Genomic DNA, 46,442 nt, shown 5'->3' with positions numbered 1-46,442 from the left:
CAGTTATTTTAATCAGTTTAAAGTCATTCTTTGGGGGTGCGGGGGGGGGGGGGGGGGGGGGGGGGGGGCCGCCGCCCGCCCCCCCCCCCCCCCCCACCCCGGACCCGGATCCCCGCCCCCGACCTCCCGACCCCTCACCCCCACCTCATCCCACCCCCCCCAACCCCGAACGAAAGCAGCGGATGTGAGCCAGGCCCTCCACACACCGCCCACCCCGGCCCCGGCCCCACCCCCCGAGACCGACCTCGCGGCCCTCGCCGCCCGGCACGGACTCGCGGTCAGCGGTGCCCGCCCCTCCCTGCCCGGGTACGTCCGCGAGCTGTGGGCGCGCCGGCATTTCATCGGGGCGTTCTCCACGGCGAAGCTCACGGCCCAGTACAGCCAGGCGAAGCTCGGCCAGGTCTGGCAGGTGCTGACGCCGTTGCTGAACGCGGCGGTGTACTACTTCATCTTCGGCAAGCTGATGGGCACCAGCCGGGGCGTGCCGGACTACATCCCGTTCCTGGTGACGGGCGTGTTCGTCTGGACGTTCACGCAGAGCTCGATCATGGCGGGCACGCGCGCGATCTCCGGCAACCTCGGCCTCGTCCGCGCCCTGCACTTCCCGCGGGCCGCGCTGCCGATCTCCTTCGCCCTGCAGCAGCTCCAGCAGCTGCTGTTCTCGATGGCGGCCCTGGTCGTGATCCTGCTCTGCCTCGGCATGCCGGTCACCGCCTCCTGGGCGCTGACGATCCCGGCGCTGGTACTGCAGTCCGTCTTCAACGCCGGCGTCGCGATGATCGTGGCCCGGATGGGCGCGAAGACGCCGGACATCGCCCAGCTGATGCCGTTCTTGCTGCGTACGTGGATGTACGCGTCGGGCGTGATGTTCAGCATCAGCCACATGATGGCCAAGCACACGGACACGCCGTCCTGGGTGACGTCGGCGCTCCAGGCCAACCCGGCCGCCGTCTACATCGACCTGATGCGCTTCGCGCTCATCGACAGCTTCCACGGCGACCAGCTCCCGCCGCACGTGTGGGCCATCGCGACGGGCTGGGCCCTGCTCGCCGGGGTCGGCGGCTTCATCTACTTCTGGAAGGCTGAGGAGACGTACGGCCGTGGCTGACAACACCAGCGAGAACATCCCCGCCCGCATCCCCACCGTCATCGCCGACGGCGTCGACATCGTCTACCGCGTCAACGGCACCGGCGCCGGCCGCGGTTCCGCCACCGCCGCCCTCAACCGCATCCTGCGCCGCAAGCAGGCCGAGAAGGCGGCCGGTGTCCGCAAGGTGCACGCCGTCAAGAAGGTCTCCTTCGTCGCGTACAAGGGCGAGGCCATCGGCCTGATCGGCACCAACGGCTCGGGCAAGTCCACCCTGCTCAAGGCGGTCGCGGGCCTGCTCCCGGTCGAGAACGGCCGTATCTACACCGACGGCCAGCCCTCCCTCCTCGGCGTGAACGCGGCCCTGATGAACGACCTCACCGGCGAGCGCAACGTCCACCTCGGCGGCCTCGCGATGGGCATGTCCCGCGAGCAGGTCAAGGAGCGCTACCAGGAGATCGTCGACTTCTCCGGCATCAACGAGAAGGGCGACTTCATCACCCTCCCCATGCGCACCTACTCCTCCGGCATGGCGGCCCGCCTGCGCTTCTCCATCGCCGCGGCCAAGGACCACGACGTGCTGCTCATCGACGAGGCGCTGGCGACGGGCGACCGTTCGTTCCAGAAGCGCTCCGAGGCCCGGATCCGCGAGCTGCGCAAGCACGCGGGCACGGTGTTCCTGGTCAGCCACAACAACAAGTCGATCCGCGACACCTGCGACCGCGTCCTGTGGCTGGAGCGCGGCGAGCTGCGCATGGACGGGCCGACGAACGAGGTCCTGAAGGAGTACGAGGCCTTCACCGGCGACAAGAGCGACAAGCCGGCGGCCAAGCCGAGCCCGAAGCCCCAGGCCCCGTCCCAGCCCCGGGCCCAGGCCCCGTCCCAGCCGAAGTCGGCGCCCGCCCCTCTTCCGTCCTGACGCCTCGCCCGTAAGGCGCAACCGCGAGTCACCCTTTCACCCCATTAGTGTCACTATGTCCTTGGTCGGGTCGACCGCCGACAGGGTGCGCCCGGCGCGATGGAGAAGGTGAAGGAGTCCCCGCGATGCCCGAGCTCAGCGTCATCGTCCACGGACCGAACACCCAGGACCGGCTGACCGGACTCCTCGCCTCGCTGGCCGCCCACCCCCACCCCGACGTCGAGGTGATCGTGGCCGCGGTCGGCCCCTGGGCCGAGGAGACGGCACGGGCCCACGCCCCCGAGATGCTGGTGCTGCCCCTGCCGGACGGGACGGACGACGCCACGGCCCGTTCGGCGGGGGCGGCCCGGGCGACCGGCCGCTGGCTGCACTTCGTGCACGCGAAGGACGGGCTCCCCGTCGGCGGCCCGCGCCTGGTCGCCGAGCGGGCCGCGGAACTGCCGGACGAGGTGGACGTTCTCCTCTTCGACCACGTCCGCTCCACCTGGGAGACCTCCGGCCTCCCCGCCACGGACGGCCCCCGGCTGGCCCGCGCGGGCCGTGCCGCCCACCGCATCGACGACCTCGCCCGCAGCGCCCTGCGCATCACCCCCCTGCTGGGCAACCGCGCGCTGCGCACCTCCTTCTGGCAGGCGCACGAACCCCGGCTCACCACCCCGGACGAGCCGTACGCCGCCTACGCCGCGCTCCTCCTCGCCGACCACGTCGCCGCCCTGAACCAAGTGGCGTACGAACACCACGAGCTGCGCCCCGAGAGCCTGCCGCCGGTCACGCCCGAGAAGCATTACGCCCTGGTCGACCGCTACGAGAAGCTCCTGGCCCTGGCACTGGCACCGGCCGTCGCCCAGACGCTCACACCCTCGCCCGCCGGTCCCGGCACCGCAGGCCCCGCGGGCCCGGCCGGCCCCGGCAGCCGCGTCACCCACGCCGTCCTCTACGACGTCATGGTCCGCGACTGCCTGCGCACCTTCGCCCGTACGCCCATGCCGGGCCCCGTGGCCAGGGAGTTCTTCCGCCGCGCCGCCGACGCCGCCGTCCGTCTGCGCCCGCCCGGGTACCGCCGCCCCGCCGGCCCGGAGGGCATCCGCCGAGCCCTCCTCGAGGAGAACGCGTACACCAGGTACCGCGCCTTCCAGGCCGCCAACCGCGCCCGCCGCACCGCGAAGTCGGCCGTACGGACCCGTAGGCGCCAGGTGGCCGCCGCCCTCGGCGACCGCCACTATCGCGCGGCCCTGTCCCGCCCGGTCGACCCCGGGATCGCCGTCTTCTCGGCGTACTGGAACCGCGGAGTCACCTGCAACCCGGCGGCCATCGCCGCCAAGCTCACCGAACTCGCCCCCCAGATCCACCCGGTGTGGGTGGTGACCCCCGAGAACGCCGCCCTGCTGCCGCCCCACACCGACCACGTGCTCCCCGGCACCCGCCGCTACCGCGAGGTGCTGGCCACGGCCAGGTATCTGGTCAACAACGTCAACTTCCCCAACGCGATCGTGAAGCGCCCTGACGCCGTCCACGTCCAGACCCACCACGGCACCCCGCTCAAGCGCATGGGCGTGGACCAGATGGAGTTCCCGGCGGCGGCGAAGGGGCTGGACTTCGAGGCGTTGCTCGCCCGTATCGACAAGTGGGACTTCAGCGTCTCGGCGAACAGCCACTCCACGCGGATGTGGGAGCGCGCGTACCCCTCCCGCTTCGTCTCCCTGGATTACGGCTATCCGCGCAACGACGTCTACTACACGGCCACCGCGGCCGACATCCGGACGATCCGCGCGCGCCTCGGCATCCCCCCGGCCCACCGCGCGATCCTCTACGCCCCCACCCACCGCGACTACGAGGCCGGCTGGACCCCGCGCCTGGACCTCGCCACCCTCGCCGACCAGCTCGGCGAGGACACGGTCCTGCTGGTCCGCGGCCACTACTTCTACGACGGCACCCCGTCCCCGCTGACCGCCCTGCGCCGCACCGGCCGGGTCATCGACGTCTCCGCCTACGACCCCGTCGAGGACCTGTGCCTGGCCGCGGACGCGCTGGTCACGGACTACTCGTCCATCATGTTCGACTACGCCAACCTCGACCGCCCGATCGTCGTGTACGCCGACGACTGGGAGACCTACCGCTCCACCCGAGGCGTCTACTTCGACCTGACGGCCGAGCCGCCCGGCCAGGTCGCCCGCACCCAGCCCGAGCTCACCGAGATCCTCACCACCACGGCCTGGCGCGACGAGGGCGCGACGAAGGCGCGGGCCGCCTTCCGCCGCCGTTTCTGCGAGTACGACGACGGCCACGCCGCCGAACGGGTCGTACGGCGGGTGTTCCTGGACGAGCGCGAGGACGCCCTGCCGCCGGTCACCCCGCTGGAGGAACGCACCCCGGCACCGACCCCGGAGGAGGCCGCATGACCCCCGACGCGCTCCCGGACGTCACCGTGACGGTCATCGTCTACAACGACGCCGCACGCCTCCCCCGGGCCGTGGAGTCGGTGCGCCGCCAGACCCACGCCAACATCGAGATCATCATCAGCGACGACCACTCCACGGACGAGACCCCGCGGGTCGCCGCGCAGCTGGCGGCCCAGGACCCGCGCATCCGCCACCTCCGCCTGCCGCGGAACAGCGGCGGTTGCAGCGCCCCGCGCAACCGCGCCCTGGAGATCGCCGGGGCGCCGTACGCGATGTTCCTGGACAGCGACGACGAACTCACGGACAACGCGGTCGAGTTGCTGCTGTCGGCTCACCGTGAGCGGGAGATCGACTTCGCGATGGGGGCGGTCGTGCGGGTCCGGGAGGACAGCGGCCGCCGTACGAAGTGGATGCCGCACCTGGTCGCCGAGCGCCGCACGGTGATCGGTATCGAGTCCGAACCCCGCCTGCTCTTCGAGCACCTGTCGACGAGCAAGATGTACGCCCGCGCCTTCCTGGACCGCTACGACCTCCGGTTCCCGGAGGGCATCCACTACGAGGACCAGCTGTTCTCGACGCAGGCGTACTGTCTGGCCAAGGAGTTCACGATCATCCCGGAGCCGGTGTACCGCTGGTACATCGCGCCGTACGCGGCCACGGAAGTGGCCTCGATCTCCAACCAGCGCCACAAACTGGACAACGTCCGCGACCGCGTCCACGTCCAACGCCTCATCGACGACTTCCTCGTCGAGAGCGGCCACGCCGGGCTGCGGGAGGAGAAGGACTACAAGTTCCTCAAGCACGACTTCCGGATATACGCCGGGGACCTTCCCTACCGCGACGAGGAGTGGCTGTCGTCCTTCACGGACATCACCACGCCCTACCTGGAGACCCTCTCCCCCGCCGCCTACGCCCGCCTGCCCCGCACGGAACGCGTGGTCCTGCAACTGATCCGCGAACGCCGCTTCCACGAGGCCCGGTCCGCGGCCCGCGGCCTGGGCCGCGCGGTGGCACCCCGGCACGTGACACCGGACGCGGACGGCCACCTGTACTGGGGCACGACCCTGCCCACCGCCACCTGGGCCCGCCGCGAACTCGACGTCTCCGACCTGGAGCTGGACACCCGCCCCTTCCGCAGCGCCCAGTTCCGCCACGAGATCACCGAGCTCACCCGCGGCCCCGGCGCCTCGATCGACCTCACCATCCGCACCTACGACCCCGGCCTACGCCTCCCGGTGGGCCCCCACCGCGCCGCCCTCCTCCTCACCCCCGGCCGACAGCGCCTCAAGGCCCCCTTCCGCCTCACCCCGGTCCGCCCCGGCGTCTACGAGGGCCACGTCCACCTCGACCTCGCCACGGCCCCCGTCCCCCACCACGGCTTCGCCGGCGTCCGCCACCCGCTGCTCCGCATCGAACACCAGGGCCAACACCACACCGCAGTCCTCCTCGCCCCCCTCTCCTTCCCACCCCTCACGACCCGCATCAACTACCACACCAGTACAGCCCCCCACCGGGTGACCATCGAACCGGAGGGCAGAGGCCCCGGCCGCCTGCAGATCCGCTGGCAGCCAGTAGGCATCACGGCAAGGCTGATCCGCCCGGTGGTACGCCGAGTGGCCCGCCCGAAGGCAAGACGAGCGGCCCGCTTGCTGAGAAGCGCGCTGCGCTGACCCTTTCAGCCCGTCCGGCGTTGGAGGACGAGGCCCGAAGGGCCGATGGCGGGGTCTGGGGCGGCGGCCCCAGCGGGGTCGAAGGGGCAGCGCCCCTCCAAGGGATGGGACGGGTAGGGGCGGCGGGGGCGCGAAAACTCACCGCACCACCTCGTACAGCACCTCCCCACCCGGCCCCCGAGCCACCACCCGCAACCCACTCCCGGCCTCCCCCCGATCCACAACCCACCGCACCCCGTAAGCCCGCACAATCCCCCGCCGCACCTCCTCCCCCGTCCCCACCGCGAAATACCTCCGCACATCCGCCACCCGCCGCCCCTCGTCCGGCAGGAAAAAGTCGGGATACCCAGGCGCCACGGTGTAAGCCCCATACGCCGGAATCTGCCGTGCCACCCCCCTCCGCGCCATGACCACATCCCCGTACCTCACCCATGGCGTGACCCAGTGATACCCCACCCAAGGCGCCCGGTACTTCCCCGCCACCACCCCCGGCAACACCCCCCGCGGAACGACGTACCCCACCGTCCCGACCTGCGCCCACGCCCCCAGAACCAGCGCCCCACCCAGCACCCCCACCGACACCCCCCGCCACCACCCCCGCACCTCGACCACCCCCACCGCGGCAGCGACCTGCGCGGGAATCACCACCGCGGGCAACGCCCGCCCCCACGAGTAGTGCCCACTCACCCCGCCCAGCACCACGACCCCCACCCCCAGCACGAAGAACAGCACCAGCGGATCCCACCGGTCCCGCCACCACCGCACCCCGAGCGCCACCACCCCCACCGACACCAGCCAGTACCGCCCCACCAGCCCCTGGTACAGCCCCCGATGCACCGCCTCCAGCTCCCCGCCGGCCCCGACCAACGCGAAGAAGTCGTAGTACGGCCACCCCCACAACACCCCGACCCCCACCAACACGCCCCCGGCCAGCCGCAGCCACACCCCTCGCCCAGCCCGCTCCGCCCGCCCTGCCCGCCCAGCCCGCGCGGCGACCACCGTGGCCAACGCCCCCAACGTCGCCACCACCCCCGAGAACTGATGGCACAGCAGAATCACCGCCCACAGCATCCCGAGCCCGACCCACACCCCCCACCCGGCCACGCCGCCCCGCACCGCCCCCGCCAGCCAGGCCCAGAAGTGAAAGGCCAGCCCCAACGCGAACACACTCGGGTACGACACGGTCAACGCCAGCGAGTTCAGCCCGAGAAACCCGCTCCACGCGAACAGCGAAGTCCCCCACAGGAACACCAGGCACAGCACGGCCAGCGCCGGCGCGGCCCGATGCGCGCTGAGCGTCCGCACGTACCGCCACACCCCGCTGACGAGCAGCCCGAGCCCCACCACCGCCCCGATCCGCAGCACGACGAAGACCGAGAACCCCGCCACCCGTGCGACGCACCCGAGCACCAGCATCCAGGGCGAGTAGTACGGGCTCGGCGTGTCCGCGTCGACCAGCGGGTTGCCGGGGTCGACCAGGTCGTGCCGCAGACGTGCGACGGTCGCCGCGTGCATCCCGAGGTCTCCGGCCCAGGGCAGCCGGACGATCACCAGCAGGAGCAGCAGAACGACCAGCGCGGCAGCGACCTGCGGAACGACCGTCGTCCTCCGCAGCGCGTCCCGCATCGTGCTCACGCGAGCACTGTAATTCCCGTTTTGCCCGAAATGTACGAGCGCCCCGGACTGCGAGAGTCCGGGGCGCTGTGACACCCGTACGGCCGGAAAGGCCTTGCGGCCGTAAGGCCGTACTGCCTACGTGTGCGACCGCAGCAGCGTCCGCATGGTCCGCATGGCCACCGACAGGTTGGCCAGGTCGAACGCCTCCGAACTCTGGATCTCCTCCAGCGTCGTCCGCGCCCGCCCCAGGATCGCCGCGTTCTTCTGCTCCCACGCCTTGAACCGCTGCTCGGGCGTCGCGGTGCCGTTGCCGGCCGCCAGGACGTCCGAGGTCAGGGCCGCGTGGGCGGCGTAGAGGTCCTCGCGGATGGAGGCGCGGGCCATGGACTGCCAGCGGTCCGCGCGGGGCAGCTCGATGATGCGGTCCATGAGCTGGGTGATCCGCAGCCGGTCGGCGAGGTCGTAGTAGACCTCGGCGACGTCCATCGGGTCCTTGCCCATGCGGTCGGCCACCGAGACGATGTCCAGCGTCGGGAAGGCCGAGGAGAAGCCGGCCACGCGGGTGGCCAGTTCGGCCGGGACACCGGCGCCGGTCAGCTCGTCGTAGATCTGCTGGTACCACTCCAGGTCCGCGCCCTTGAGCAGCTTCGGCAGCTCGGACCAGACCTGCTCGACACGGTCGGCGAAGAAGTCGACCGTGTCGGCGAGTTCCAGCGGCTGCGGCCGGTTGTTGAGCAGCCAGCGCGTGCCGCGCTCCACGAGGCGGCGCGAGTGCAGCCGGATCCGGGTCTGGACGACGGCGTCGACCTTGTTGTCGAGCGCCTCGACCGCGTCCCACACGACCGCCGAGCGGAAGATCGCGCGGGCCACGGTCTGCGCCCGGACGATCTCCTCCAGCGAGGCACCGGTCTCCTCGCGCAGCCGGTGCAGATACGTCGTACCGCCCGTGTTGACCGTGTCGTTGACCAGCACGGTCGTGGTGATCTCACGGCGCAGCGGGTGGCTGACCAGGTACTCCGGGAACTGCTCGCGCAGCGCCGTCGGGAAGTACGCGTGCAGCAGGGTGCTCAGGTACGGGTCGTCGGGCAGCGAGGTGTGCAGCAGCTCGTCGGCGACCGTGATCTTCGTGTACGCCAGCAGGACGGCCGTCTCCGGGCCGGTCAGGCCGTGGCCGGAGCCGAGGCGCTCGCGGATCTGGCGGTCGGTGGGCAGGAACTCCAGCGCACGGTCCAGGTGCCCCTCCCGGACCAGGTGCTTCATGAAGCGCTGCTGGGCGTGGAGCATGTCCTTGGACTGGGCCAGGGCGTTGGCGATGGCCGTGTTCTGCGCGTAGTTGTTGCGCAGCACCAGACGGCCGACCTCGTCGGTCATCTCGGCGAGCAGCTTGTTGCGCTGCTTGACCGTCATGTCGCCCTCGGAGACCAGGGCGCCCAGCAGGATCTTGATGTTCACCTCGTGGTCGGAGGTGTCCACGCCCGCGCTGTTGTCGATGGCGTCGGTGTTGATCCGGCCGCCCTGCAGCGCGAACTCGATCCGGCCGAGCTGGGTCAGACCGAGGTTGCCGCCCTCGCCGACGACCCGGACGCGCAGGTCGGCGCCGTCGACGCGGATGGCGTCGTTGGCCTTGTCGCCGACGTCCGCGTGGGTCTCGGTGGACGCCTTGACGTACGTACCGATGCCGCCGTTCCACAGCAGGTCCACCGGCGCCTTGAGGATCGCCTTCATCAGCTCGGCCGGCGTCATCTTGGAGACCTTGCCCTCGATGCCGAGGGCCTCGCGGATGTGCGCATTGACCGGGATCGCCTTGGCGCTGCGCGGGAAGACACCGCCACCGGGCGAGATGAGGTCGGTGTCGTACTCCTCCCAGCTGGAGCGGGGAAGCTCGAAGAGGCGGCGGCGCTCGGCGTAGGAGGTGGCCGCGTCGGGCTTCGGGTCGATGAAGATGTGCCGGTGGTCGAAGGCGGCGACCAGGCGGATGTGCTCGCTGAGCAGCATGCCGTTGCCGAACACGTCACCGGACATGTCGCCGATGCCGACGACCGTGAAGTCCTCGCTCTGCGTGTCCACGCCCAGCTCGCGGAAGTGCCGCTTGACGGACTCCCAGGCGCCGCGGGCGGTGATGCCCATGCCCTTGTGGTCGTAGCCGGCCGAGCCGCCGGAGGCGAAGGCGTCGCCGAGCCAGAAGTTGTACTGCTCGGCGACCCCGTTGGCGATGTCGGAGAAGGTCGCGGTGCCCTTGTCGGCGGCGACGACGAGGTAGGTGTCGTCCTCGTCGTGCCGGACGACGTCCTGCGGCGGCACGACCTCGCCGGCGACCATGTTGTCGGTGATGTCGAGCAGCGCCGAGATGAAGGTCTTGTACGACGCCACGCCCTCGGCGAGCCACGCGTCCCGGTCCACGCTCGGGTCCGGCAGCTGCTTGGCGACGAAGCCGCCCTTGGCGCCGACCGGCACGATGACGGTGTTCTTCACCATCTGCGCCTTGACCAGGCCGAGGATCTCGGTGCGGAAGTCCTCACGCCGGTCGGACCAGCGCAAGCCCCCTCGCGCGACCTTGCCGAAGCGCAGGTGGACGCCCTCGACGCGCGGCGAGTAGACCCAGATCTCGAACGCCGGGCGCGGCGCGGGCAGGTCGGGGATGGCCTGCGGGTCGAACTTCATGGAGACGTAGTCGTGCAGCTTGCCGCCCGCCGCCTCCTGGAAGAAGTTCGTGCGCAGCGTCGCCTTGATGACGGTGAGGAAGGACCGCAGGATCCGGTCCTCGTCGAGGCTCGCGACCTGGTCGAGCGCCGCGTCGACCTCCTCGAGCAGCGCGTCCACGATCTCCCGGCCCGCGGACTGGCGGTCCGGCGACATCCGCGCCTCGAACAGGGAGACGAGGAGGCGGGTGGTGTGGACGTTGTTGCGGAGGGTGTCCTCCATGTAGTCCTGCGAGAAGGTGGAGCCAGCCTGGCGCAGGTACTTCGCGTACGCCCGCAGCACCATCGCCTGCCGCCAGGTCAGCCCGGCGCTCAGCACGAGGGCGTTGAAGCCGTCGTTCTCCGCCTTGCCGGTCCAGGTCGCGGCGAAGGCCTCGGAGAACCGCTCGCGCGCGTCGTCACCGAGGTAGTCCCCGGCGCCGCCCGCCGTCCTGGGCATGCGCAGACCGAAGTCGTAGATCCAGGCGACACTGCGGTCGGAGCAGCGCAGCTCGTACGGCCGTTCGTCCACGACCTCGACGCCGAGCCGGCTGAGGACCGGCAGGACCGCGGACAGCGAGACGGCCGCGCCCTTGCGGTAGATCTTGAACCGGCGCTCCTCGGGGGAGGCGCCGACCGGCTCGTACAGGCTCAGCGAGAAGTTGTTCTCCTCGGTGAGCTGTTCGATGTGGACGAGGTCGGAGACCGCGGAGCGCGGGGTGTGGTCGGCCTTGTAGCCCTCGGGGAAGGCGCCCGAGTAGCGGCGCAGCAGCTCGGCGGCGCGCTCCTCGCCGAGTTCGGCGTTCAGCGCGTCGGCGAAGCCGTCGGCCCAGGAGCGGGCGGCCTCGACGAGCCGCGCCTCGATGCGCTCCTTGTCCTGGTCGCTGAGCTGCGGCAGCTCGGTGCCCTGCGGGACCCGGACGACGAAGTGCAGCCGGGAGAGGATCGACTCGGTGTTCCAGGCGGTGAAGTCGACGCTGATGCCGTCGAGCTCCTCCTTCAGGATGTCGATGATCCGCAGCCGGACGCCGGTGGTGTAGCGGTCGCGCGGGAGGTAGACGAGCGCCGAGTAGTAGCGGCCGTACTCGTCCTGCCGCAGGTAGAGCCGCAGCCGACGGCGTTCCTGCAGGTAGAGGACGGAGGTGGCGATGTGCTGGAGCTCGGGGACCGGGGTCTGGAAGAGCTCGTCGCGCGGGTAGGTCTCCAGGATCTGGAGCAGGTCTCGGCCGTCGTGGCTGTTGGGCGAGAACCCGGCGGCCTCCAGCACCTCGTCCACCTTGCGCCGGATGACGGGCACCCGGCGGACGGACTCGGTGTAGGCGGCCGAGGAGAACAGACCCAGGTAGCGGCGCTCGCCGACGACCTCGCCGTTCTCGTCGAACTTCTTCACGCCGACGTAGTCGAGGTACGAGGGCCGATGCACGGTCGCCCGGCTGTTGGCCTTGGTGAGGACGAGCAGCTTGTGCTCGCGGGCCTTGGCGCGGGCGTCGGCGGGCAGCCGCTCGAAGGACGGGCTGACGGGGTGGCTGTCGCCCTCGGCGTGGTGCGGGTCGGCGCGCAGGATGCCGAGCCCCGTGCCCGGCACGGCGGCCAGCGAGTCGTCCTCGCGCAGCTCGTACTCGCGGTAGCCGAGGAAGGTGAAGTGGTCGTCGGCCAGCCAGCGCAGCAGCTCGCGGGCCTCCTCGAACTCCTGCTCCCGCAGGTCGGAATGGGGTTCCTGGACCAGCTCGTCGGCCATGCGCAGGGCCAGATCCCGCATCTTGCTCCAGTCCTCGACGGCCTCACGGACGTCGGACAGGACGCGCAGCAGGTCGGCGGTGATCTGCTTCAGGTCGCCGCGGTCGGTCTCCCGGTCGAACTCGACGTGGATCCAGGACTCGGTGTGCGTGTCGTGCGGCTGCTCACCCGCGGGCGGTGCGGTGAGCACCTCGATGAGCTGGCCGGTGACGTCACGGCGGACGACGACCTGGGGGTGGATCACCACATGGATGCCGCGTCCCTGCCGGGTCAGCTCGTTGGTGACGGAGTCGACCAGGAAGGGCATGTCGTCGGTGACGACTTCGACGACGGAGTGGCTGCAGGTCCAGCCGTTCTCCTCCACGGTGGGCGTGTGCACCCGCACGTTGGCCGTGCCCTGGGGGCGGTTCTCGGCCAGCCGGTAGTGCGAGAAGGCGGCTCCGAAGACGTCGACCGGGTCGCGGTCGGTCAGGTCCTCCGGGGCGGTGTGCAGGTAGTAGCGCTGGAGGAACGAGAGCACGGTGTCGTGGTCCGGGGTGCCGGGGCTGCTCTCGTCCGTCGTCCCAGTCGGTAGGTACCCCCCGACCGGGCTGTTCTCAGCTACCCGGGCGGCCCTCTCGAGCAGCTCGGCCTTGGCTTCGTCCAGCTTGGTCTGCATTGTCCTCTGGCTCCTGTCGCGCGCCGTTGCGTGACGTAGAAGGAAGTACGGTCTCTTCCCCTCCGGTGTAACGCCGTGACGCGGGGTGTCCGGTCTGCTTCGACGCTATGCCGCGAGGTGAGATGAGCGGGGATATATGAGCCAATCTTGAGCTGCCCACGGGGTGTGACGCCGCTCTCTGCGATGTCCGGGCCCGGGGTGCGAATGACGTCCCGGGGGCCCTTACGCCCCCCTCCCGCCCGCGAAGACCAGCGACCGCCGCCCGGCCACGGATGTAGTCCGTGCTGCCCGGGCGCAGGGCAGGGGCAACACTGCCCCCGCGAGCTATCGCGCTGATCACGCCACTAAGGCTATCGCTCCTTACAGGGGGCCCGTCATGAGCCGTATGTGTACAAAACCGGGGGTAGAACTTTGACGTTCTGCACAGGGACGAACGGGGCGCGCAGGGCGTAACTGGCGGGGCGGGACACGGAGGGGGAGGCTGGGATGTGGGCCGCCCCCAAGACACGAACAAAAAACCGAGGCAGAAGCACGCCATCGGGAGGCACGCCGTGTCCGAAAACGACGGTGCCCGAACCTTCCGACCACTGCACCGTGCAGTCTCCGAGACGCACACGACTGGAGCAGCCGCCCCACGCGGCCTGCGGGACATACGGCCCGGCCGACCCCGCCCCGCACACCCGACAGCCTGCGGCAGACATCGGCTGGGGCAACCCCCGACCTCACCCACCCTCCACCCCCGCCTGCGGGCCGCGCGACCCATCCCGTCTCAGCCGCCACGCCGGGAACCCACCGACCACCGGCGACGGAAACCCGCCTCCCGGCGCCCCCCAAGCCGCCGCACCCCTTGGCAAGTCCCCGCCCCCGAGGCACGTTGCCCTTGAGCCCCGACGGAGTCGCAACGCAATCACGGCCAAAAGAGGAGCGCACCCGACATGACAGCGAAAATCCTCATCGTCACCGGCGACGCCGCAGAGTCACTGGAGGTCCTCTACCCCTACCAGCGCCTCCGCGAAGAGGGCTACGACGTCCACATCGCCGCCCCCACCCGCAAACAGCTCCAGTTCGTCGTCCACGACTTCGAACCCGGCTTCGACACCTACACCGAGAAACCCGGCTACACCTGGCCCGCCGACCTCGCCTTCTCCGAGGTCGACCCCGGCGACTACGCCGCCGTGGTCATCCCCGGCGGACGAGCCCCCGAGTACCTCCGCAACGACCCCGAACTCCGCAAGATCCTCAAGTCGTTCTTCGACTCCGACAAGCCGGTAGCCCAGATCTGCCACGGCCCCCTGCTCACCGCGGCGATCGACAGCCTCCGCGGCCGCCGTGTCACGGCGTACCCCGCCCTGGAACTCGACATGCAGGCAGCCGGCGCCACCTTCCAGGACTCCGAGGCGGTGGTCGACGGCACCCTGGTCTCCTCCCGCGCCTGGCCGGACCACTCCAGCTGGATGCGCGAGTTCCTGACGGTACTGAGGGCGAAGGCACCGGTGACGTAACCTGCGCCGCCCCGCCTACGCAGCCAACCGCTCCGCCTCCGCGACCGCCTCCCCCAGCGTGTCCACCACCGGCACCCCGACCTCCTCGAGGCTCGCCCGGCTGTGCGACCCCCCGGTGTAGAGCACGGCCCGCGCCCCCACATGCAGCGCCGCCACAGCGTCGTCGGCCGCGTCCCCGATCACCACCGTGCGCGCGGGGTCCACGGTCACGAGGGCCTCTATGTGCCGCACCATGTGCTCGACCTTGCTACCCCCGGACGGCCCGGTCCGCCCGTCGACCCGTATGAAGTGCTCCTCGATCCCGAACCCCCGCACGAGCGGCACGAGTTCGTCATGCCCGTACATGCTGAGGATCGACTGACTGCGCCCCCCGGACCGCCACTCCACGAGCAGCTGCGAGACACCCTCGGTGAGCCCGCACCTCACCCGGTGCTGGGTGTAGTACCGGTGGAAGGTCTCGTCCATGACCTCCCACTCGGCATCGGTCGGCAGCCGCCCCAGCAACCGCTCGTAGAACTTCGGCACCGGCACGCAGTACAGCGCCCGGTACTGCTCCATCGTGATCGGGGCGAGTCCCAGCTCACCGAACGCCGCGTTCGTCGCGCCGATGATCGCGTCGTTGTCGTGGAACAGGGTCCCGTTCCAGTCCCAGACGATGTGTGCCCCTACCTGCTTCCCCATGCCGAAAACCGTACCCGCCACCACTGACAATCACCGGGGCTCAGTCCGCCTGCCCCACCAGGTTCGGGATCTCCTGGGTGGCGTACCAGAGCAGCTCGTGGTCCTCGGCCCCGTCCACGACGAACTGCGCGTCGTCGTCCCCACCGTCCGCGGCGGCCAGCGCCCCCGCGGCCGCCGCCACATCCGCCTCCGCGTCGTCCGAGTCGACGTGCACGGCCGCGGCCTTGGCCAACGCCACGCCCTTGGCGATCCGCACCTCGCCCAGCGCCGCCGGGTCAAGCCCGCGGTCCGGGTCGGCGACGGCAGCCCCGTCGGGCACGTCGACGGCGACCACGACCCGCCGCCGTACCGCACCGGCGTCCGCCGCGAGCAGCCGCAGCGAGGCGAGCGCGGCCCGGTTCAGCGCCGCGTACTCCAGCTCCTCGATGTCGTCGGAGAGGTACCACTCGCGCAACGCGGGCGTGACGGCGTATGCGGCGAGCGGCTCGGCCCCCAGTTCGCCCGTCTTGTACGCCTCGGCGAGACCGGGGAGCGTCAGGGGGACGTAGACGCGCATGACTGACCGCTTTCGTACTCGTGAGGCTCCGCAAGGACCCGGAGAGGACAGGGCGTTCCCGCCCTCCCGGAAGGCCTTCAGGATACGTGCGGGCGTCCCCTTTCGAGTCCCCTTCACCTCCTGGCCCGGCGTCCACCCCGATCCACGGATTCACCCGGCACAGGCCCGCCATCAAGGCCTTCCACTGGCTCGCGTCACCCAGATAAGTGAAGATTCCGCCCGCCGGATCGAGGCCGCCCCTTCCTTGCTTCCGGCGCCCGGGACCCCGTACAAGATCACCAACCTCGAAGTTACTCACCGGTATCCACCGGGCTCACCGAACGGGGACCCCATGAACAAGGTCATGACCAGGACCCAGCACCGCCCCGGCACCCGCCCACCGAGCCGCCGCGACACCCGCCGCCCCGCCGGCGCCCCACCCCGCACGCCGACCGGCGGCGCACCCCGTACGGCACCTCCGGGCGGCCGCCCACCCGGCTCACCCGGCGCGCAGGGCCCCCGCGCCCGCACCGGCCCCACCGACACCCGCCCGCCAAGCGCTCCCGCCCAGCCACCAGCGACGGCTCCCACCCAGCCGCGAACGACCGTGCCGCCCACCGTCGAAACGCCTCTCTGCGGGCACGCCGTCCCCCAACCCCGCCCCACGGACGTCTTCGCCGACCGCCTGGTCCTCGTCCTGAGCGGCCAACGCCCCGTCCACTCGATGCTCCGCCACACCGCCGGCCGCGCCTACGACGAACTCGCCTGGCTGGCGGAACGCGGCCCCCTGCGCACCCGAGGCGCCCGGCCCGTCGTCCGCGACATCGGTTACTTCGAGCCCCGCGCGGGTGCCATCGAGGCCTTCGCCCGGATCGGCGCCGGCGACCAGCTGCGCGCCATGGCGTTCCGCCTGGAACAGGGCGGCGACCTGCGCTGGCGCTGCACGGCCGTGGAACTGGGCGGCCCGCGCAGGCCGCGCACCGACGACGACTGACCTCGGCGGACCACGACAGCGGCGTGCCCGTCGGCCCGGCTGGCCCGGCCCCTCAGCGGGCCCAGAAGCCCTCAGAACCGCGGTACTGGGCACTGGGACCGCGCAAGCCGAAAGGGCCGGGCCCCCAGAGGAGACCCGGCCCTTCCAGCCGCTACTGTGCCGCGATACGCCCGCCGCCGGCGCTACTTCTTACGGCGGCGCCCACCGCGGGCCTGCTTGCGCCGCTCCGCGCGCGTGAGGCCGTCGGCCTCGGAGCGCACCGGCTCGTCACCGTTGTCGAAGTCGCCCTCGACGATGTCGCCCTCGCCGTCCACCTTGGGCGCGGTGTAGTGCAGCCGGTCCGGACGGCGCGGAGCCTCGAGGCCCTTGGCGCGGATCTCCGGACGGGCGCCCGCCTGCGCCGGCACGGCGTCCTTCTTCTCCAGGTCGGCGACCGGCTGGGCGTCCTCGACCGGGACCTCCTCGACCTGCTGCTCGACCTGGACCTCCAGGTTGAACAGGTAGCCGACGGACTCCTCCTTGATGCCCTCCATCATGGCGGTGAACATGTCGAAGCCCTCGCGCTGGTACTCGACCAGCGGGTCCTTCTGCGCCATCGCGCGCAGGCCGATGCCCTCCTGGAGGTAGTCCATCTCGTAGAGGTGCTCGCGCCACTTGCGGTCCAGGACCGACAGCACGACCCGGCGCTCCAGCTCACGCATGATCTCGGAACCGAGCTGCGCCTCACGCGCCGCGTACTGCTCGTGGATGTCGTCCTTGACGGACTCGGAGATGAACTCGGCGGTCAGTCCGGCCCGGTCGCCGGCCGCCTCCTCCAGCTCGTCGACGGTCACCTTGACCGGGTAGAGCTGCTTGAACGCGCCCCACAGCCGATCCAGGTCCCAGTCCTCCGGGAAGCCCTCGGCGGTCTCCGCGCCGACGTAGGCGTCGATGGTGTCGTCCATGAAGTGCTGCACCTGCTCGTGCAGGTCCTCGCCCTTCAGGACGCGGCGCCGCTCGCCGTAGATGACCTCGCGCTGGCGGTTGAGGACCTCGTCGTACTTCAGGACGTTCTTACGGGTCTCGAAGTTCTGCTGCTCGACCTGCGACTGGGCGGACGCGATCGCGCGGGTGACCATCTTGTTCTCGATCGGCACGTCGTCCGGCACGTTCGCCATGGACATCACGCGCTCGACCATCTGGGCCTTGAACAGCCGCATCAGGTCGTCACCGAGGGACAGGTAGAAGCGGGACTCGCCGGGGTCGCCCTGACGGCCGGAACGACCGCGCAGCTGGTTGTCGATACGGCGCGACTCGTGTCGCTCGGTGCCGAGGACGTAGAGACCACCGAGGTCCTTGACCTCCTCGAACTCCGCCTTGACCGCCTGCTCGGCCTTCTCCAGGGCGGCGGGCAGCGCCGCGGCCCACTCCTCGATGTGCTCCTCGGGGTCGAGGCCGCGCTGACGCAGCTCCGCCTCGGCGAGGTCCTCCGGGTTGCCGCCGAGCTTGATGTCGGTACCGCGGCCGGCCATGTTGGTGGCGACGGTGACGGCGCCCTTGCGGCCGGCCTGGGCGACGATGATCGCCTCACGGTCGTGCTGCTTGGCGTTCAGCACCTCGTGCTGGATGCCGCGCTTGGACAGTTGCTGCGACAGGTACTCGGACTTCTCGACCGACGTCGTACCGACGAGGATCGGCTGGCCCTTCTCGTGCTTCTCGACGATGTCGTCGACGACCGCCTCGAACTTCGCGACCTCGGTGCGGTAGATCAGGTCCGACTGGTCCTTGCGGATCATCGGCCGGTTCGTCGGGATCGGGACCACGCCGAGCTTGTAGATCTGGTGGAACTCGGCGGCCTCGGTCATGGCCGTACCGGTCATGCCGCAGAGGCCGGGCTGCTCCTTGCCGGCGTGGTCGTGGCGCTTGTACAGGCGGAAGAAGTTCTGGAGGGTGATCGTGGCGAGGGTCTGGTTCTCGTCCTTGATGTCCACCCCTTCCTTCGCCTCGATCGCCTGGTGCATGCCCTCGTTGTAGCGGCGGCCGGCGAGGATACGGCCGGTGTGCTCGTCGACGATCATGACCTCGCCGTCGATGACGACGTAGTCCTTGTCCTTCTTGAAGAGCTCCTTCGCCTTGATGGCGTTGTTCAGGTAGCCCACCAGCGGCGTGTTCACCGACTCGTAGAGGTTGTCGATGCCGAGCCAGTCCTCGACCTTGGCGACACCGGCCTCATGGATGGCGACCGTGCGCTTCTTCTCGTCGACGTCGTAGTCGCCGGTCTCCTCGAGGCCCTTGAGCGGGTTGCCGGCCTCGCCCTTCTTCAGGCGGATGACCAGCTTGGCGAAGTCGCCGTACCACTTGGTGGCCTGGTCGGCGGGGCCGGAGATGATCAGCGGCGTACGGGCCTCGTCGACGAGGATGGAGTCGACCTCGTCGACGATGGCGAAGTTGTGGCCGCGCTGGACGAGCTCGTCCTGGGACCACGCCATGTTGTCGCGCAGGTAGTCGAAGCCGAACTCGTTGTTCGTGCCGTACGTGATGTCGCAGGCGTACTGCTCGCGACGCTGGGCCGGCGTCATGTTGGCGAGGATGCAGCCGACGTCCAGGCCCAGGAACTTGTGGACGCGACCCATCATCTCGGAGTCGCGCTCGGCCAGGTAGTCGTTGACCGTGATCAGGTGCACGCCCTTGCCGGACAACGCGTTCAGATAAGCGGGCAGCGTGCCGACGAGGGTCTTGCCCTCACCGGTCTTCATCTCGGCGACATAGCCGAGGTGCAGGGCCGCGCCACCCATGATCTGGACGTCGTAGTGACGCTGTCCGAGCACGCGCTTGGCGGCCTCGCGGACGGTGGCGAAGGCCTCGGGCAGCAGGTCGTCCAGGCTCTCACCGTCTGCGTAGCGCTGCTTGTACTCATCGGTGAGTGCCCTCAGCTCGGCGTCGGAGAGGTCGACGAAGTCCTCTTCGATGGAGTTGACCTGGTCCGCGATGCGGTGCAGCTTGCGCAGGATCTTGCCTTCGCCTGCACGCATGATCTTCGAGAGGACGGACACGGGGGTTGGTCTCCTTGCCGGTCGGGCCTGGGACGGTCGGTTTCCATTTGACTTGACTGAGCAACGGCCATCGTATGCGAGGACCCCGCCGCGCCGGGAGCCTGCCGTGGACGCCGAACCTCAGCTGCTTCAAATCTCCGTCAAAGGGACAACGGCCGGGGGTCGCGGATGGTGCCGCGTTCCGCCAACGAATTGTGCGAAATGCGTTCGCGCGCTCACACACCGCATAAAGGATGGCGCTTGCTACGGCCCCCTAGCAGAATCGGCCGATGGAACCCGTCACGCTCTCCACCGGCCGCCTCCTCATGCGCACGGTCGGCCCGAAGGACACCCGAACCGTGTACGAGGCCGCCCAGGACCCCGACATCCAGCGCTGGACGACGATCCCCTCGCCCTACCTGTACGAACACGCCCAGAGCTTCACGGAGCAGCTGGCCCCCGACGGCTGGGCCAACGGTTCGATGTTCACCTGGGGCCTCTTCCTCCCCGAAGGGGAGGAACTGGTGGGCATGCTCGGCCTCACGATGCGTTCCATGAGCAGCGCCGAGATCGGCTTCTGGGGCACGAAGGAACACCGCGGCAACGGCTATGTCTCCGAGGCCGTCCTCACCGCCTCCCGCTGGGCCTTCGTCCACCTGGCGATCGACCGCGTGGAATGGCGCGCCGAAGTCGGCAACGCCCCGTCCCGCGCCGTGGCAGTCCGCACCGGCTTCACCCTCGAGGGCACCCTCCGCTCCGCCCTGATCCACCAGGGCGTACGCCGAGACTGCTGGCTGGGCTCCCTACTCCCCTCGGACCTGGGCCTGCCGTCGACAGCACCGTACCTACCCACCCCCACCAGCCCGTCCGGCGTTTGAGCGAAGCCGCACTTCCAGCCCGCCCGGCACTTGAGAACGCCCCACACGTTCAGCCCGCCCGGCACTTGAGAACGCCCCACACGTTCAGCCCGCCCAGCGCTCGAGGACGAGCCGCACTTTCAGCCCGTCCGGCGCTCGAGGACGAGCCGCATTCTCAGCCCGTCCGGCGCTCGAGGACGAGCCGCATTCTCAGCCCGTCCGGCGTTTGAGGACGAGGCCCGAAGGGCCGACAGCGGGGTCTGGGGCGGCAGCCCCAGGGGGGTCGAAGGGGCGGAGCCCCTGGGGATGGGACGGGTAGGGGCGGCGGGGGCGAATCCAAACCCCCAGCTCACCCGCCACTGTCAGTGCCACCCTCTATCGTCCGACCCCATGACGACCCCGCGCCCCACCACCGAACTGACGGCAGACGAAGCCCGCCGCATCGCCCTCCGCGCACAGGGCTTCCTCGGCGCCCCCGACCGCAGATCCGGCGTCCGCGGCATCCTCCGTCACCTCGGCGCGGTCCAACTCGACACCATCTCGGTCCTGGCCCGTTCCCACGAACTCATCCCGTACGCCCGCCTGGGCGCGATAGGCCGCAAGACCATCGAGACCGCCTACTGGTCGACCGCACCAACCCCCACCCCAGCCACAGCCCCCACACCCCCAGCCACAGCCCTCACACCCGCACCCCCGTCCGCCCCTCACGCCTTCGAGTACTGGTCCCACGCCGCCTGCATCCTCCCCATCGAGGAGTGGCCCCACTTCGCCTTCCGCCGCCGCGCCTACCGCAACCGCCCCCACTGGAACCACGACCTCCCCGACGGCACCTACGCCCAGGTGATCAAACAGCTCCGCACCGAAGGCCCCCTCACCGCGACCGACCTGGGCGGCGCGAAGAAGACCAGCGACTGGTGGGACTGGTCCGGCACAAAGGTCGCCGTCGAACGCGCCCTGATGTACGGCGAGGTGGTCTGCGTGGAGCGCCGTGGCTGGAAGCGCGTCTACGACCTCGCCGAACGCGCCATCCCTGACACACTCCTGCACGACGAACTCGACGACACCGAGTGCGTCCGCCGCCTGGTCCGCCTGGCCGGCCAGTCCCTCGGAGTGGGCACCCGCGCGGACATCGCCGACTACCACCGCCTCAAGGGCGAACAGGTCGACGCGGTGATCGCCGACTCGGGCCTGGTCCCGGTCACGGTCGAGGGCTGGGGCAAGCCGGCCTGGGCCGACCCCGCGGCCCTGGAGACACCCCCGCGCGGCCGCCACCGGACGACGCTGCTGTCCCCGTTCGACTCCCTGATCTGGGAGCGGGCCCGCACGGAGCGGATCTTCGGCTTCACCCACCGCCTGGAGGCCTACGTCCCCAAGCAGAAGCGCGTCTACGGCTACTTCGCGATGCCGGTCCTGTCCGGCGGCCGCCTCGTCGGCCGCGTGGACCCGGCGCGTGAGGGCCGCACCCTGGTGGCCAAGCAGGCCGTGCTGAACGGCCCGAAGGCGGTCCCCGCGGTGGCGCAGGCCCTGGTGGAGGCGGCGAGCTGGGTGGACTGCACCGACGTGCGAGTGGAGCGGGTCGACGCCCCCGACCTACGCGAGCCGCTCGCCAAGGAGCTCAGCCGCATCCTGGGGTGACCCTTACCGGCCCGCTTCACCGGATCTCGAGGATCTTCTCCCGCATCGCATAGACCACGGCCTCCATCCTGGAGTGCAGCTGCAGCTTCTCCAGGATGTTCCGCACATGGTTCTTCACGGTGTTCTCGGAAATGAACAACTCCTTGGCGATGTCCCGGTTGTTCATCCCGGTGGCGACGAGCTTGAGAACCTCCAGCTCGCGGTCCGTCAGCCGCGGCGCGGGCACGAGCCTACGCTCGTCGGTCCGCTGGATCATCGACTTGAACTCGGTGAGCAGCTTCGACGCCATGGACGGACTGATCTGCGACTGCCCGTCGGCCACCGCGCGAATAGCCGTGGCCACCTCGTCCGTGGAGATCTCCTTGAGGAGATAACCGGTCGCGCCCGCCTTGATCGCGTCGTAGAGGTCGGCCTCCTCGTCGCTGATCGTCAGCATGATGATCTTCGCGCTGGGAGCCACCTCCTTGATGGAGGTACAGGCCTCGATCCCGCCCCGCTTGGGCATCCGTACGTCCATCAGGACGATGTCCGGCAGCAGGTCAGCGGCCTTGTCGACCGCTTCGGCGCCGTCGCCCGCCTCCCCCACGACCTGGATGTCCTCCTCGGCCGCGAGCACGATCTCCAGTCCACGGCGGAACAGGGCGTGGTCGTCCACGACGAGGACTCTGATCGGCTCCTTGCGTGGAGAGCCCGTGTCCGGGCCCATGCCGACGACATCGCCGTCGGCATCCTCGTCCCGCATCGGTCCGAAGCTGTCCGCCATCGTTCCTCCCCCTGAGGCTGTGGCTGGTCGTTTGCCATCGCCAACCCAAGGCAGCGGCCCACCGGTTGGGCCGGTGCGGCCATGATTTCATGCCCGGCCGACACTACGGTGACGTGCGGGGCGCGAAGTGGTCGCACACCGGTGCCCCTGGGGGCGCACACAGCGCTCCAGGGGCACCGGCTCAGCTGTCAGCCGGGCGGGTCAGCCACCCAGCGTGCCACCAGCCGCAGGGGACTGCGCCTGGGCGACCATCGGGTCCGTGTTGAGGTGGATGACCCCGTAGTCATACGCGTGCCGTCGGTAGACGACACTCGGTTCCTTCGTCTCGGAGTCGACGAAGAGGTAGAAGTCGTGCCCGACCAGCTCCATCTCGTAGAGGGCCTGGTCGAGGGTCATCGGGGAGGCGACGTGCGTCTTCTCGCGGACGATGAGGGGGCCTTCGCCCTTGACCTCCAGCGAGCCGATCTTCTTGGTGGGGACGCCGTCCGGCTCTTCTTCCTGGAAGGTGTGGCCATTGCCGTTGAGCGTCGCCGCGCCCGGAACGTGGTCGGGGACCTCGGCCGCCGTGAGTCGGCGTGCGCCTCGGCGCGAGAAACGCTTGTCGTGCTGCTTGCGCAGCCGGGCATCCAGCTTCTCCGCGGCGAGGTCGAGTGCCGCGTACGGATCGCTGGCCGCTGCCTCCGCCCGGATCACCGGACCGCGGGAGCGGAGGGTGATCTCCACCCGGTCGCTGCGGTCGGCCTGTCGCGGGTTGGGCTCCTTGGACACCTCGACGTCGAGGCTGATCACCTTGGCATCGAGCCTCTGGATCTTCTCCAGCTTCAGCTTCTCGGCCACGTGCTTGCGGAACCGCTCGGGCACCTCGGTCTTGCGGCCCTTGACGACGATGTCCACGCAGAACTCCGTTCCCGGATCGCTCCGCTCCATCGGCGGAGCATCTCCCTTTTGCACCAGGCTCCGGTGATCCCCGGAACCTCGGACTCGGTGACTTCCACCTCCTCCTCCCCCATGGGCAAGATCTCCACCCCATGGCCGCGGGTGATTGCGCAAAACCCGTGGCACGGCATTCGGATATGACGGGGATGGCCTGCGCCTTTCCCTCACAACCGAACATATCTCGCCCGGACGGATGTCGTCACCCTCTACTACGGCGTACCTCCGTTCAGGTGAATAGAGCCTCTCGTTACCTGCAACGATGCAAGTTCGCAGTCAGTTCCGGTTTATTTCGAAAGAATCCGGCGAAGCCGCGACCACGGCCGCGCAGATCAGGTCGCAGGCATGTCCGGCACCCATGATTCCCAGCTTCTCCCGCACCCGCCGCACAGCGCCCTCCGTCGATCCGGCCGTCCGTTCCTCTGTGCTTTCCCGACTTCCCGCCCGGTACACAGCCGTTGTCCGGTCACCCGTCGCCCCCTGGCCACACGCCCCGCTCTCAGCAGTCACCCATCCATACGCGTCAACCCCGTCTCCCGTTCTGTCGTTTCCCCTCCTTTCCTGCGCCTCCTGCGCCATCGCCGCCCGCACGGCACGCGCCGCCTCGGCCAGGGACGCACCCGTCGTCATCAGGTCGTCGACGAGCACGACCGTCCCTCCGCCCGCAAGCAGCCGCGCTCCCCCAGGAGCGACCGTCAGCGCGCCCGCCAGATTGTCCAGCCGCTGCCGGGAGTTGAGCCCCGACTGATCGGCCACTCCACGTCCCTGCCGCAGCACGGCGAGCACCCGCGCCGACGTCCCGGCCCGCCGCAACTCACCCGCGGCCGCGAGCGCGATCCGCCGCGCCGGATCATGCCCCCGAGCCCGCACCGCCCCACGCCCCGAAGGCACCGGCACCAGCAGCACAGGCGCACAAGCACCCTCGCCCCGCCCAGGCCCGTCGGCCCGCACCCGAGCGCCCAGGGGCCGCACAGCCCGCCCCGACGCCCCGCCGCCATGCGCACAGGCCTCCCGAAGCCCCGCCCGCACAGCCCACGCCAGGGCCGTCCCCAGCGGCGCCGCGAGCGCCAGCGCGCCGCGCTCCTTGTGGGCCAGCAGCACTGCCCGCGCCTCGTCCACATACCGCGCCGCCGCGTGCACGACCGGCAGTCCCGGCGGCTCCGGCACCGGTCGCACCCGGCTCGGTCCGGCCCCGCTCAGGACGGCACGGCACTCCGGGCAGAGCACCGTGCGAGGCTTCCCGCAGCCTCCGCACTCAGCCGGCAGCACCAGGTCGGTGAGGTCCTGCCACCACCCCCGCATGCCCACCACTGTGCCAACCCCCGCGCCGACCGACCACCCCTGTGGATAACTCCCTGTGGAAAACTCCGGCCCTCTCGCGCCAGCGCACTTCCGCCCACACGCAGGCACACGCCCCCAACGCGCAGGCACACTCCCGCCCGCACGCAGCCCACTTCCGCCCCGAGACCCGTTCCCCCGCTCCACCCCACTGCACTGCCGGGCACAAAAAGGCGGCCGCCCCCAACCGGAGTCTCCCCCGGCCAGAAGCGGCCACCACACTCGCCGTCCCGAATCCCAACGCGGCCCCGACTCTCAACGGGAGCCGGACCCGGCAGGCCTCACCCCGGATAAACCGGCGCCGTCCCGTCCGTCACGACCTTCTGCCACTGCGCCCCGGAGGGCAGCCGCACGATCCCGTCCTCGGAGTAGCCGATCAGCGGCAGCCGCGCGTCCTCGGACGCGGTGATCTCCTTCACGCCGCTGAGGGCGGCGGGCGCCGGTCCTTCCGGCGTGGAGCCGTCGACCTGCACGTACCGCATCGTCTGCACGCCGCCCTGCTCACGCCCGACCACGACGAGCCGGCTGTCGCCGGCCCACGACATGGCCGTGACCTCTTCCAACTCGGGTGTCGCGGAGCTCAGTTCGTGCACCGAGACGACCGACCGATCCGCCTCCTTGCCGTCCTCGGTGCGTTCGATCCGCCCGATGAGCAGCGACGACTTCTCGCCCTGCTTCACCACGAGCGCGATCCGCACCCCGTCGGCGGCCACCCGCACGGACTCGATGCGCCCCTCCAGCCCCGGCGGCGTCTTCACGACCAGCGGATCGCCGACGCCCTCCTTCAGCAGGAGCAGCCTGGGGTTGCGGGGATCGCGGTCGGCCACCCAGAGGTCGCCCTGGGCGTCCCAGCTGGGCGTCGTAAGGCGTTCTTCCGGCGACGGGCCCGCGCTGGTCAGCTCCGGATCTCCGAGCGGGCCGCCGGACACCAGCGCCCCGACGTACAGGTTCTTACCGTCCAGACCGACCCCGGCAGCCATGTCCTCGTCACGCGACACCGCCACCGACTTCAGCTGCGTCTCGCCCTCGCCCAGGGCGCCCGGCACGGGGTCGGGAGCCGTGTCGTTGGCGGCGGCGGCCAGCCGGACCAGCCGGTGCTTGTCATCGAGGAAGTACAGGTAGGTGGCGCGCTGCACGGACCCGCGCGCGGCGACCTCCTGCGCCTGGTCCTCCCTGAGCGCGCACAGTTGCCTGTCCCCGGCCTCCAACTGGACCTCGTCCACCGTGGGTGTCAGGTTCTGGAGGGTGAAGAGCAGCTGCGCCGCCATCTCGTTGCACTGGGTCACGCCGACCCGGGCCGCCTTGTCGTTCAACGGCACGGTGAGTCTGTTCTGGTCGTCGGGCGTCAGCGTGGTGTCGTCGTTCTTCAGCGTCGTACCGGTCGGGAAACTCGACCTGGCCACCGGGTCGAGCCAGCTGGTGGGCCCCTTGAGCAGGGAGCGGACCATCTGCGTCATGGGGTCCACGTTCCTGCGCACGAAGACGGGATCGGCGACGGCCGCCGTGTGCGGGGCGGTCCCGAGCTGGGTGTTCGTGGCGAAGTAGTACTTGTCCACGGACATGTAGTTGCGCTGGAAGTCCGACTTGCCCATGACGACGCCGCGCGGCGGCACGTCGATGCGCCACTGCTTCGACTTCTTCTCCCGGGTGAGATGCATCGGCTCGCTGTAGTCGCCGCCGGCGGGCGCGTACGACTGCTGTGCGTCGACGGTGGCGACCTTGGTGCCGGTCAGCGTGTACGAGAGGCTGTCCCTCTCCTCGCGGCCTCCCAGGTGCTCGACGTCGACACCCGGCCCGTCGGCCAGCACGGTCGTGGCCTGCCGGGGCAGCCATTTGCGCGCCGCCTCGGCGGTCAGGTACTTGCGCGCGGTCTCATAGTCCGGATCGTCGCTGGTCAGCGCCTCCAGGAAGCCCGACACGATCTCCGACGACGAGGCGTCCTCACGGGGCGGCATGGCGAAGACCCGCACCTGCGTGTCCTGGCGTGGCGTGGACTCGACGCCCCGCAGATCGCCGCTGTCGGGCATCGAGGCACACCCGGCCAGCAGTACGACGCCGCAGGCGGCGTACGCCATCGTGCGCCCCCGTGTGTGCCGCGCGCGCCCCTCGCGGTCAGCGCCCACGCGATGCCTCCCCATGCTTGCTCGACTCGCCGTCCTGCCCGGCTTCGTCGCTCGGCCGCTCTTCCGCACCGGGCGGCCCGGCTATGTCGTCCTGGCGCCGCGCGCCCGAGGCGGGCCGGGGAACCACCCGCGCGCCGTTGCCGGGCAGCGCCGTCGGGTCGGCCTTGGGCACCGCGCCGCCCAGCCGCGCCGGGATCGGGTCCCGTGTCGGCATCGGGGGCTGGTCGCCCGAGGGCTGAGCCGGCACCGTCGCGGCCTTGTCACCGCCCCCGCTCGGCAGACCGGCGTCATTAAGTCCACGATTGCGGCGCGAGTCCTTGGGTTCCAGGGGTATCGGCGAGCCCCGTAGCGGCTCGTCCGCCGTCCGCGGCAGCGTCAGCCGGAACTGCGAACCGCCGCCCGGCTCTCCCCACGCCTGCAGCCAGCCGCCGTGCAGCCGCGCGTCCTCCAGCGCGATGGACAGCCCCAGCCCCGTACCGCCCGTGGTACGCGCGCGTGCCGGGTCAGCCCGCCAGAAGCGGCTGAAGACCCGGGTCGCCTCACCGGGCTTGAGCCCGACGCCGTAGTCGCGCACCGCGACGGCGACCGCCCCGCCCGCCGAGGCGAGCTTGACCACGACGTCCTTGCCCTCACCGTGCTCGACGGCGTTGACGACGAGGTTGCGCAGCACGCGCTCGACGCGGCGGGCGTCGGCCTCGGCCACGATGGGCTGCTGGTCGCCGACGACGCGTATCTGGGTGCCCTTGCGCTCGGCGAGCGGCTCGGCCCCGCTGACGACGCGCCGCACGACCTCCCTGAGGTCGATCGGCTCAGCCTCCAGTGCCGCCGCGCCCGCGTCGAACCGGCTGATCTCCAGCAGGTCGGCGAGCAGCGACTCGAACCGGTCCAGCTGGTCGGCCAGCAGCTCCGCCGACCGCGCGGTCACCGGGTCGAAGTCCTCCCGAGCCTCATGGATGACGTCGGCGGCCATCCGTACGGTCGTCAGCGGCGTCCGCAGTTCGTGCGACACGTCGGACACGAACCGCCGCTGCATCCGCGACAGGTCCTCCAGCTGCTGGATCTTCAACTGAAGGTTCTGCGCCATCTTGTTGAAGGCCTCGCCGAGCCGCGCGATGTCGTCCTCGCCGGTGACCTTCATCCGCTCCTGGAGCCGTCCGGCCGACAGCCGCTCGGCGATCCCGGCCGCCATCCGCACCGGCGTGACGACCTGGCGCACCACGAGCCAGGCGATGGCTCCGAGCAGGACGACGACAAACAGCCCGGCGGTGGCGAGGGTCCCCTTGACCAGGCTCAGCGACTTCTCCTCCTGCGTGAGCGGGAAGAGGTAGTACAGCTGGTACGGGTTGTTGTTGGGGTCGTTGACCTGCTTGCCGATGACCAGCGCCGGCTGGGGCTCCTTGTGGGCGGTGGGGTGGTACACGATGCGCGTGTAGCTCTGGAAGACCCCCGTGTTGCTGTCGATCCGCTCGCGCAAGTCCTCGGGAACGCTGTCCGTCGGGATCACCCTGCCGGAGGCACGCGGGCCCCGCCCACCGGTGTCTCCGCCCGCGGAGGCCGGCAGCGTCACCACCTCGAAGGCTCCCTGCCCGCCGCTGGAGAGCGAGGTGACGAGGTCGCTCATCCACTGGATGACGTTCTGCTCGGCACGTTCGTCCCCGGCCGTGCCGTCGTCGGCGGTCCCGGCGGCGGTCTCGTCGGCGTTCTGCTTGGCCGCCGCGAACCCGCCGGTGGCCTGGCTCTGCGAGGCCTTCACCTTGGCGTCGAGCAGTCCGTTGCGCACCTGCCCGATGACGACGAAGCCCAGCAGCAGGACCACGCCGAGCGACATCAGCAGCGTGGTGACGACGACCTTGAGCTGGATGTTGCGCCGCCACAGCCGCATGACGGGCAGCAGCGGCCGGCGCACCCAGCGCAACAGGAGCCGAAGGACCGGGCTGCCCTGGACGCCGCCCTGCAGCAGCCCACCCTCGAGAAACCGCCCCCAGCGGGAGCCCGCCTTCTTCCGGCCGACAGGCCGCTCCGGACGGGTCCCGGTCCGACCGGGGGCCGCAGCGGCACTGTCCCCGGACATGTCAGCTCGGCCCTGCCTTGTATCCGACGCCCCGGACGGTCACCACGATCTCCGGCCGCTCAGGGTCCTTCTCGACCTTGGAACGCAGCCGCTGCACATGCACGTTCACCAGCCGGGTGTCGGCCGCGTGCCGGTAGCCCCACACCTGCTCCAGGAGCACCTCGCGCGTGAACACCTGCCACGGCTTACGGGCCAGCGCGACCAGCAGATCGAACTCCAGCGGCGTCAGCGCGATCGACTGACCGTCCCGCTTCACGGAGTGCCCGGCCACGTCGATGACGAGGTCGCCGATGGCGAGCTGCTCGGGCGCCGGCTCCTCCGACCTCCGCAGCCGCGCCCGGATCCGGGCGACGAGCTCCTTCGGCTTGAAGGGCTTCACGATGTAGTCATCGGCGCCGGACTCCAGGCCCACGACGACGTCGACGGTGTCGCTCTTGGCCGTCAGCATCACGATCGGCACCCCGGACTCCGCCCTGATCAGGCGGCACACCTCGATGCCGTCCCGGCCGGGCAGCATCAGGTCCAGCAACACAAGATCGGGCTTGGCCTCCCGGAATGCGGCCAGCGCCTTGTCGCCGTCGGCTACGAAAGACGGCTCAAAACCTTCACCACGCAGCACGATGCCGAGCATCTCGGCCAGTGCGGTGTCGTCGTCGACGACAAGGACTCGTCCCTTCATAAACGACATCATCCCATTCTCATAACAGTGGCGAAGGCTCAGGTGAGGTAGGTCACCGGCCAGTGACCTTAGTCGTACTGAGCGGTCACTGTCTGCCCTCGTCTGCTGCCGTTGATGTCAGCCATGGATGTCAGCCCCTTCGGACGCTCGGGCTCTTGTCGGCTTCCGTCATGAGTTCCAGCCGTACGCGGATGATCGGCGGATCCTCTGCTGTTGCGGCCATGCTCGGGCGCTGAGGGATCGTCCAGTGCACCTGCCGTACGCGGTACTCCTTGGAGTGCTCCAAGACAGTTCCGTCATCCGGATCCTCGCCTTCTGTGATCCACAGGACGCCTTCGCCCTCGCGCGGTACTGCTGGCAGCTCGACGTGCGCGTCGCGGCCGGTGTCCCCGAACTCGAACCAGACCCTCATGCGGTCCCTTTCCGTAGATCGCCACTACGGAGCGTGAGCTACCCACTCCCTCATCCCACCACCCTCCCCAGCTTCCATCCCGTCCGCCGTCGACCCACACACCGTGGAGCGGGCGTGGTTCATGGCGTCCAGGTGGAGCGCGCCACTGTACGAACGACCTGGACGCCATGGGCCGCGTCTGCTCGGCTCTGCCTGGGTCGATGGCGGACGGGATGGAAGCTCCCACGCTCACCACTACGGACTCGCGGCCGCGAACGGCGCCCCCTCCATCCCGGTGCCGGCCGATCCCCCGCCGGAGGCTCGTTGTGACCGTGGCTTGCCCGGTTAGGTCTCTACTCAGGGCCGTAACATGCTTGCGGCCCCAGGGGCACGACCCCGGCGCCGTAGGCGCAGAGGGGTCGGGCCCAAGGGGCCAGCCCGCGCTTGCGCGGGCCCTTGATGAGGTAGAGAAACCTGTAACAGGTGGCTGCGTCGCCTGGTTGGTCAATCGAGGGTGTACTCGGCGGAGAGTTCTCGCCCGGCTCCAAGGAAGTCCTTGGCGTACTCGGTCGGGTCGCCGTTTTGGTCCGAGTACTGGTTGGTCATGGTCAGGGCCTGCATCCCGGCTTCGACACCGAGCACTGCGGCGATGTCTTCGGGGACTGGCGCCATGGCGACTACGTCACGTCGTCGAACTGCGCGCCGACCGGTCCGATCTTCGATCAGACCAAAGGTCATCTTCGGCAGGGGGCCGACTTCAAGTAGCTCCGGGGCCGCTTCGGCAAGTTCGCCGGCCAGGTACGAAGTGGATACAGCCACCACCCCGTCATCGTCGCGGTAGACACGTCGACGCTGGACTACCTGGTCCCCCTCGCTGATCTTCAACCCTTCGGCGACATGTGCCGGAGCAGGGATCAACCTGGCACTCAGGATCTCGACGCTCTCGCCCTTGCGGAAGCCGCTCCCTGTTGCACGCAGCATTTGAAGGCGATCCGGACCGCTGGTCAGCTTCCTGCCCAGGTCCACGAAGGTCCCTTGCGATGAGGACCGTACGTATCCCTCGTCCTGGAGCTTGTTGATCGCCTTTGCCGCTGTGGCGGTGGCGACCCCCCACTCGCGTGCAATCTCCGCGATCGAGGGGAGCCGCGTTTCCTGTGGTAGCTGACCCTCCTTGATCTTCACGCGGAAGTGCTCAGCGATCTGCATGAACGGGGGTGCGGCGCGTTGCACCTTCGGTGTCATCTTCCTTCTCCCTCTCCCTCCTGAGCGTGCTAGTTCCCGATCACGACGCGTTCTAGCTCGCACATTCCACGGTACCCCGCACGGCATGGCATAGCCATGCTCTTCAAGCCTGCCTGGTGGAGGGGCTTGACAAGCGCGTACTAGTACGCGCATCCTCGACGCAAGCTAGTACGCGATGAGCGAGCGCAACCTAGCTCGCACCCGAGTGAAAAGAGACGTCATGCCGTCGTTCAAGATCGACACGTCGACTGCTGTGGTGTTCGTGGCGACTGCGCCCGAACCGAAGATGGTCAACAAGAAGACCGGTGAGCGGGCCGTGGACCGGGAGACCAACGCGAGTCTCTCGACCGTGGGTCTGCTGGTCTCGGACGAGGGGGAGGGCAACCTCTACCAGGTGACCGTGCCGGAGACCGGCCTCCCCGAGGGGCTCGTGCCGGGCACGCCGGTCAAGGTCATCGGGCTGAAGGCGCGTGACTGGGAGAACGAGTTCAACGGCCAGAAGCGACACGGCATCTCGTTCCGCGCGGTCGCGGTCACCCCGGCGGCCTGATCATGGCTGACTGGACGGTGTGGCTGGAGGCCACGGGAGCCTTAGCGGGGGCCGGCGGTGTCGGCTACGCGAAGTACCGTGCGCCGCGCGTGTACTGGTCGCTGGTCGGGATGCCCGCCACGTGGGGCCGCTTCGCCTACTCGTACCGCTCGACGATGGACGTGTGCGGTCTGACGGTGCAGCCGTCCGGCCTGCGGGCGTTCCTCGGGCGCAATGTCGCCCGCCGCGAGGTTCAGCCGGTGGCGCCGAAGATCCGCCGGGTTCGGGGCACGTCGACCGGTCTGCGGGTCACGCTGCGCCTTCCCGCCGGCCTGGAGCCCGCCGACGTGATCGCTTCCACCGAGCGTCTTCGGCACGCCTGGGGTGTGCACGCGGTGCGTGTGGTGGTGACGAAGCCGGGGTTCGTTGAGCTGCGGATGACCGGTTATGACGTGCTGCGCCGGGTGCGGATGCCGCGCAAGGCTCAGCCTCACGGCATGGCCGTACCGGTCGCGCTGCGGGATGACGGGACCGCGTTCGAGCGGGACTACCTCAAGGCACCGATGGCGCTCACCCTGGGCGCGAACAGCTCCGGCAAGTCGATGTATCAGCGCAACCTGATCAAGGGGCTGGCCCAACTGCCGGTGGCGTTGGTGGGCATGGACTGCAAGCGCGGGGTGGAACAGTCCGCGTTCGCGCCGCGTCTGTCGGCCCTGGCGACCGATCCGGACGATGCCGCGTCGCTGGCCGATGTGCTGGTCGCGGAGATGGAAGACCGCTTTGACCTGCTGCATCTGCACGGCGCCTCGGACATCTGGGAACTGCCGGAAGACCTCCGGCCGGCGCCGATCGTGGTCCTGGTCGACGAGATCGCGGAACTCTTCCTGATCTCCCGCAAGGAAGACGAGGACCGCCGCACGCGGATCGTCACGGCGTTGATTCGGCTGGCACAGATGGCTCGTGCGGTCGGCATCTACCTGGAGATCTGCGGACAGCGCTTCGGCTCCGACCTGGGCAAGGGCGCCACCATGCTCCGCGCTCAGCTCACCGGCCGTGTCGTGCACCGGGTCAATGACAAGGAAACCGCTGAGATGGGGCTGAAGGACGTCGCCCCGACAGCAGTGCCGGCCGCTTGTGTGATTCCCGCGAGCCGTCCCGGCACGGCCGTTGCCACGGACGCTTCCGGTGGCTGGTGCCGGATCCGTACCCCGCAGGTCTCGCGCGACGAAGTCGCCGCCGTCTGCCGGGACTTCGAGCACCTGGTGCCGGATCTGCCGTTCCTCGCACCGTTCCGGCCGGCTGTTCCTGCTGCGCCCGCCGGCGCCCCGTCGCTGGTCAAGTAGGGAGCACTCGCCATGGCCGCACCCAAGACCACCGCGCCCGCCGAACCGGCGAAGTGCCCGACCTGCAAGGGCACCGGCGAGGTCTCCCGCACCGTCCACGTCGGACGCAAGCGCCGTGCCGTCGGCAAGCAGACCGGTATCTGCCTGACCTGCCTGGGCTCCGGCGAAGCCACCGACTGAATCCGCCGGGGCCGGGCGGCCGGACCAGATCCCCGCCCGCTCCTGGCCTGACTCCCTCGAAGGGAGGTGCAGATCATGAACCGCTCGATCCGCCCGGACGCAGTCCTGATTCAGGCCGTCATCGCCGGCGCTTTGTCCTTCGCTCACCTGCACGACCTTGCCCACGCGGCCGGACAGTCCGGCTGGAAGGCCTGGGCCTACCCCGTCTCGGTCGACCTACTCTTGGTCGCCGCCTGGCGCCGCCTGCGCGTCGCCCGCCGGGACCGCTCCGCATGGACCTGGTTCACCATCGCCCTGTGCGCCTCACTGGGCGCCAACATCGCGACCGCCGGACTCCTCGACCTGGACCACGTGCCCGCCTGGCTGCGCATCCTCGTCGCCGGCTGGCCCGCACTGGCCTTCCTCGGCGGCACTCTCCTCGTCCACTCGCCGACCGACACCCCGGCGGACCAGGCGCCCCCGGCCCCCGTCGCGCAACCGGCCGTGCCGGAAGTGGAAGTGCACCGCACCGACGAACCCGAAGCGCCTGCCCCGGCCCCGGTGCCGGAACTCGCTGCCGCTGCACCCGAACCGACTCCGGTCGATGCGCCGACGGTGCCGGTGGCCTTGCTCGATCACGCCCGGAAGATCGCCGACGCTCACCAGGCTTCCACCGGTTCCCCGATGCCCGCCGACGCTCTGTCGACCCGCCTCGGACTTCCCGGCCCGATGGCCAACGCAATCGCTGCTCAACTCCAACTCACCTGACCAGGAAGGACGTTCGCCCGTGACCGCCTACCGCCGCTTCCGCGACCAGATCCGCATCGGCCCCGTGCAGGTCGCCACCTACTACGACGGCCGTGGCCGCGACAAGCACGCCGCCGCCTGCACCGCCCCCGGCTGCGGCTTCTCCGCCGACTACACCGACCGCTCCGCCGCCGAACTCGCCGCCCGCACCCACCGCTGCAAGGCCTAGGAGGCATCCCCGTCATGGACGTTCCGCTCTGGCTCGCCGTGATCGTCGTCGGCTACCTCGGTATCAAGCTCACCCGCCCGCCCATGTGGCTGGTCGTGCTGCTCCTCCTCGGGGGCTACCTCGTCGCTGGCAGCTTCCTCGGCCCCGCCGTCGGCGCCCTCGTCAAGTAACACCGACTCGAAGGGACACCACCCGTGTTCACCCCAAAGTACCCGCCTCAGGACACCGCCCCGCCCGCCACGACCACGACCCCGGCCGTCCACACCCCGGCACCCGTCCAGCCGTCCGCCCCGGCACCGGTCCCGGTCGCCCCGGTCGCGAACCGGCCGACCGTTCAGCTCACCCCCGGCAGCGCGCTCGCCCTCGCCGCCGGCGGCGGCGCCGTGGTCCTCGTCGTCGGCGCCGTCCTGGTCTCGCTGCTGCTCGCGGTCGCCATCACCGGCATGTCGGTGGCCGTGGTCGCCGTCGTCCTCCGCTCGATGCTCAAGGACTTCAACAACCAGCGCTAAACGGCCCCCGGAGCGGCCTCGGTCGCCAAACTTCCGCCGCTCCGGGCGCCTGCACCCATTCCTGATCCAACGGACCCGAAAGGGAAGCCCCATCATGCCTCAGCGCGCCCAGAACACGCCCATCTGTCGTGACTGCCACGGCTTCGCCACGGCCGCGATCACCACCGGCGCCCGTGCAGCCGACGGCACCCGCGCCACCCTCATCGTCGACTGCCGCGCCTGCAACGGCACGGGCCACGCCAAGCCCGCGTCAGTCGTGGCTGGCACGGGGCGGTGACTGCCGTGGCCCTCCTGAACTGGCGTTCTCCCGAGCACTACGACCCCACAGGTGATCAGCCCTGCGTGATCTGCACCAAGCCCACCCCGCTGCGCTCCGACCGGGGCAAGGCCGTGCACAAGGTCTGCGCGGAGGACTGGATCGACCGCCACACCGTCCAGGAGGAGGGCAAGTGACTACTACCCGAGCGCGCGTCCTGGACTTGTTCTCCTGCGCCGGCGGAGCCGCTGTGGGATATCACCGTGCCGGGTTCGAGGTCGACGGCTGCGACATCGCCGACCGCACGAACTACCCCTTCGACTACCACCGGGGCGACGCGCTGGAGTACCTCGCCCACCTGATCGCCACGGGCGACATCGAGCGGTACACGCTCGTGCACGCCTCCCCACCCTGCCAGGCCGGCTGCGCCCTGACCGTGGGCACCAATCAGTCCCAGGGCTGGGGCAGTCCGCACGAAGATCTCGTGGCCCCTACTCGCGCTCTCCTCGACCGGACGGGTCTGCCGTACGTGATGGAGCAGCCCAACGGCAAGGCCAAGATCCGCAAAGACCTCACGCTGTGCGGTGAGATGTTCGGCCTCGGCGTGCTGCGCCACCGCAACTTCGAGTTGGGCCGCTGGGGGGTCTTGAAGCCGCCCCATCCCCGCCATCGGGGCTACGTGCGTGGCTGGCGCCACGGCGTCTACCGCGACGGTCCCTATGTGGCCGCGTACGGGGACGGTGGCGGCAAGGCTTCCGTGCCCGAGATGCAGCAGGCCATGGGGATCACCTGGACCGACGTTCCCGAGGAACTGACCGAGGCGATCCCGCCCGCCTACACCCGTTGGATCGGCACCGCCTTCCTGACAGCTCGTCAGGAGGTGCTCGCGTGAACAACGCCGCCACCCTGGCGGGTCTCGACCCGGCCACCCTCGCCGACGTGCTGAGGGTGGCCGGTTCGGCCGACTTCGACCGCTGGCAAGAGCAGATCAAGCGCACCGGCGGCTGCTCCGACCCGATCCGCCTCGTCGGCCAGACCAAGACCCTCGACCCGGCCACCGGCACCGTGCTGCACGCCTACAGCACCACCCAGGAGCCCGGCGGCATGCTCCGCGTTGCGTGCGGCAACCGCCGTGCCTCGCGCTGCCCCTCCTGCGCCTGGACCTACGCCGGCGACACCTTCCACCTCATCCGCGCCGGACTCGTCGGCGACCCCGCCAAGGGCACCCCGCACACCATCCGGGATCACCCCCGCGTCTTCGCCACCCTCACCGCCCCGTCCTTCGGCCCGGTCCACAACCGCCCCGGCACCCGCCCCTGCCGCTGCGGAGCCCGCCACCGCGAGGACGATCCCGCACTCGGCACCGCGCTCGAAGTCGAGTCGTACGACTACGTGGGCGCCGTGCTGTGGAACAACCACGCCTCCGACCTGTGGCGCTACTTCACGATCTACCTCCGCCGCGAGATCGCCCGCCATGCCGGCCTGACCCAGAGGGAAGCCCGCGAACAGTCCCGCGTCTCCTTCGGCAAGGTCGCCGAATACCAGAAGCGCGGAGCCGTCCACTTCCACGCCGTGATCCGCTTCGACGGACCAGACGGGCCCGACGATCCGCCGCCGGCCTGGGCCACCCTCGAACTGCTCACCAACGCAATCCGTGCCGCCGCCGCCCGCGTCGGGGTTGACGTGCCCCCGGCCGAAGGCCAGCCTGCCCGCACCCTGCGGTGGGGCACCCAGCTCGACGTACGCCCGGTGAAGGCCTTCGGGGACGGCTCCGAGATCACCGAACTGGCCGTCGCCTCCTACGTGGCCAAGTACGCCACCAAAGCAGCCGAGACCACCGGCGCCACGGACGCACCCGTGCACTGCCGCACCTGCCGGGGCACCGGCCGTTGCCCCCGCTACGACCGCGCCGGCTCCGCACTGGGCCGCTGCACCACCTGCCAGGGCACCGGGCTCGGCGAAGACCTCGCCCGCCTGGAGATCCCCGAGCACGCCCGGCGCCTGATGACCGCATGCATCGACCTCCAGCCCCTCTACCGCGAACGGCAGCTCGCCCGCTGGGCTCACATGCTCGGCTTTCGCGGCCACTTCTCCACCAAGTCCCGCCGCTACTCCACCACCCTCGGCGCACTGCGCCAGGTCCGCGCCGACTACCGCGCAGCCCAGCAACGCCAAGCCATCGGCCTGCCCGACCCCGACGACAACCCGGAGGCAACCACGCTCACCCTCGCCCACTGGACCTACGCCGGCCACGGCCACACCCCCGGCGAATCCTGGCTCGCCGCCAACATCCACCGCGACATCCGACACAACCGTGAGATCGCACGCGAGGAACTCCCCGCCCTGCTCGACCGGGAAGGAGCCTGCGCATGACCACCGCTGTTCCGGTGCTGCTCACGGTGCCTGAGGTCATGGGCAGGCTCAAGTACAGCCGCTCGAAGGTATATGACCTGATTCGCTCGAAGCGGCTCGCGTCGTTCACGGAGGGCCGGTGTCGGCGCATACCGGAAAGTGCTGTTCAGGACTACATCCGCACCCGGCTTGAGGAGGCTTCCTGATGCCTCCGCGCAAGCGCAACCCCAACGGATCGGGAACCGTCACGAAGCGCAGTGACGGCCGGTACCAGGCTGCGGTGTACGTCCCTCAGCCGGACGGCACCACGAAGCGGAAGTACGCGTACGGCAGCACCTTCGATGAGTGCGACCAGAAGCGTCGCGAACTGATCGAGCGTGCGAAGGGGGGCATCCCCACCCCCACGCGGGACATGACCTTGGGTCAGTGGTTCGACTACTGGCTAGAGATCATCGTGAAGCCGAATCTCGCCGGGAACAGCTATCGCGCGTACGAGACGGCGGTTCGTCATCATCTTCGCCCGCGGCTGGGTTCCAAGGTCATGCTGAAGCTCGGCGTCAGGGAGCTGCGAGGGGCCATCCAGGCGCTCGCACAGGACGAAGGAGTCAAGACCGCCAAGCGGGCTCTGCGGGTCCTCTCGGCGGCGCTCACGGCCGCGATGGTCGAAGACATCGGGCTGACCCGGAACGTGGCCAAGCTCGTCCACGTACGGGCGACCACAGACAGCGGGAAGAGCTGGGACGCTGTGGCGGTGCTGCGCTTCCTTGCTGCGGCTCGACGCCTTACGCCGTACTACCCGGCTTTCCTGCTGCTCTGTCTCCTGGGCCTGCGCCGGGCTGAGGTGTGCGGGCTGCGCTGGGAGAACATCGATCTTGATAACCGGATCATCTGGGTGGAACAGCAGCGCCAACGCAGCAGCGCCGGCACGATCGACGACGCGGAACTCAAGACTGAGACCTCCAAGGCCCCCCTACCGTTGCCGGCCCAGTGCATCGCGCCCCTGCGCTGGACGCGGATGCGCACCGTCGTGCTGCGCGAGGATGCGATCAGCAGGGGGCGTCACTGGTTTGAAGATCCAGAGAAGCACGTGTTCGTGACTCGGACCGGTCGTCCGCTCACGCCGGCGCACCTCTACCTGGTCCTGGACCGGATCATCAAGCGGGAGGGCCTCGGCAAGATGAACCCCAAAGGTCTGCGCAAGTCCTGCGGGACGCTCTTGGTCCACCTCCGGGTCCACCCGAGAATCGTCAAGGCAATCCTGCGTCACAGCCGGATCGCAACGACCCTGGACATCTACGCTGAGGCTCTGGACCCTGACGTGATCGAGGCAGTGGGCCAGCTTGACAGGCTGCTCCGCCAGCCATCGCGGCTCCGGGAACTGGAGGCTTCATCGGGCCTGGAACCCGCCGCTTGATGTAGCCATTGGATGTCACGGCCCCTCTCCTCGCGCATCGCCGCAGGTAGAGGGGCCGTTTCCGTTGATCAGGGCGAGAGCATCCCATTCTCATAACAGTGGCGAAGGCTCAGGTGAGGTAGGTCACCGGCCAGTGACCTTAGTCGTACGCCGTCACCACTGTCTGCCCTCGGCCACATCACAGGGCGTGACCAATGCACGGGTTCGCCCCATTTCGCCCGACCTGTGAATCCGATATCCGCCTCAGAACGTCCGCGTGACGTACCGCGACCTGGCGCACAACTCGGCCAACGCCTCACCCGTCACAGGCGACACGGCCCCCTCCTCGGTGACGATCGCCGTCACCAGCTCGGGCGGCGTCACGTCGAACGCCGGGTTGTACGCCTGGGTCCCCAGCGGAGCCACCGGAATCCCGCCGCCCGGCTCCCCTCCCGCCACCGGCGCCTGAGGCGCGGCGATCTCGGTCACCTCGAACCCCGGACGCTGCTCGACCTCGATGGACACCCCGTCCGCCGTGTCCAGATCCACCGTCGTCAGCGGTGCCACCACGATGAACGGCACATGGTGGTAGCGCGCCAGCACCGCCAGCGGATAACTCCCCACCTTGTTCGCCACCGAGCCGTCGGCCGCGATACGGTCCGCCCCGATCAGCACCGCGTCCACCTCACCGGCCGCGAACAGCGAGCCCGCCGCGTTGTCCGTGAGCAACGTGTACGCCATGCCGCTGCGCGCCGCCTCGTACGCCGTCAGCCGGGCCCCTTGCAGCAACGGCCGCGTCTCGTCCACCCACAACCGCCGCAGCCGCCCGGCCCGGTGCGCCGCGAGCGCCACCGCGAACGCCGTGCCCTCACCGCCCGACACCAGCGCCCCGGTATTGCAGTGCGTGAGGATGCGGTGTCCACCGCCCGGCAGCAGTTCGTCCAGCAGCGCCAGCCCTCGCTCCGCCATCCGTACGCTGGCCTCGGCGTCCTCCGCGTGCAGCGCCCGCGCCGCACCCAGCGCCGCGGCGGCCGCCCGCTCCACGTCCCCGCTCCTGGCGAGCTCGCCCCGGTACGCGTCCTGAGCCCTGCGCACACCGACAGCAAGGTTCACCGCGGTGGGCCGGGCACCCGCGAGCGCTTCCGCCGCGTCATCCACGTCGAAGCCCCGCGCGGCGGCGAGCGCGACACCGTACGCCCCGGCGATCCCGAGCAACGGCGCCCCGCGCACGGCCAGCGAACGGATCGCCTCGACCAGCACGGGCGCGTCCGTACAGACCAGCTCGACCTCCTCGGCCGGCAGTCTCGTCTGGTCGAGAAGGACCAGTACGGGGCCTTCAGGTGGTTCGTCCCACCGGATCGCCGGAATCTCCTTCGGCCTGCCGTCCTCGCCGGATTGCGCGTACTGATCAGCCATATGGTCAGTCTGCCCCTTGTCCGGCGGACAATTGAAGGTGTCCAGCCCATACCGCGGCCGGTACGTCCCCGACCACCCCATGGCACGATGGCTGCCAACCTGCCGCCGCGACCGCGGACGGGCACCTTGAAGGAGCGACGATGAAAGACACGCCGGGCTGGGCCTCGCCCGGATCCGCCGCGTCCGACGGACAGGAACCCGGCGCGTCCGGCCCTGCCGAGCCCGCAGACCGTCCCGACCCCGCGCAGCAGCCGGGAACGGACCCACAGGACTCCGGCCCGAAGTGGTCCAAGGGCCAACCGCCCCCCGGCCAGTGGTCCGCCCCGACAGCGCCCCAGTCGCCCGGCCAGACCCCGCCACCCCCACCACCGCCCGGCCCGGGCTGGGGAGCCCACCCTCCCACCGGCCCCGGCCCCGGCGGCGGCCACCCGGGCTACGGCGGCCCGGGCCACGGCCCCTGGGGCAGCGGCTGGGGCGGCCCGCCGCCCGCTGCCAAGCCCGGCGTGATCCCGCTGCGCCCGCTCGGCGTCGGCGAGATCCTCGACGGCGCGGTCTCCACCATGCGCACCTACTGGCGCACGGTCCTCGGCATCTCCCTGACCGTCGCGGTCGTCACGGAGATCCTCGTCATCCTCGTCCAGGGCCTCGTCCTGAGCGACCGCCTCGACACCGAGGCCCTGGACGACCCGAACGCCACCCTCAGCGAACTGACCCGCGCCACCGGTGACGCCCTGATCAGCTCCAGCGTGATCCTCCTGATCTCGGTGATCGGCGCGATCATCGCGACCGCCCTGCTGACGACGGTCACCAGCCGCGCGGTGCTCGGCAAGTCGGTGTCCACCGGCGAGGCCTGGCGCGACGCCCGCCCGCAGGTGCCCCAACTCTTCGGCCTGCTCTTCCTGCTGCTGCTCATCGTCTTCGGTGTGCTGCTCGCGGGCGCCGTGCCCGGCATCCTCGTGGCCGCCACGGGCGCCGGCGCGGCGGGCGGAGCACTCACCGTCTTCGGCATCATCGGCGCCGGCATCGTCGCGCTGTGGCTGTGGTTCCGCTTCTCGCTCGCCTCGCCCGCGCTGATGCTGGAGAAGCAGGGCATCACGAAGTCCCTGAGCCGCTCCGCGAAGCTGGTCCGCGGCTCGTGGTGGCGCGTCTTCGGCATCCAGTTGCTCGCCACGATCATCGCGAACGTCATCGCGGCGATCGTCGTCATCCCCTTCACGTTCCTCGCCGGCGCCGTCAGCGGCGACGGCGCCGCCAGCTTCCTCAACGGCACCACCGAATTCGGCTGGACGTTCCTCATCATCAGCGGCGTCGGCTCGGTGATCGGCTCCATGATCACGTTCCCGATCACCGCCGGCGTCACCGTCCTGCTCTACATCGACCAGCGCATTCGCCGCGAGGCCCTCGACCTCGAACTCGCCCGAGCAGCCGGCGTCCAGGACTACGGCACGGGCACCCCGGGGAGCTGAACAGGTGAGCTTGGCGGGGGGATTTCTCACGACAGCGTCAGCGCTGCCGGACACGGCCGCACGCGCACTGCTCGGCGTCGGCGACGCATCCGTACGGCTGCTGCCGCGCATCGGCGACACCTCCGTACCGGCGCTGCTGGCCCGCTCGGACGACGAGCCGCCACTGACCATCCCGCGCGACCCCGCGCGGGAGGCGGCCCGGCGTGAGCTGTCCAAGGGCATGTACCACGAGAACGACCCCAGCTGGTTCCAGCGCGCCCTGGACGCCTTCTGGGGCTGGGTGGAGGACCTGTTCAGCAGTGCCTCCACCGTGGCGCCCGGAGGACCACTCGGCCTGGTCGTCGTCATCCTGGTCATCGTGGCCGTCCTCGGCGCCCTGTGGTGGCGCCTGGGCATCCCGCGCCGCCAACCCGCCTCCTCCGCCGCCCTGTTCGACGACCGCCCCCGCAGCGCCGCCGAACACCGCGCCGCCGCCGAGGCACACGCCTCCCAGGGCCACTGGAACCAGGCCGTCCAGGAACGTATGCGCGCCATCGTCCGCTCCCTCGAGGAACGCGCACTTCTCGACGTCCGCCCCGGCCGCACCGCAGACGAGGCCGCCGCCGAAGCAGGCCGCTCACTGCCCTCCCACACAGACCGACTGCGCGCCGCGGCCCGGGACTTCGACGACGTGACATACGGCGGCAGAACCGCGACCCAGCAGGCGTACCAACGCATCGCGGAACTCGACCGCGCCCTGGAGAGCAGCAAGCCCCAGCTCGCGAGCAGCACCCCGAGCACGGCCCCCGACGCCCGCCAGGGAGCCGCCGAATGACCACCGAGGCCACGCTCCCGTCCACCTCGGCCTCGCCCACCGCACGCCAGCTGTGGACCCGCACACGAGGCATCGTCGCCGCCGCCGTCCTCCTGCTCGTGGCGGCCGTCGTGATCGCCACGATCCGCTCCGACGCCCGGCACGGCACCCTCGACCCCCGCTCCGCCGACCCCAGAGGCAGCCGAGCGGTCGCCGAACTCCTCGCCGACCGCGGCGTCGACACCCGCGTGGTCACCACCCTCGACGAGGCGCGCGCCGCGGCCGCCCCGGACACCACCCTCCTGGTCGCCGCCCCCGACCTGCTGACGCACCGTCAACAAACCTGGCTGCGCACGTCCACCGCCGGCACAGGCGGTCGTACCCTCCTCGTCGCCCCCGGCAGCTGGTCCGTCGAGCGCCTCGCCCCCGGCGTCACCGCCGACCCCGCCACCAGCCTCGACTCGGAACTCGCCCCCGACTGCGCCCTGCCCGCAGCCCAGCGCGCGGGCACCGCCGATTTGGGCGGCGTCCGCTACACCACCACCCACCTCGACGCCGACGAGTGCTACCCCAGCGAGCGCCTGGCCACCCTCCTGCGCATCCCGGACCCGACCGAGGGCGGCGACACCGTCGTCCTCGGCGCGCCCGACATCCTCTACAACGACCACCTCGACGAGCAGGGCAACGCCTCGCTCGCCCTCCAACTCCTCGGTTCCCGCCCTCACTTGGTCTGGTACCTCCCCTCGCTCTCCGACTCGTCGGCCGCCGACGCGGACGACGAACGCAGCTTCTTCGACCTGCTCCCCTCGGGCTGGCTCTGGGGCACACTCCAGCTCTTCATCGCCGCAGCCCTGGCCGCCCTCTGGAGGGCACGCCGACTCGGCCCCCTGGTGCCCGAAAAGCTCCCCGTGGCGATCCGCGCCTCCGAAACCGTCGAAGGCCGCGCCCGCCTCTACCGCAAATCCAACGCCCGCGACCGCGCGGCCGCCGCTCTTCGCTCCACCACCCGCACGCGCCTCGCCCCCCTCGTAGGTGTCCCCGTCACTCAGGCCCACACGCCCGAGGCCCTGCTCCCCGCCCTGTCCGCCCACCTCCACCACCACGGAGACGGACAGGCCCTGCACACCCTCCTCTTCGGCCCACCGCCCAGCGACGACACAGCACTCGTCGCCCTCGCCGACCAACTCGACACCCTCGAAAGAGAGGTACGCCGTCCATGATGGACCCGACCACTGACAACGCCGGGACCACCGGGGACCCGGGCACCGCCCGCGCCTCCCTGGAGGCCCTGCGCGCCGAGATCGCCAAAGCCGTGGTCGGCCAGGACCCCGCAGTGACCGGCCTCGTCGTCGCCCTCCTCTGCCGCGGACACGTACTGCTCGAAGGAGTCCCCGGGGTCGCCAAGACGTTGCTCGTCCGCGCCCTCGCATCCGCACTCGAACTCGACACCAAGCGCGTCCAGTTCACCCCCGACCTCATGCCGAGCGACGTGACGGGCTCCCTCGTCTACGACACCCGCACCGCCGAGTTCTCCTTCCAGCCCGGCCCGGTCTTCACCAACCTTCTCCTCGCGGACGAGATCAACCGGACGCCCCCCAAGACCCAGTCCTCCCTCCTGGAGGCCATGGAGGAACGCCAGGTCACGGTCGACGGCACCCCCCGCCCGCTCCCCGACCCGTTCCTCGTCGCGGCAACGCAGAACCCGGTGGAGTACGAGGGCACATACCCCCTCCCCGAAGCCCAGCTGGACCGTTTCCTCCTCAAACTCACCATCCCCCTCCCCTCCCGCCAGGACGAGATCGACGTCCTCACCCGCCACGCCGAAGGATTCAACCCGCGCGACCTGCGCGCCGCCGGCGTACGCCCCGTAGCAGGCCCCGCGGACCTGGAGGCAGCCCGCGCAGCGGTGGCCAAGACCACCGTCTCCCCGGAGATCACCGCCTACGTGGTCGACATCTGCCGAGCCACCCGCGAATCGCCTTCCCTCACCCTGGGAGTCTCCCCCCGCGGCGCCACGGCCCTCCTCGCCACCGCCCGCGCCTGGGCCTGGCTGACCGGCCGTGACTACGTCATCCCCGACGACGTGAAGGCCCTGGCCCTTCCCACCCTCCGCCACCGCGTACAACTCCGCCCCGAGGCCGAGATGGAAGGCGTCACCGCCGACTCCGTGATCAACGCGATCCTCGCCCACGTCCCCGTCCCCCGCTGATGGCCCTCACCGGACGCGCCGCGCTCCTCGCGGCCCTAGGCTCCCTCCCCGTAGGCATCTGGGACCCCAGCTGGACAGGCATCCTCGCGGTCAACGCCCCCCTGGCGGTGGCCTGCGCCTGCGACTTCGCCCTGGCCGCCCCCGTACGACGCCTCGGCCTCACCCGCTCCGGCGACACCTCCGTACGCCTGGGCGAGACGGCCGACGTCACCCTCACGGTGACCAACCCGTCCAACCGCCCGCTCCGCGCCCACCTCCGCGACGCCTGGCCCCCCAGCAGCTGGCAGCCGGACACGGAAGTGGCGGCCTCCCGTCACCGGCTCACGGTCCCCGCCGGCGAACGCCGCCGCATCACGACCCGCCTACGCCCCACCCGCCGGGGCGACCGCCAGGCCGACCGCGTGACGATCCGCTCGTCCGGCCCCCTGGGCCTCTTCTCCCGCCAAGCCGCCCACAAGGTCCCCTGGACCGTACGGGTCCTCCCCCCGTTCACCAGCCGCAAGCACCTGCCGTCCAAGCTGGCCCGCCTGCGCGAACTCGACGGCCGCACCAGCGTCCTCACCCGCGGCGAAGGCACAGAGTTCGACAGCCTGCGCGAATACGTCCCCGGCGACGACACCCGCTCCATCGACTGGCGCGCCACAGCCCGCCAGTCCACAGTCGCCGTACGCACCTGGCGCCCCGAACGCGACCGCCACATCCTCCTCGTCCTCGACACCGGCCGAACCTCGGCAGGCCGCGTCGGCGACGCACCCCGCCTTGACGCTTCCATGGACGCAGCCCTCCTCCTGGCCGCCCTCGCCTCCCGAGCCGGCGACCGCGTGGACCTCCTCGCCTACGACCGCCGAGTACGCGCCCTCGTCCAGGGCCGCACAGCAGGCGACGTCCTTCCCTCCCTGGTCAACGCAATGGCCACACTCGAACCCGAGCTGGTCGAAACAGACGCCCGAGGCCTTACGGCCATGGCGCTCCGTACGGCCCCCCGCCACTCCCTGATCGTGCTCCTCACGACCCTGGACGCGGCCCCGATCGAAGAGGGCCTGCTCCCGGTCCTCGTCCAGCTCACCCAACGCCACACAGTCCTGCTGGCATCAGTAGCGGACCCCCACATCGCACGCATGGCAACTGCACGCGGAAACACGGACGCCGTGTACGAGGCCGCAGCAGCCGCCCAGGCCCAAACCGAGCGCAACCGTACGGCCGAACAACTGCGCCGCTACGGCGTTACGGTCGTCGACGCAACACCAGAGGATCTCGCGCCGGCCCTTGCAGACGCCTATCTGGCCCTCAAGACGGCAGGGCGCCTGTAGCGAGGAGACTTGAAAGGGGATTTCTTACGGGGATCCCCTAGCCCAACCGACACAGGCTCTGGAAATGCAGAAAGCCCCCGGACCGGTATCCCCGGCCGGGGGCTCTCTCACAATTTGTTCGGCGGCGTCCTACTCTCCCACAGGGTCCCCCCTGCAGTACCATCGGCGCTGTAAGGCTTAGCTTCCGGGTTCGGAATGTAACCGGGCGTTT

Annotated in this window: 40 protein-coding genes and 1 rRNA gene; 26 read left to right on the top strand and 15 right to left on the bottom strand. The window is 70.3% G+C overall.

Annotation, left to right across the window (positions count from 1 at the left end; translation table 11 throughout):
- The first annotated feature begins 184 nt into the window (after positions 1–184).
- From ACFZBP_RS14445 to ACFZBP_RS14430, 4 genes are all read left to right on the top strand, one after another.
- Positions 185–1,108 (top strand): ABC transporter permease, encoded by a 924-nt coding sequence (locus ACFZBP_RS14445; RefSeq protein WP_383458800.1) that lies wholly within the window; start codon positions 185–187, stop codon positions 1,106–1,108.
- A complete protein-coding gene (locus tag ACFZBP_RS14440) occupies positions 1,101–2,006 on the top strand; it encodes an ATP-binding cassette domain-containing protein (protein ID WP_391413137.1) in 906 nt (301 codons plus the stop codon). The genes ACFZBP_RS14445 and ACFZBP_RS14440 overlap by 8 nt, the downstream gene beginning before the upstream one ends.
- A gap of 125 nt (positions 2,007–2,131) precedes the next feature.
- On the top strand, positions 2,132–4,405 hold the full coding sequence (locus tag ACFZBP_RS14435; protein WP_391413135.1) for a CDP-glycerol glycerophosphotransferase family protein: 2,274 nt from the start codon (positions 2,132–2,134) through the stop codon (positions 4,403–4,405).
- Positions 4,402–6,075, top strand: coding sequence for a glycosyltransferase (locus ACFZBP_RS14430; RefSeq protein ID WP_391413133.1), 1,674 nt, complete (start codon positions 4,402–4,404; stop codon positions 6,073–6,075). Before ACFZBP_RS14435 ends, ACFZBP_RS14430 begins: the two co-directional genes overlap by 4 nt.
- 138 nt (positions 6,076–6,213) lie before the next feature.
- On the opposite strand, the gene ACFZBP_RS14425 is transcribed toward ACFZBP_RS14430, so the two are convergent.
- Positions 6,214–7,701 carry a hypothetical protein gene (locus tag ACFZBP_RS14425; RefSeq protein WP_391414081.1) on the bottom strand — a complete coding sequence of 496 codons (1,488 nt, stop codon included), beginning with the start codon at positions 7,699–7,701 and terminating at the stop codon, positions 6,214–6,216.
- Between the two features lie 126 nt (positions 7,702–7,827).
- Entirely contained in the window at positions 7,828–12,765 is a 4,938-nt protein-coding gene (locus ACFZBP_RS14420) for an NAD-glutamate dehydrogenase domain-containing protein (RefSeq protein WP_391413131.1), read from the bottom strand.
- 935 nt (positions 12,766–13,700) lie between these two features.
- Between ACFZBP_RS14420 and ACFZBP_RS14415 the strand changes: the two genes are divergently transcribed.
- Positions 13,701–14,267 (top strand): DJ-1/PfpI family protein, encoded by a 567-nt coding sequence (locus tag ACFZBP_RS14415; RefSeq protein WP_062721029.1) that lies wholly within the window; start codon positions 13,701–13,703, stop codon positions 14,265–14,267.
- Between the two features lie 15 nt (positions 14,268–14,282).
- Here the strand turns inward: ACFZBP_RS14415 and ACFZBP_RS14410 are convergent, their stop codons facing one another.
- Both ACFZBP_RS14410 and ACFZBP_RS14405 read right to left on the bottom strand, forming a co-directional pair.
- The gene (locus ACFZBP_RS14410; RefSeq protein ID WP_383458783.1) at positions 14,283–14,948 is read right to left on the bottom strand and encodes an HAD family hydrolase; all 666 of its coding nucleotides are present in this window, start codon (positions 14,946–14,948) and stop codon (positions 14,283–14,285) included.
- Between the two features lie 40 nt (positions 14,949–14,988).
- The gene (locus ACFZBP_RS14405; protein ID WP_391413128.1) at positions 14,989–15,504 is read right to left on the bottom strand and encodes a DUF6912 family protein; all 516 of its coding nucleotides are present in this window, start codon (positions 15,502–15,504) and stop codon (positions 14,989–14,991) included.
- Between the two features lie 331 nt (positions 15,505–15,835).
- On the opposite strand from ACFZBP_RS14405, the gene ACFZBP_RS14400 reads away from it, so the two are divergent.
- Positions 15,836–16,477 (top strand): Rv3235 family protein, encoded by a 642-nt coding sequence (locus ACFZBP_RS14400; RefSeq protein ID WP_383458777.1) that lies wholly within the window; start codon positions 15,836–15,838, stop codon positions 16,475–16,477.
- Positions 16,478–16,659: 182 nt separating this feature from the next.
- Here the strand turns inward: ACFZBP_RS14400 and secA are convergent, their stop codons facing one another.
- Positions 16,660–19,509, bottom strand: coding sequence for a preprotein translocase subunit SecA (secA, locus tag ACFZBP_RS14395; protein ID WP_391413126.1), 2,850 nt, complete (start codon positions 19,507–19,509; stop codon positions 16,660–16,662).
- Between the two features lie 269 nt (positions 19,510–19,778).
- On the opposite strand from secA, the gene ACFZBP_RS14390 reads away from it, so the two are divergent.
- Together ACFZBP_RS14390 and ACFZBP_RS14385 are read left to right on the top strand one after the other, a co-directional pair.
- Positions 19,779–20,366 carry a GNAT family N-acetyltransferase gene (locus ACFZBP_RS14390; protein ID WP_383458771.1) on the top strand — a complete coding sequence of 196 codons (588 nt, stop codon included), beginning with the start codon at positions 19,779–19,781 and terminating at the stop codon, positions 20,364–20,366.
- Positions 20,367–20,735: 369 nt separating this feature from the next.
- On the top strand, positions 20,736–21,980 hold the full coding sequence (locus ACFZBP_RS14385; protein WP_391413123.1) for a DNA glycosylase AlkZ-like family protein: 1,245 nt from the start codon (positions 20,736–20,738) through the stop codon (positions 21,978–21,980).
- A 16-nt stretch (positions 21,981–21,996) separates the two neighbouring features.
- Here the strand turns inward: ACFZBP_RS14385 and ACFZBP_RS14380 are convergent, their stop codons facing one another.
- From ACFZBP_RS14380 to ACFZBP_RS14345, 8 genes are all read right to left on the bottom strand, one after another.
- A complete protein-coding gene (locus ACFZBP_RS14380) occupies positions 21,997–22,743 on the bottom strand; it encodes a response regulator transcription factor (RefSeq protein ID WP_030951627.1) in 747 nt (248 codons plus the stop codon).
- Between the two features lie 201 nt (positions 22,744–22,944).
- Positions 22,945–23,637 (bottom strand): ribosome hibernation-promoting factor, HPF/YfiA family, encoded by a 693-nt coding sequence (gene hpf / locus ACFZBP_RS14375; RefSeq protein ID WP_383459002.1) that lies wholly within the window; start codon positions 23,635–23,637, stop codon positions 22,945–22,947.
- 315 nt (positions 23,638–23,952) lie between these two features.
- Positions 23,953–24,978 (bottom strand): ComF family protein, encoded by a 1,026-nt coding sequence (locus ACFZBP_RS14370; RefSeq protein ID WP_391413121.1) that lies wholly within the window; start codon positions 24,976–24,978, stop codon positions 23,953–23,955.
- Positions 24,979–25,295: 317 nt separating this feature from the next.
- Positions 25,296–27,137, bottom strand: a complete 1,842-nt coding sequence (locus tag ACFZBP_RS14365; protein WP_391413119.1) for an LpqB family beta-propeller domain-containing protein — start codon at positions 27,135–27,137, stop codon at positions 25,296–25,298.
- Positions 27,127–29,208, bottom strand: coding sequence for an MtrAB system histidine kinase MtrB (gene mtrB / locus ACFZBP_RS14360; protein WP_391413117.1), 2,082 nt, complete (start codon positions 29,206–29,208; stop codon positions 27,127–27,129). Before mtrB ends, ACFZBP_RS14365 begins: the two co-directional genes overlap by 11 nt.
- A gap of 1 nt (position 29,209) precedes the next feature.
- Entirely contained in the window at positions 29,210–29,899 is a 690-nt protein-coding gene (gene mtrA, locus ACFZBP_RS14355; RefSeq protein ID WP_187283109.1) for a two-component system response regulator MtrA, read from the bottom strand.
- A 118-nt stretch (positions 29,900–30,017) separates the two neighbouring features.
- Positions 30,018–30,299, bottom strand: a complete 282-nt coding sequence (locus ACFZBP_RS14350) for a hypothetical protein (protein WP_391413115.1) — start codon at positions 30,297–30,299, stop codon at positions 30,018–30,020.
- 483 nt (positions 30,300–30,782) lie between these two features.
- Complete coding sequence (locus ACFZBP_RS14345; protein WP_391413113.1) at positions 30,783–31,520, bottom strand: UTRA domain-containing protein; 738 nt, start codon at positions 31,518–31,520, stop codon at positions 30,783–30,785.
- Positions 31,521–31,740: 220 nt separating this feature from the next.
- On the opposite strand from ACFZBP_RS14345, the gene ACFZBP_RS14340 reads away from it, so the two are divergent.
- The 13 genes from ACFZBP_RS14340 to ACFZBP_RS14280 all read left to right on the top strand — a co-directional run bounded on the left by ACFZBP_RS14340 (position 31,741) and on the right by ACFZBP_RS14280 (position 39,058).
- Positions 31,741–32,070, top strand: a complete 330-nt coding sequence (locus ACFZBP_RS14340) for a hypothetical protein (protein ID WP_391413110.1) — start codon at positions 31,741–31,743, stop codon at positions 32,068–32,070.
- A 2-nt stretch (positions 32,071–32,072) separates the two neighbouring features.
- Positions 32,073–33,392, top strand: a complete 1,320-nt coding sequence (locus ACFZBP_RS14335; protein WP_391413108.1) for an FtsK/SpoIIIE domain-containing protein — start codon at positions 32,073–32,075, stop codon at positions 33,390–33,392.
- 12 nt (positions 33,393–33,404) lie between these two features.
- Positions 33,405–33,572 (top strand): hypothetical protein, encoded by a 168-nt coding sequence (locus ACFZBP_RS14330; protein WP_391413106.1) that lies wholly within the window; start codon positions 33,405–33,407, stop codon positions 33,570–33,572.
- 75 nt (positions 33,573–33,647) lie between these two features.
- On the top strand, positions 33,648–34,319 hold the full coding sequence (locus ACFZBP_RS14325; protein ID WP_391413104.1) for a DUF2637 domain-containing protein: 672 nt from the start codon (positions 33,648–33,650) through the stop codon (positions 34,317–34,319).
- A 19-nt stretch (positions 34,320–34,338) separates the two neighbouring features.
- The gene (locus tag ACFZBP_RS14320) at positions 34,339–34,527 is read left to right on the top strand and encodes a mobile element transfer protein (RefSeq protein WP_048585266.1); all 189 of its coding nucleotides are present in this window, start codon (positions 34,339–34,341) and stop codon (positions 34,525–34,527) included.
- Positions 34,528–34,541: 14 nt separating this feature from the next.
- Positions 34,542–34,697, top strand: coding sequence for a hypothetical protein (locus ACFZBP_RS14315; RefSeq protein WP_391413099.1), 156 nt, complete (start codon positions 34,542–34,544; stop codon positions 34,695–34,697).
- Between the two features lie 24 nt (positions 34,698–34,721).
- Positions 34,722–35,036 (top strand): SpdD protein, encoded by a 315-nt coding sequence (locus ACFZBP_RS14310; protein ID WP_391413097.1) that lies wholly within the window; start codon positions 34,722–34,724, stop codon positions 35,034–35,036.
- A 94-nt stretch (positions 35,037–35,130) separates the two neighbouring features.
- Positions 35,131–35,313 carry a hypothetical protein gene (locus ACFZBP_RS14305; RefSeq protein ID WP_391413095.1) on the top strand — a complete coding sequence of 61 codons (183 nt, stop codon included), beginning with the start codon at positions 35,131–35,133 and terminating at the stop codon, positions 35,311–35,313.
- 5 nt (positions 35,314–35,318) lie between these two features.
- On the top strand, positions 35,319–35,489 hold the full coding sequence (locus ACFZBP_RS14300; protein ID WP_391413093.1) for a hypothetical protein: 171 nt from the start codon (positions 35,319–35,321) through the stop codon (positions 35,487–35,489).
- Positions 35,486–36,184 (top strand): DNA methylase, encoded by a 699-nt coding sequence (locus tag ACFZBP_RS14295; RefSeq protein WP_391413091.1) that lies wholly within the window; start codon positions 35,486–35,488, stop codon positions 36,182–36,184. Before ACFZBP_RS14300 ends, ACFZBP_RS14295 begins: the two co-directional genes overlap by 4 nt.
- Complete coding sequence (locus ACFZBP_RS14290; RefSeq protein WP_391413089.1) at positions 36,181–37,665, top strand: replication initiator; 1,485 nt, start codon at positions 36,181–36,183, stop codon at positions 37,663–37,665. The genes ACFZBP_RS14295 and ACFZBP_RS14290 overlap by 4 nt, the downstream gene beginning before the upstream one ends.
- Positions 37,662–37,850 carry a helix-turn-helix domain-containing protein gene (locus tag ACFZBP_RS14285; protein ID WP_391413087.1) on the top strand — a complete coding sequence of 63 codons (189 nt, stop codon included), beginning with the start codon at positions 37,662–37,664 and terminating at the stop codon, positions 37,848–37,850. Before ACFZBP_RS14290 ends, ACFZBP_RS14285 begins: the two co-directional genes overlap by 4 nt.
- Positions 37,850–39,058, top strand: a complete 1,209-nt coding sequence (locus tag ACFZBP_RS14280; RefSeq protein ID WP_391413085.1) for a tyrosine-type recombinase/integrase — start codon at positions 37,850–37,852, stop codon at positions 39,056–39,058. Before ACFZBP_RS14285 ends, ACFZBP_RS14280 begins: the two co-directional genes overlap by 1 nt.
- A 243-nt stretch (positions 39,059–39,301) precedes the next feature.
- Here ACFZBP_RS14280 and mtnA read toward each other — a convergent pair whose 3' ends face one another.
- Positions 39,302–40,453, bottom strand: a complete 1,152-nt coding sequence (gene mtnA, locus ACFZBP_RS14275) for an S-methyl-5-thioribose-1-phosphate isomerase (protein WP_391413083.1) — start codon at positions 40,451–40,453, stop codon at positions 39,302–39,304.
- Between the two features lie 140 nt (positions 40,454–40,593).
- Between mtnA and ACFZBP_RS14270 the strand changes: the two genes are divergently transcribed.
- The 5 genes from ACFZBP_RS14270 to ACFZBP_RS14250 are packed head-to-tail and all read left to right on the top strand — an operon-like array spanning position 40,594 to position 46,231.
- A complete protein-coding gene (locus ACFZBP_RS14270) occupies positions 40,594–41,919 on the top strand; it encodes a glycerophosphoryl diester phosphodiesterase membrane domain-containing protein (protein WP_391413080.1) in 1,326 nt (441 codons plus the stop codon).
- A gap of 4 nt (positions 41,920–41,923) precedes the next feature.
- The gene (locus ACFZBP_RS14265) at positions 41,924–42,733 is read left to right on the top strand and encodes a DUF4129 domain-containing protein (RefSeq protein WP_391413078.1); all 810 of its coding nucleotides are present in this window, start codon (positions 41,924–41,926) and stop codon (positions 42,731–42,733) included.
- Positions 42,730–43,932 carry a DUF4350 domain-containing protein gene (locus ACFZBP_RS14260; protein WP_391413075.1) on the top strand — a complete coding sequence of 401 codons (1,203 nt, stop codon included), beginning with the start codon at positions 42,730–42,732 and terminating at the stop codon, positions 43,930–43,932. Before ACFZBP_RS14265 ends, ACFZBP_RS14260 begins: the two co-directional genes overlap by 4 nt.
- The gene (locus ACFZBP_RS14255; protein ID WP_391414079.1) at positions 43,932–44,921 is read left to right on the top strand and encodes an AAA family ATPase; all 990 of its coding nucleotides are present in this window, start codon (positions 43,932–43,934) and stop codon (positions 44,919–44,921) included. Before ACFZBP_RS14260 ends, ACFZBP_RS14255 begins: the two co-directional genes overlap by 1 nt.
- Positions 44,921–46,231 carry a DUF58 domain-containing protein gene (locus tag ACFZBP_RS14250; RefSeq protein WP_391413073.1) on the top strand — a complete coding sequence of 437 codons (1,311 nt, stop codon included), beginning with the start codon at positions 44,921–44,923 and terminating at the stop codon, positions 46,229–46,231. Before ACFZBP_RS14255 ends, ACFZBP_RS14250 begins: the two co-directional genes overlap by 1 nt.
- Positions 46,232–46,347: 116 nt before the next feature.
- Here the strand turns inward: ACFZBP_RS14250 and rrf are convergent.
- Positions 46,348–46,442 (bottom strand): 5S ribosomal RNA (gene rrf / locus ACFZBP_RS14245); the annotation flags it as partial.

Origin of the sequence: Streptomyces sp. NPDC008086 (genome assembly GCF_042957325.1) — a bacterium.
Classification (GTDB): Bacteria; Actinomycetota; Actinomycetes; order Streptomycetales; family Streptomycetaceae; genus Streptomyces.
The sequence above is the reverse complement of the archived record's forward strand: the minus strand, read 5'-3'. Positions and strand labels throughout refer to the sequence as shown.

Coding starts and splice junctions, on each gene's coding strand:
- ACFZBP_RS14435 (WP_391413135.1), top strand. CDS start 2,132: ATGCCCGAGCTCAGCGTCATCGTCCACGGACCGAACACCCAGGACCGG.
- ACFZBP_RS14430 (WP_391413133.1), top strand. CDS start 4,402: ATGACCCCCGACGCGCTCCCGGACGTCACCGTGACGGTCATCGTCTAC.
- ACFZBP_RS14425 (WP_391414081.1), bottom strand. CDS start 7,701: ATGCGGGACGCGCTGCGGAGGACGACGGTCGTTCCGCAGGTCGCTGCC.
- ACFZBP_RS14420 (WP_391413131.1), bottom strand. CDS start 12,765: ATGCAGACCAAGCTGGACGAAGCCAAGGCCGAGCTGCTCGAGAGGGCC.
- ACFZBP_RS14415 (WP_062721029.1), top strand. CDS start 13,701: ATGACAGCGAAAATCCTCATCGTCACCGGCGACGCCGCAGAGTCACTG.
- ACFZBP_RS14410 (WP_383458783.1), bottom strand. CDS start 14,948: ATGGGGAAGCAGGTAGGGGCACACATCGTCTGGGACTGGAACGGGACC.
- ACFZBP_RS14405 (WP_391413128.1), bottom strand. CDS start 15,504: ATGCGCGTCTACGTCCCCCTGACGCTCCCCGGTCTCGCCGAGGCGTAC.
- ACFZBP_RS14400 (WP_383458777.1), top strand. CDS start 15,836: ATGAACAAGGTCATGACCAGGACCCAGCACCGCCCCGGCACCCGCCCA.
- ACFZBP_RS14390 (WP_383458771.1), top strand. CDS start 19,779: ATGGAACCCGTCACGCTCTCCACCGGCCGCCTCCTCATGCGCACGGTC.
- ACFZBP_RS14385 (WP_391413123.1), top strand. CDS start 20,736: ATGACGACCCCGCGCCCCACCACCGAACTGACGGCAGACGAAGCCCGC.
- ACFZBP_RS14380 (WP_030951627.1), bottom strand. CDS start 22,743: ATGGCGGACAGCTTCGGACCGATGCGGGACGAGGATGCCGACGGCGAT.
- ACFZBP_RS14370 (WP_391413121.1), bottom strand. CDS start 24,978: ATGCGGGGGTGGTGGCAGGACCTCACCGACCTGGTGCTGCCGGCTGAG.
- mtrB (WP_391413117.1), bottom strand. CDS start 29,208: ATGTCCGGGGACAGTGCCGCTGCGGCCCCCGGTCGGACCGGGACCCGT.
- mtrA (WP_187283109.1), bottom strand. CDS start 29,899: ATGATGTCGTTTATGAAGGGACGAGTCCTTGTCGTCGACGACGACACC.
- ACFZBP_RS14350 (WP_391413115.1), bottom strand. CDS start 30,299: ATGAGGGTCTGGTTCGAGTTCGGGGACACCGGCCGCGACGCGCACGTC.
- ACFZBP_RS14345 (WP_391413113.1), bottom strand. CDS start 31,520: ATGACACCGAAGGTGCAACGCGCCGCACCCCCGTTCATGCAGATCGCT.
- ACFZBP_RS14340 (WP_391413110.1), top strand. CDS start 31,741: ATGCCGTCGTTCAAGATCGACACGTCGACTGCTGTGGTGTTCGTGGCG.
- ACFZBP_RS14335 (WP_391413108.1), top strand. CDS start 32,073: ATGGCTGACTGGACGGTGTGGCTGGAGGCCACGGGAGCCTTAGCGGGG.
- ACFZBP_RS14330 (WP_391413106.1), top strand. CDS start 33,405: ATGGCCGCACCCAAGACCACCGCGCCCGCCGAACCGGCGAAGTGCCCG.
- ACFZBP_RS14325 (WP_391413104.1), top strand. CDS start 33,648: ATGAACCGCTCGATCCGCCCGGACGCAGTCCTGATTCAGGCCGTCATC.
- ACFZBP_RS14315 (WP_391413099.1), top strand. CDS start 34,542: ATGGACGTTCCGCTCTGGCTCGCCGTGATCGTCGTCGGCTACCTCGGT.
- ACFZBP_RS14305 (WP_391413095.1), top strand. CDS start 35,131: ATGCCTCAGCGCGCCCAGAACACGCCCATCTGTCGTGACTGCCACGGC.
- ACFZBP_RS14285 (WP_391413087.1), top strand. CDS start 37,662: ATGACCACCGCTGTTCCGGTGCTGCTCACGGTGCCTGAGGTCATGGGC.
- ACFZBP_RS14280 (WP_391413085.1), top strand. CDS start 37,850: ATGCCTCCGCGCAAGCGCAACCCCAACGGATCGGGAACCGTCACGAAG.
- mtnA (WP_391413083.1), bottom strand. CDS start 40,453: ATGGCTGATCAGTACGCGCAATCCGGCGAGGACGGCAGGCCGAAGGAG.
- ACFZBP_RS14270 (WP_391413080.1), top strand. CDS start 40,594: ATGAAAGACACGCCGGGCTGGGCCTCGCCCGGATCCGCCGCGTCCGAC.
- ACFZBP_RS14260 (WP_391413075.1), top strand. CDS start 42,730: ATGACCACCGAGGCCACGCTCCCGTCCACCTCGGCCTCGCCCACCGCA.
- ACFZBP_RS14255 (WP_391414079.1), top strand. CDS start 43,932: ATGGACCCGACCACTGACAACGCCGGGACCACCGGGGACCCGGGCACC.
- ACFZBP_RS14250 (WP_391413073.1), top strand. CDS start 44,921: ATGGCCCTCACCGGACGCGCCGCGCTCCTCGCGGCCCTAGGCTCCCTC.